At 52.7% G+C, this 57,671-nt stretch carries 52 protein-coding genes, 5 tRNA genes and 1 pseudogene (2 of these 58 only partly in view); 18 read left to right on the top strand and 40 right to left on the bottom strand.

Annotation, left to right across the window (positions count from 1 at the left end; translation table 11 throughout):
• The 11 genes from EHV07_RS02235 to nnr form a co-directional block, all read right to left on the bottom strand.
• A protein-coding gene (locus tag EHV07_RS02235; protein WP_147194503.1) for an adenylosuccinate synthase crosses the window boundary here: on the bottom strand, positions 1-479 show its beginning. It extends 820 nt beyond the left edge of the window; only the first 479 of its 1,299 coding nucleotides appear in the window; the start codon lies at positions 477-479; its stop codon lies beyond the left edge, outside the window.
• 132 nt (positions 480-611) lie between these two features.
• Positions 612-812, bottom strand: a complete 201-nt coding sequence (locus tag EHV07_RS02230) for a DUF2065 family protein (RefSeq protein ID WP_147194500.1) — start codon at positions 810-812, stop codon at positions 612-614.
• A gap of 191 nt (positions 813-1,003) precedes the next feature.
• Positions 1,004-2,008: a protease modulator HflC gene (gene hflC / locus EHV07_RS02225; protein ID WP_147194496.1), complete on the bottom strand. Its 1,005-nt coding sequence runs from the start codon at positions 2,006-2,008 to the stop codon at positions 1,004-1,006.
• A 1-nt stretch (position 2,009) separates the two neighbouring features.
• Positions 2,010-3,254, bottom strand: coding sequence for an FtsH protease activity modulator HflK (gene hflK / locus EHV07_RS02220; protein ID WP_147194493.1), 1,245 nt, complete (start codon positions 3,252-3,254; stop codon positions 2,010-2,012).
• A gap of 62 nt (positions 3,255-3,316) precedes the next feature.
• Complete coding sequence (gene hflX, locus EHV07_RS02215) at positions 3,317-4,597, bottom strand: ribosome rescue GTPase HflX (RefSeq protein WP_147194490.1); 1,281 nt, start codon at positions 4,595-4,597, stop codon at positions 3,317-3,319.
• 203 nt (positions 4,598-4,800) lie between these two features.
• The gene (gene hfq / locus EHV07_RS02210; protein ID WP_147194487.1) at positions 4,801-5,112 is read right to left on the bottom strand and encodes an RNA chaperone Hfq; all 312 of its coding nucleotides are present in this window, start codon (positions 5,110-5,112) and stop codon (positions 4,801-4,803) included.
• A gap of 104 nt (positions 5,113-5,216) precedes the next feature.
• The gene (miaA, locus tag EHV07_RS02205; protein WP_147194484.1) at positions 5,217-6,167 is read right to left on the bottom strand and encodes a tRNA (adenosine(37)-N6)-dimethylallyltransferase MiaA; all 951 of its coding nucleotides are present in this window, start codon (positions 6,165-6,167) and stop codon (positions 5,217-5,219) included.
• Positions 6,160-8,034 carry a DNA mismatch repair endonuclease MutL gene (mutL, locus tag EHV07_RS02200; protein ID WP_147194481.1) on the bottom strand — a complete coding sequence of 625 codons (1,875 nt, stop codon included), beginning with the start codon at positions 8,032-8,034 and terminating at the stop codon, positions 6,160-6,162. Before mutL ends, miaA begins: the two co-directional genes overlap by 8 nt.
• A 16-nt stretch (positions 8,035-8,050) precedes the next feature.
• Positions 8,051-9,712 (bottom strand): N-acetylmuramoyl-L-alanine amidase AmiB, encoded by a 1,662-nt coding sequence (gene amiB / locus EHV07_RS02195; RefSeq protein ID WP_147200497.1) that lies wholly within the window; start codon positions 9,710-9,712, stop codon positions 8,051-8,053.
• Between the two features lie 11 nt (positions 9,713-9,723).
• Entirely contained in the window at positions 9,724-10,197 is a 474-nt protein-coding gene (tsaE, locus tag EHV07_RS02190; protein WP_147194478.1) for a tRNA (adenosine(37)-N6)-threonylcarbamoyltransferase complex ATPase subunit type 1 TsaE, read from the bottom strand.
• The gene (nnr, locus tag EHV07_RS02185; RefSeq protein WP_147194475.1) at positions 10,194-11,717 is read right to left on the bottom strand and encodes a bifunctional ADP-dependent NAD(P)H-hydrate dehydratase/NAD(P)H-hydrate epimerase; all 1,524 of its coding nucleotides are present in this window, start codon (positions 11,715-11,717) and stop codon (positions 10,194-10,196) included. Before nnr ends, tsaE begins: the two co-directional genes overlap by 4 nt.
• On the opposite strand from nnr, the gene queG reads away from it, so the two are divergent.
• Positions 11,716-12,855, top strand: coding sequence for a tRNA epoxyqueuosine(34) reductase QueG (gene queG, locus EHV07_RS02180; RefSeq protein WP_147194471.1), 1,140 nt, complete (start codon positions 11,716-11,718; stop codon positions 12,853-12,855). The two genes, nnr and queG, sit on opposite strands and share 2 nt — an antisense overlap.
• A 315-nt stretch (positions 12,856-13,170) precedes the next feature.
• On the opposite strand, the gene EHV07_RS02175 is transcribed toward queG, so the two are convergent.
• The 5 genes from EHV07_RS02175 to orn all read right to left on the bottom strand — a co-directional run bounded on the left by EHV07_RS02175 (position 13,171) and on the right by orn (position 14,791).
• A tRNA-Gly gene (locus EHV07_RS02175) sits at positions 13,171-13,246 on the bottom strand.
• A 471-nt stretch (positions 13,247-13,717) separates the two neighbouring features.
• Positions 13,718-13,793 (bottom strand) — tRNA-Gly (locus EHV07_RS02170).
• Between the two features lie 28 nt (positions 13,794-13,821).
• Positions 13,822-13,897 (bottom strand) — tRNA-Gly (locus EHV07_RS02165).
• 29 nt (positions 13,898-13,926) lie between these two features.
• Positions 13,927-14,002: transfer RNA gene (locus tag EHV07_RS02160), tRNA-Gly, on the bottom strand.
• A gap of 243 nt (positions 14,003-14,245) precedes the next feature.
• Positions 14,246-14,791 carry an oligoribonuclease gene (gene orn, locus EHV07_RS02155; protein ID WP_147194468.1) on the bottom strand — a complete coding sequence of 182 codons (546 nt, stop codon included), beginning with the start codon at positions 14,789-14,791 and terminating at the stop codon, positions 14,246-14,248.
• Between the two features lie 96 nt (positions 14,792-14,887).
• On the opposite strand from orn, the gene rsgA reads away from it, so the two are divergent.
• The 3 genes from rsgA (at position 14,888) to mscM (ending at position 20,224) form a co-directional block, all read left to right on the top strand.
• Positions 14,888-15,949: a small ribosomal subunit biogenesis GTPase RsgA gene (rsgA, locus tag EHV07_RS02150; RefSeq protein ID WP_147194466.1), complete on the top strand. Its 1,062-nt coding sequence runs from the start codon at positions 14,888-14,890 to the stop codon at positions 15,947-15,949.
• Between the two features lie 96 nt (positions 15,950-16,045).
• Positions 16,046-16,945: an archaetidylserine decarboxylase gene (asd, locus tag EHV07_RS02145; protein ID WP_147194463.1), complete on the top strand. Its 900-nt coding sequence runs from the start codon at positions 16,046-16,048 to the stop codon at positions 16,943-16,945.
• A 9-nt stretch (positions 16,946-16,954) separates the two neighbouring features.
• On the top strand, positions 16,955-20,224 hold the full coding sequence (mscM, locus tag EHV07_RS02140; protein WP_147194461.1) for a miniconductance mechanosensitive channel MscM: 3,270 nt from the start codon (positions 16,955-16,957) through the stop codon (positions 20,222-20,224).
• A gap of 62 nt (positions 20,225-20,286) precedes the next feature.
• Here mscM and epmA read toward each other — a convergent pair whose 3' ends face one another.
• Entirely contained in the window at positions 20,287-21,264 is a 978-nt protein-coding gene (gene epmA / locus EHV07_RS02135; protein ID WP_147194458.1) for an elongation factor P--(R)-beta-lysine ligase, read from the bottom strand.
• A 269-nt stretch (positions 21,265-21,533) separates the two neighbouring features.
• On the opposite strand from epmA, the gene frdA reads away from it, so the two are divergent.
• From frdA to EHV07_RS02110, 5 genes are all read left to right on the top strand, one after another.
• Positions 21,534-23,318, top strand: coding sequence for a fumarate reductase (quinol) flavoprotein subunit (gene frdA, locus EHV07_RS02130; protein WP_147194455.1), 1,785 nt, complete (start codon positions 21,534-21,536; stop codon positions 23,316-23,318).
• Positions 23,311-24,045, top strand: coding sequence for a succinate dehydrogenase/fumarate reductase iron-sulfur subunit (locus EHV07_RS02125; RefSeq protein WP_147194453.1), 735 nt, complete (start codon positions 23,311-23,313; stop codon positions 24,043-24,045). The genes frdA and EHV07_RS02125 overlap by 8 nt, the downstream gene beginning before the upstream one ends.
• A gap of 11 nt (positions 24,046-24,056) precedes the next feature.
• On the top strand, positions 24,057-24,458 hold the full coding sequence (gene frdC / locus EHV07_RS02120; protein ID WP_147194450.1) for a fumarate reductase subunit FrdC: 402 nt from the start codon (positions 24,057-24,059) through the stop codon (positions 24,456-24,458).
• Between the two features lie 2 nt (positions 24,459-24,460).
• Positions 24,461-24,817 carry a fumarate reductase subunit FrdD gene (gene frdD, locus EHV07_RS02115; protein ID WP_147194447.1) on the top strand — a complete coding sequence of 119 codons (357 nt, stop codon included), beginning with the start codon at positions 24,461-24,463 and terminating at the stop codon, positions 24,815-24,817.
• A gap of 83 nt (positions 24,818-24,900) precedes the next feature.
• On the top strand, positions 24,901-25,425 hold the full coding sequence (locus EHV07_RS02110) for a lipocalin family protein (protein ID WP_147194444.1): 525 nt from the start codon (positions 24,901-24,903) through the stop codon (positions 25,423-25,425).
• Positions 25,426-25,457: 32 nt separating this feature from the next.
• Here the strand turns inward: EHV07_RS02110 and EHV07_RS02105 are convergent, their stop codons facing one another.
• The 3 genes from EHV07_RS02105 to efp all read right to left on the bottom strand — a co-directional run bounded on the left by EHV07_RS02105 (position 25,458) and on the right by efp (position 26,446).
• Positions 25,458-25,592 carry an entericidin A/B family lipoprotein gene (locus EHV07_RS02105; RefSeq protein WP_147194441.1) on the bottom strand — a complete coding sequence of 45 codons (135 nt, stop codon included), beginning with the start codon at positions 25,590-25,592 and terminating at the stop codon, positions 25,458-25,460.
• Between the two features lie 105 nt (positions 25,593-25,697).
• Positions 25,698-25,829 (bottom strand): entericidin A/B family lipoprotein, encoded by a 132-nt coding sequence (locus tag EHV07_RS02100; protein ID WP_147194438.1) that lies wholly within the window; start codon positions 25,827-25,829, stop codon positions 25,698-25,700.
• A 50-nt stretch (positions 25,830-25,879) separates the two neighbouring features.
• Positions 25,880-26,446 carry an elongation factor P gene (gene efp, locus EHV07_RS02095; protein WP_024965921.1) on the bottom strand — a complete coding sequence of 189 codons (567 nt, stop codon included), beginning with the start codon at positions 26,444-26,446 and terminating at the stop codon, positions 25,880-25,882.
• Positions 26,447-26,487: 41 nt separating this feature from the next.
• On the opposite strand from efp, the gene epmB reads away from it, so the two are divergent.
• Positions 26,488-27,516, top strand: a complete 1,029-nt coding sequence (gene epmB, locus EHV07_RS02090; RefSeq protein ID WP_147194435.1) for an EF-P beta-lysylation protein EpmB — start codon at positions 26,488-26,490, stop codon at positions 27,514-27,516.
• Between the two features lie 175 nt (positions 27,517-27,691).
• On the opposite strand, the gene EHV07_RS02085 is transcribed toward epmB, so the two are convergent.
• From EHV07_RS02085 to EHV07_RS02070, 4 genes are all read right to left on the bottom strand, one after another.
• A complete protein-coding gene (locus tag EHV07_RS02085) occupies positions 27,692-28,048 on the bottom strand; it encodes a DUF4156 domain-containing protein (RefSeq protein ID WP_147194432.1) in 357 nt (118 codons plus the stop codon).
• Between the two features lie 196 nt (positions 28,049-28,244).
• Positions 28,245-29,891 (bottom strand): chaperonin GroEL, encoded by a 1,647-nt coding sequence (groL, locus tag EHV07_RS02080; RefSeq protein ID WP_147194429.1) that lies wholly within the window; start codon positions 29,889-29,891, stop codon positions 28,245-28,247.
• A gap of 45 nt (positions 29,892-29,936) precedes the next feature.
• Positions 29,937-30,230: a co-chaperone GroES gene (locus EHV07_RS02075; RefSeq protein WP_147194426.1), complete on the bottom strand. Its 294-nt coding sequence runs from the start codon at positions 30,228-30,230 to the stop codon at positions 29,937-29,939.
• A gap of 231 nt (positions 30,231-30,461) precedes the next feature.
• Positions 30,462-30,923, bottom strand: coding sequence for an FxsA family protein (locus EHV07_RS02070; protein ID WP_174822348.1), 462 nt, complete (start codon positions 30,921-30,923; stop codon positions 30,462-30,464).
• Between the two features lie 337 nt (positions 30,924-31,260).
• Between EHV07_RS02070 and aspA the strand changes: the two genes are divergently transcribed.
• From aspA to EHV07_RS02045, 5 genes are all read left to right on the top strand, one after another.
• Positions 31,261-32,694: an aspartate ammonia-lyase gene (gene aspA / locus EHV07_RS02065; protein ID WP_147194420.1), complete on the top strand. Its 1,434-nt coding sequence runs from the start codon at positions 31,261-31,263 to the stop codon at positions 32,692-32,694.
• 114 nt (positions 32,695-32,808) lie between these two features.
• Entirely contained in the window at positions 32,809-34,110 is a 1,302-nt protein-coding gene (locus tag EHV07_RS02060; RefSeq protein WP_147194417.1) for an anaerobic C4-dicarboxylate transporter, read from the top strand.
• Positions 34,111-34,295: 185 nt separating this feature from the next.
• The gene (locus tag EHV07_RS02055) at positions 34,296-36,053 is read left to right on the top strand and encodes a protein-disulfide reductase DsbD (protein ID WP_147194414.1); all 1,758 of its coding nucleotides are present in this window, start codon (positions 34,296-34,298) and stop codon (positions 36,051-36,053) included.
• A gap of 61 nt (positions 36,054-36,114) precedes the next feature.
• The gene (locus EHV07_RS02050) at positions 36,115-36,693 is read left to right on the top strand and encodes a transcriptional regulator (protein ID WP_147194411.1); all 579 of its coding nucleotides are present in this window, start codon (positions 36,115-36,117) and stop codon (positions 36,691-36,693) included.
• A 109-nt stretch (positions 36,694-36,802) separates the two neighbouring features.
• Positions 36,803-36,878: transfer RNA gene (locus tag EHV07_RS02045), tRNA-Phe, on the top strand.
• A gap of 182 nt (positions 36,879-37,060) precedes the next feature.
• On the opposite strand, the gene EHV07_RS02040 is transcribed toward EHV07_RS02045, so the two are convergent.
• The 12 genes from EHV07_RS02040 to EHV07_RS01985 form a co-directional block, all read right to left on the bottom strand.
• Positions 37,061-38,062: a site-specific integrase gene (locus EHV07_RS02040; protein WP_147194408.1), complete on the bottom strand. Its 1,002-nt coding sequence runs from the start codon at positions 38,060-38,062 to the stop codon at positions 37,061-37,063.
• Positions 38,063-38,117: 55 nt separating this feature from the next.
• A complete protein-coding gene (locus EHV07_RS02035; RefSeq protein WP_147194405.1) occupies positions 38,118-39,743 on the bottom strand; it encodes a TraI domain-containing protein in 1,626 nt (541 codons plus the stop codon).
• Between the two features lie 66 nt (positions 39,744-39,809).
• The gene (locus tag EHV07_RS02030; RefSeq protein WP_147194402.1) at positions 39,810-41,309 is read right to left on the bottom strand and encodes a UvrD-helicase domain-containing protein; all 1,500 of its coding nucleotides are present in this window, start codon (positions 41,307-41,309) and stop codon (positions 39,810-39,812) included.
• Positions 41,310-41,433: 124 nt separating this feature from the next.
• Positions 41,434-42,117 (bottom strand): N-6 DNA methylase, encoded by a 684-nt coding sequence (locus EHV07_RS02025; RefSeq protein ID WP_147194400.1) that lies wholly within the window; start codon positions 42,115-42,117, stop codon positions 41,434-41,436.
• Positions 42,118-42,223: 106 nt separating this feature from the next.
• Positions 42,224-43,156, bottom strand: a complete 933-nt coding sequence (locus tag EHV07_RS02020; protein ID WP_147194397.1) for a DUF1281 domain-containing protein — start codon at positions 43,154-43,156, stop codon at positions 42,224-42,226.
• A 105-nt stretch (positions 43,157-43,261) separates the two neighbouring features.
• The gene (locus EHV07_RS02015) at positions 43,262-44,248 is read right to left on the bottom strand and encodes an ArdC family protein (protein WP_147194395.1); all 987 of its coding nucleotides are present in this window, start codon (positions 44,246-44,248) and stop codon (positions 43,262-43,264) included.
• Positions 44,249-44,357: 109 nt separating this feature from the next.
• Positions 44,358-44,993 carry a hypothetical protein gene (locus EHV07_RS02010; protein ID WP_147194393.1) on the bottom strand — a complete coding sequence of 212 codons (636 nt, stop codon included), beginning with the start codon at positions 44,991-44,993 and terminating at the stop codon, positions 44,358-44,360.
• Positions 44,994-45,075: 82 nt separating this feature from the next.
• Positions 45,076-45,441 carry a hypothetical protein gene (locus EHV07_RS02005; protein WP_147194390.1) on the bottom strand — a complete coding sequence of 122 codons (366 nt, stop codon included), beginning with the start codon at positions 45,439-45,441 and terminating at the stop codon, positions 45,076-45,078.
• 87 nt (positions 45,442-45,528) lie between these two features.
• Positions 45,529-45,897, bottom strand: coding sequence for a hypothetical protein (locus EHV07_RS24420; RefSeq protein ID WP_168199581.1), 369 nt, complete (start codon positions 45,895-45,897; stop codon positions 45,529-45,531).
• 390 nt (positions 45,898-46,287) lie between these two features.
• Positions 46,288-47,466 carry a GIY-YIG nuclease family protein gene (locus EHV07_RS01995; protein ID WP_147194387.1) on the bottom strand — a complete coding sequence of 393 codons (1,179 nt, stop codon included), beginning with the start codon at positions 47,464-47,466 and terminating at the stop codon, positions 46,288-46,290.
• Positions 47,459-49,504: a DEAD/DEAH box helicase gene (locus EHV07_RS01990; RefSeq protein ID WP_147194384.1), complete on the bottom strand. Its 2,046-nt coding sequence runs from the start codon at positions 49,502-49,504 to the stop codon at positions 47,459-47,461. The genes EHV07_RS01995 and EHV07_RS01990 overlap by 8 nt, the downstream gene beginning before the upstream one ends.
• Positions 49,501-52,287 (bottom strand): DNA methyltransferase, encoded by a 2,787-nt coding sequence (locus EHV07_RS01985; protein WP_147194381.1) that lies wholly within the window; start codon positions 52,285-52,287, stop codon positions 49,501-49,503. Before EHV07_RS01985 ends, EHV07_RS01990 begins: the two co-directional genes overlap by 4 nt.
• A gap of 450 nt (positions 52,288-52,737) precedes the next feature.
• On the opposite strand from EHV07_RS01985, the gene EHV07_RS01980 reads away from it, so the two are divergent.
• From EHV07_RS01980 to EHV07_RS24805, 3 genes and pseudogenes are all read left to right on the top strand, one after another.
• Complete coding sequence (locus EHV07_RS01980; protein ID WP_147194378.1) at positions 52,738-53,355, top strand: recombinase family protein; 618 nt, start codon at positions 52,738-52,740, stop codon at positions 53,353-53,355.
• A gap of 15 nt (positions 53,356-53,370) precedes the next feature.
• A complete protein-coding gene (locus EHV07_RS01975) occupies positions 53,371-53,940 on the top strand; it encodes a hypothetical protein (protein ID WP_228744749.1) in 570 nt (189 codons plus the stop codon).
• A gap of 108 nt (positions 53,941-54,048) precedes the next feature.
• Positions 54,049-54,162: pseudogene (locus tag EHV07_RS24805) on the top strand (helix-turn-helix domain-containing protein); the annotation flags it as partial.
• Between the two features lie 71 nt (positions 54,163-54,233).
• On the opposite strand, the gene EHV07_RS01965 reads toward EHV07_RS24805, so the two are convergent.
• The 4 genes from EHV07_RS01965 to umuC form a co-directional block, all read right to left on the bottom strand.
• The gene (locus tag EHV07_RS01965; RefSeq protein ID WP_147194375.1) at positions 54,234-55,133 is read right to left on the bottom strand and encodes an integrase domain-containing protein; all 900 of its coding nucleotides are present in this window, start codon (positions 55,131-55,133) and stop codon (positions 54,234-54,236) included.
• A 929-nt stretch (positions 55,134-56,062) separates the two neighbouring features.
• The gene (locus EHV07_RS01960; protein WP_147194372.1) at positions 56,063-56,809 is read right to left on the bottom strand and encodes a hypothetical protein; all 747 of its coding nucleotides are present in this window, start codon (positions 56,807-56,809) and stop codon (positions 56,063-56,065) included.
• Between the two features lie 7 nt (positions 56,810-56,816).
• Positions 56,817-57,362 carry a hypothetical protein gene (locus tag EHV07_RS01955; protein ID WP_147194369.1) on the bottom strand — a complete coding sequence of 182 codons (546 nt, stop codon included), beginning with the start codon at positions 57,360-57,362 and terminating at the stop codon, positions 56,817-56,819.
• Between the two features lie 117 nt (positions 57,363-57,479).
• On the bottom strand, positions 57,480-57,671 hold the 3' portion of the coding sequence (gene umuC, locus EHV07_RS01950) for a translesion error-prone DNA polymerase V subunit UmuC (RefSeq protein ID WP_254446297.1). It continues 828 nt past the right edge of the window; only the last 192 of its 1,020 coding nucleotides appear in the window; its start codon lies off the right edge, out of view; the stop codon is at positions 57,480-57,482.

The following is a 57,671-nucleotide window of genomic DNA, read 5'->3' as shown; positions in this document are numbered from 1 at the left end:
GCCGCGAAGGTTTCTTTGTTGAACAGATCGCCAACACGCAGGCCGCGACGGGCAACCTTGTCTTCGTAAGCCGGGCCAATCCCGCGACCGGTAGTTCCGATAGCTTTCGCGCCGCGCGCTTTCTCGCGTGCCACGTCCAGTGCTACGTGGTACTCCAGAATCAGCGGACAGGCTTCAGAAATAAACAGGCGTTCGCGTACAGGGAAGCCGCGATCTTCCAGACCTTTCATCTCTTTCATCAGTGCGGCCGGAGAGAGCACAACACCGTTGCCGATGATGCTGGTCACGTTTTCACGCAGGATGCCAGAGGGAATTAAGTGGAGGACGGTTTTTTCACCGTTGATGACTAGCGTATGGCCAGCGTTATGACCACCCTGGTAACGTACAACATATTTTGCACGCTCAGTTAGCAGGTCAACAATCTTACCTTTACCTTCGTCACCCCATTGGGTGCCCAGTACGACGACGTTCTTACCCATTTCTCAAAATCACCGATTGCTTAAAAATGGATTCTACCACCGTAAAAACCGTCTTTCAGCTCTTTTAGCATACGATTGCGTACTTTTTTGCCGAACGTGCTGTGGGGCGTCGAACGGCGCATTTCCTGCCCGTTAGCCGCCGCTTCTGGCACTCACCATATAGTAAATAACGACGCCTGCAACCACCAGCCCGCCGCCAAAACGACGCAGGAGCGTGTCCGGTAACTGCGCCATTGAGAGGATCATACGTCGCCAGATACGCGGCAGCAGTACCGGTCCCAGTCCTTCCAAAATCAGCACCAGTGCCAGTGCCATCCAAATAGTTGCATTCATAACGCGATGAAAGATCCTGATAAAAGAGCCGTAGTATGCCACGACCTGCCAGTGATGGCATATCGGATCGTCGTGCGAACGCTAACGGGAAAAGAAAAACTCAGGAGGTGCACAGGCCAGACAGGGATTGGTTTTGCCTGTCGGAGGGGAAGTCAAACCGGGAGCTTTCGCTCCCGGTTAAGACAGCATGATTAACGCGTGACTTTAGAAGGTGACTGCATGAAGCGGAAGAAATCGCTATCCGGACTCAGTACCATCACATCCTGACTGCTGTTGAAGCTGTTATCGTAAGCACGCAGGCTGCGGATAAAGGCATAGAAATCAGGATCCTGACTGAAAGCATCGGCAAACAGCTTAGCGGCTTCGGCATCCCCTTCACCACGGGTCATTAAAGCAGTACGCTGCGCTTCGGCCAGAGTGCGCGTCACCTCATAATCGGCACCCGCACGCAGTTTTTCCGCTTCTTCCTGACCCTGTGAACGCTGGCTGCGGGCTACGGCTTCACGCTCTGCACGCATACGGTTGTAGATCGCGTCCGACACTTCTGTCGGCAGGTTGATCTGTTTAATCCGCACATCCACCACCTGGATCCCCAACGCCGCCATGCTGTTAGGGTTGACCGACGGCTCTTTGCTGCTGGTTTCCCGTTCAACGCGTGCCGCTGCGGAAGCAATCGCATCATCCGCTGCTGGCGTGGCAATTTCATCGTCCTGACCTGCGCTACCGGTGTTCAGCGCATCACGCACATCGGTAGTCAAACGGCCGCGAGAATCGGTAACGATGTCCTTAACGTCCAGACGACCGATTTCAGAACGTAAACGGTCACTGAATTTACGTTTCAGCAGCACTTCCGCCTGTGAAACGTCGCCGCCGCCCGTCGCCAGATAGTAACGACTGAAGTCGCTGATACGCCACTTGATGTAGGAGTCAACGATCAGATCTTTCTTCTCTTTAGTGACAAAGCGATCGGCCTGGTTGTCCATGGTCTGAATGCGTGCATCCAGTGACTTAACGGATTCCAGGAATGGCACCTTGAAATGTAAGCCTGGCGCATAAACCAGCGGTTTATTTTCATCGTCGCGCAGAACCTTACCAAAGCGCATCACGATGCCGCGCTGCCCTTCCTGTACCACGAACAGTGACGCGTACAGCACCACCAGCACAACAATCAATACAACGATTAATGGCTTACGCATCTTACTGTCTCCCTTCGCGCTGGGTGTCGTTGCGTTGAGCATTTTCCCGACGCTGATCCATAATGTTGTCCGGGCTGAACGACGAGCTGCCAGCGCGATCGTTGCTGCCTGAGGCTGGCGGCAAACGGAGCAGGCTGTTACTGCTGCTATCCTGAGTTGCACCAGAAGGCGCAGCACCCTGTCCCCGCATCAGCTGGTCCAGCGGCAGAACCATCAGGTTATTGCCCTTGTCGTTAACCAGTACTTTACGAGTATGGCTAAGCACCCGCTCCATGGTTTCGATATAGAGGCGTTCACGCGTGATTTCCGGCGCCGCTTTATATTCCGGCAGGATTTTAGCAAAGCGAGCAACCTCACCCTGTGCTTCAAGCACGGTGCGGGTTTTATAAGCGCGCGCTTCTTCTAAAATACGCTGCGCCTGTCCGTTCGCGCGTGGCTGAACTTCATTCGCATAGGCTTCTGCTTCACGCACGTACTGCTCGCGGTTTTCGCGGGCGGCAATCGCATCATCGAACGACGCTTTTACCTCTTCCGGTGGACGAGCCGCCTGGAAGTTGACGTCAAGCAGCGTAATGCCCATATCGTACGGACGAATAGTCTCTTCCAGCTCGCGCTGGGTATCGCTACGCACAACGGTACGCCCCTCGGTCAGGATGCGATCCATTGTTGAGCGACCAATTACGCCGCGCAAAGCGCTGTCTGTTGCCTGACGCAGGCTGTCATCAGCACTGGTTACGGCAAACAGATAACGTTCTGGATTGGTGACGCGGTACTGAACGTTCATTTCAACGCGCACCACGTTTTCGTCAGAAGTCAGCATCGTACCGGAAGCCGCCAGTTCGCGAACTGCTTCAACGTTAACAGCACGCACCTGATCGATAAACGTCGGTTTCCAGTTCAGGCCCGGCTCCACCAAATGGCTAAACTTGCCAAAGCGCGTCACCACGCCTCGCTCGGCTTCTTTGATGGTATAGAAACCACTGCCCGCCCAGATAACGACCGCTGCAACCACGACAATCCCAACCAGTCGGCTGCCGCGACCCGGTGCCGGCTGACCGTTGCCACCGTCGTTTTTACCGCCGCCCAGGCCACCCAGCTTTTTGCTCAGTTTGCGAAAAATATCATCCAAATCAGGAGGCCCTTTATCACGTCCTCCCTTATTACCCCCAGAGTTGCCGCCTTGATTATTGCTGCTTCCCCACGGGTCGCGGTCCTGTCCGTTCTTCCCGGGCTGATTCCACGCCATGTTTATACTCCATTAATTGTGTGTGCGGTGTTATCCCAGGGCCGGGATACGCGTGTCGGGCGTTAAACAATGTAATCCACCAGCGACGGTTCCTGTTTGCACAGGCGCCGCCAGTCGACAATTGGCATGCGCACCTGTAATCCCACGCTGCCATCGTCTTCATTCCACTCTTTTTCAATTGCCTGTAACTGGTAAAAGCGACTGCGCAGCCGTCCTGCTTCAGGCGGCAGACGTAATTCATACTGGGCTATTTCACCCGCCAGACGTTCGGTCAGCGCCTGGAAAAGCAGCGCAATGCCTTCGCCCGTTTGTGCGGAGAGCCAGACACGAACAGGCATATTTTCTTCATCACGATCGATCCTGGGAACGAAATCCTCCAGCATGTCGATCTTATTCATTATTTGCAGCGTTGGGATTTCATCAGATTCAATTTCTTCCAGAACCTCTTCCACCGCTTCAATATTTTCATCCACGCGTAAATCAGCGGCATCAATCACATGCAGCAACAGCGCGGCCTGCCGGGTTTCCTGTAGCGTCGCCTTGAACGCGGCAACCAGGTCATGCGGCAGGTGACGGATAAAACCAACCGTGTCTGCCAGCACCACTTCCCCGACATCCGCTACGTCAATACGGCGTAAGGTCGGGTCGAGGGTGGCGAAAAGCTGGTTAGCGACGTAGACCTCAGCATCGGTAATCCGATTAAACAGCGTCGATTTACCGGCGTTGGTATAGCCAACCAGTGAAACGGTCGGTACGTCAGCTTTATTACGCGCCTGCCTGCCCTGATCGCGCTGTTTCTCAACGCGCTCAAGACGGGAAAGGATCAGCGTGATGCGATTACGCAACAAGCGACGGTCAGTTTCCAGCTGGGTTTCACCCGGCCCGCGCAGACCGATACCGCCTTTCTGGCGTTCAAGGTGCGTCCAGCCGCGAACCAGGCGCGTGGCGAGATGGCGAAGCTGGGCCAACTCCACCTGTAATTTACCTTCATGGGTACGTGCGCGCTGGGCAAAGATATCCAGGATCAGTCCGGTACGGTCGATAACACGACACTGGCAGAGCGCTTCAAGGTTACGCTCCTGCGCCGGACTTAAAGCATGATCGAACAGCACCACGGAAGCGCCGCTGTCTTTCACCGCTTCGGCAATTTCAATGGCTTTCCCTTCACCGACAAAGTATTTAGGATGTGGCGCTTTGCGGCTGCCTGTAACAACACGCAGCGCTTCAACACCTGCGGAAGAGACGAGAGTTTCAAACTCCTGCAAATCTTCCATATCCCTGTCTTGGGAAAAATAGATGTGTACCAGTACGGCCTGCTCACCGGCATCATAACGGTCAAACAAACTAAAACCTCTCAGAACCTTGTTAAACCTGCTTTACGATGGCCATACTGCGTCAAAATCAGATGCAAAATGCACATTAACGTCATAGAAAAGGCGTATTTTTTATCTGTATTCCGGCGTCTGGCGACGGTTTGGAACAGATAAAGATGTCATTGCCAGGACGGGGCCTGAAAAATCAGGTATACCCGCCCTGAGAGCAGTGATTACTCTGTGTCTTCACTCTCTTGCTGAGGCTGACCAGCGGCCCCCTGATTGCTGCCACCATGATGATAGTTGCTGCTTCCGCCACCCGTGTTATTGCTATGATGGGAGACCGGACGGGACGGAACAACGGTAGAGATAGCGTGCTTATAAACCATCTGGCTGACCGTGTTTTTCAATAAAATAACAAACTGGTCAAATGATTCGATTTGACCTTGCAGTTTAATACCATTAACCAAATAAATCGAAACCGGAACACGTTCGCGACGCAGTGCGTTTAAGAACGGATCTTGCAATGATTGCCCCTTAGCCATTCTATCTTTTCCTTATATGCTTGTTGTTTACTACTTAAGAACCCCTAAGGACTCTGAAATACTGCGTAAAAATTTGCGCACGATTTCGCACCAATTGTACACAATCACCCAGCCTTCGCACTAAGAACCTGCAATACGTTGGTCAGCGCGGCATCAGGTTGTTCGCTATCCAGCCAGTGAACATCCTCCCAACCTCGCAGCCAGGTCATCTGGCGCTTTGCCAACTGCCGGGTCGCGCAAATCCCCCGATAAACCATTTCATCGTAATCGATCTCGCCAGCTAAAAATGACCACATCTGGCGATAACCCACACAACGAATGGAAGGCATATCCGTATGCAAATCACCTCGTGCATAAAGTGCCCGAGCCTCCGCTTCAAATCCTGACGCCAACATTTGTTCAAAACGCAGCGCAATCCGCTGATGTAGCAGTGCGCGATTATCGGGTGCAATCGCGAACTGCGCCACATCGTAAGGCAGCGCTTCACCTGCTGTTTTCGTCAGTTCCGTTAAAGTTTTACCTGAAATAAAAAAAACTTCCAGTGCTCGCGAGAGTCTCTGGGGATCATTCGGATGAATACGACTCCCCGCAATGGGATCTATTTCACATAACTGACGATGAAGAGAATCCCAACCCTCTTCACTCGCCTTTTGCTCAATACGCTGGCGCACCTCAGGATCGGCCGGGGGCAACGGCGATAATCCTTCCAGTAGCGCCTTGTAGTAGAGCATGGTGCCACCAACAAGCAGCGGGATTTTCCCGCTTTCGGTAATTTCAGCCATTTCACGCAGGGCATCACGGCGAAACTCTGCTGCGGAGTACGCTTCCGCAGGATCGCGGATGTCCAGTAAACGATGAGGCGCAAGCCGCCGTTCTTCGGCAGAAGGCTTGGCTGTGCCAATGTCCATTCCCCGATAAATCAGCGCGGAATCGACGCTTATCAGCTCTACCGGCAAATGTTGACGCAAAGCAATCGCCAGCGCCGTCTTGCCAGAGGCCGTTGGCCCCATCAAAAATATTGCCTTTGGCCGGCCAGCCTTAGAAGTTTCACTCATGCTTCAGGGCGTTCATCGCCTGTTCTATATCGACGTACTGCAATAATCCAGAAGGTGGCGATTTAATCAGCTGTGGGCAAAGCCTTTCGACCTCGGCCAGCAGCGCAATCGCCTGCGAGTGATTCCAGTGCAGATGATCGGCGGTGGAATGACGTGCAATCCACTGCGCCACCTGTGTTGCAGAAGCATCAGTCTGTCCGGCGAGATAGCCTAACAGGTCTGGAATCAAGTTTTGTAAATTTTGTTGCCGTAAAGGTAAAGGCACCGCGCGCAGGGTCACATGTTGACCGTCAGCTTGCAGCTCAATGCCCATCTGTTTGAGCAGCTCTGCGTACTGACTAATCACATCGCGCTCGGACTTCACGACCTTCATGCGCACCGGAATCAATAATGGCTGGGGTTTGAGTCCCTCCTGCCCCGGTTCCAGCTGCGCCTGTTTCAACCAACGGCTGGCTGTAGGCAACGAAATCAGGGCCAGGCGTTCCCGGGCTTCTACCAGCGCAAAATCATTATTGAAGACCGTCAATACCCGGCCAAAACTTTGGCTGTGAGCGCTGAGAGGCGCCTCTTCCTTGCGTGGTAATTCAGGGGCCATTTCCTGCGCACGTGGCGGCTCAGGCGTCCGCAGAAGCTGCTGATAAGCCGCCCCTTCTTTTTTCTGATACACCGGCTCCTGTCGCTGCCAGGCACCCGGCGATGCCCTGCCCGTGCCGTCACCGCGCAGATTAGTCTGCGAAGAAGAAGAGGCTGAACGGGTATCTTTTACGGACGCAGGCGACGAGAAGTGATTGCCACCGGCTGCCGGTCTGTTGGCAGGCTGCCAGCGTTCCACGGGCGTTTCTTCCGCAGAGGCAGGCAGCGTTTCTGCACCGGTTTCCTGTAGCACACTCACCACGCCCTGATAGATAAAGTCATGAACCAGACGGGACTGATGGAAGCGCACTTCATGCTTCGCCGGATGGACATTTACATCAACCTGATGCGGGTCGATTTCCAGATAAAGCACATAGGCGGGCTGATGATCGTCGCCGAGCTTATCCTGATAAGCCTGGCGAATAGCATGATTAATCAGCCTGTCGCGCATCATTCGGCCATTCACGTAGCAGTATTGCAGCTCGCTAACCGCGCGTGAACCTGCCGGATCGGCAACCCAACCGCGCAGGCTGAGATCGCCATGCTGCCACTCAATGGCCAGGGCGTGCGTAAGAAAAGCCGTGCCGCAGATAGAACCCAGGCGGCGTTCACGTTGAGTGGTATCGCTGACACCGCGATACTGGCGTATCAGCTTGCCGTTATGCGTTAGTGAGAAAGCCACATCAAACCGCGCCAGCGCGATGCGCCGGATAATTTCATCAATATGATTAAATTCGGTTTTCTCGGTGCGCATGAATTTGCGTCTGGCGGGCGTGTTGTAGAAGAGATCCAGCACTTCCAGCGTGGTTCCCACCGGATGAGCCGCCGGTTTGACCGTCACGTCCATTTCCCGCCCTTCAGCATAGGCCTGCCAGGCTTCCGTTTGCGCTTCCGTACGGGAAGTCAGCGTCAGACGTGAAACCGAGCTGATACTGGCCAGCGCTTCACCGCGAAATCCCAGACTGACGATGGCTTCGAGATCGTCAAGGCTGGTAATTTTGCTGGTGGCATGGCGAGCCAGCGCCATTGCCAGCTCGTCTTTGCCGATCCCGCTGCCGTTATCGCGGATGCGGATGAGTTTAGCGCCGCCTTTATCGATCTCAATATCAATCCGTGTGGCGCCAGCATCCAGACTGTTTTCAACCAGTTCTTTCACCACCGACGCCGGGCGTTCCACCACTTCGCCCGCAGCAATCTGGTTAGCGAGCTGAGGAGGCAAGACCTGAATCGGCATAAAGAATCCTTGTGAGTTAAGAAGTTGGAATGGTCAGCGTCTGCCCTAACATGACGTTTTGCGATTTCATCCTGTTCGCCTGCATGATGGCTTTTGGACTCACGCCGTAATGCACAGCAATGGCCGTTAGCGAATCTCCGCGTACCACTTTATGGCGAGTTGGCCTGCTTCTGCTGGCACTGGCGCTGGCCTGCTGGCTGCTGGCGTTAGCAGGCACCTTAAGGCGCTGACCGACCCAGACCACATCTCTCTTCAACGCGTTCATCGAGCGCATCATCGCCATACTTACGCCATAGTGGGCCGCAATGCCAGACAGGGTTTCGCCTCGTTTAACCACATGACGCGTTACCGCGCCAGAATATTGCGTCTCTGCCGGAGCCGGATTCGGTTGCACATCAACCGCCGTTGCGGACTGCAACGGTCGGTTTTCCTCCTTTGGGATAGCTTGTAGCGGGTGCGCCAGGAAGTAGTTGCGGAGTCCTTTATAAATCGACTCGGCAATCTTCTGCTGGTAAGCGCTACTGCCAAGCAGTCGCTCCTCCGAAGGATTACTGATAAAGCCGGTTTCCACCAGCAGGGATGGAATATCCGGCGAGCGTAATACGCCCAGGCTGGCATGTTCCGGACGGCGCTTATGTAACGATCCGACGCGCTGTAACTGCGCGATAACTTTCACCGCCACGTCATAGCCCACTCGCTGCGAATGACCGAATTGCAGGTCAAGTACCGCCTGACTGAGATAAGGATCGGCCTGGCTGTTGGCCAACAGGTCGCCTGCGCCACCTAACAGCTCGGACTGTTTCTCATGCTGTTCCAGCCAGCCTGCCATTTCGCTATTCGCACGACGGTTAGACAGCACCCAGACGGAAGCGCCTGACGCGCTGCGGTTTGGTGCCGCATCCGCATGGATAGAGACCAGCAGATTGGCGTTCTGTTTACGCGCCACATCTGAACGGCCCATAACAGAAATAAAATAGTCACCATCACGCGTCATTACGCCTTTGAACATGGGATCGGCGTTCAGCAACGCTTTCAACTTGCGGGCAATCGCAATGGTGACGTTTTTCTCTTTCAGCCCACGTGCGCCAATGGCACCGGGATCCTGACCGCCATGTCCGGCATCGATAGCAACAATCACTGCCTCGTTGACCGAACGCGTTCCCAGCCCCGGCACCGCAACCTCGTTGCCACTGCTGACGGCGGTCACGGTGTTACCTTTAAACGGATTGTCGGCGGCTACGGAAGGCTCCGATTGTGAAGCCGTGCTGATTTGCGCTCTCGCTGGCGCAGGCCTTGCCGCTTGTTTGCCTTCAATAGTGAAGACAACATTGTAGCTATTGCCGTTACGCTGCGTAGAAGCGCGGGTTTTGCCCTGCTGCGTCAGCTCAAAGACCAGCCGAATACTCTGACTGTCTTTCGGCTGGCTGGAGCGAATACGCTTAACCAGATTGTTACCGCTAAAGGTTAGCGGCAATCCTCTGACCACGCCGCTTTGCCGAATATCCAAAACCACGCGCTCAGGATTATGCAGCGGAAAGAAACCATAAACCGGCTGGCCACCAAAGCTCAGCGTGACGGTCGCTTTGTCATCGCCGTTAGAAACCTGAATATCTGACAGGTTAGCCGCGAGGCTGGAAAAAGAAGAAACTAACAGCGCCAGCAGCAGCCCAAACTTCATGCGCAACATTATTAAAGACCCTTTTCCATAACCATGCGCTGAAGCATCGATTCACCGGCAACCGAACAAGCGGTGACGTCCGCTTGCCGCGCTTTTCCCTGATAGCTCAGATGGAGTTCTATATCCGGCTCAGGCAGAACGCCCTCGCCCTTTTGCGGCCATTCGACCAGACAAATACAGTCGCCGCTGAAATAATCACGGATACCCATGAATTCCAGCTCTTCCGGATCGGCAAGCCGATAAAGATCAAAATGATAGATCCGACGCTCTGGCAGGACATAAGGCTCGACCAGGGTGTAAGTCGGGCTTTTCACGTTTCCCTGATGACCCAGCGCCTGGAGAAATCCCCGGCTGAAGGTGGTTTTTCCCGCCCCCAAATCACCATAGAGATAGAGTGTTGCCGCGCCGTCACAGGCGCGGGCCAGGCTGGCTCCCAGAGCAAGGGTGGCAGCCTCATCGGACAATGCTATTACACAGGTCTTCATTCTTTTCTATTCAGGATCTCTGGATTGACAAACAGATACAGCTCGGAAAACAGATCGGTCGCTAACATTCCACGTGTACCAACGCGTTGTGATACTGCTTCGGCTGCGGCACCATGGGCTACGCAACCGGCACAGGCAGCATCATACAGCGAGAGCTTCTGCGCTAACAAACTCCCAATAATACCTGAAAGCACGTCGCCCATTCCGCCGGTCGCCATGCCCGCATTGCCGACATCGGCGATGGCAAGCGCATCCGACTCGCTGGCGATAAGCGTACCCGCCCCTTTCAGTACCACTACGCCGCCATATTGCTGCGCCAGGCGTTGGGCTGAGTGTAAGCGATCGCTCTCAATTTCACTGGTCTTTACATTCAACAAGCGAGCGGCTTCACCCGGATGAGGCGTAATAATGCGATTTTGACGTTTATCGTTGTTGATTGCCAGCAGGTTAAGCGCATCCGCATCCCAAAGCATCGGTTTCTGCGAGCTTTCCACTTTTTTCAGGGCTTTTTTCCCCCATTCGCCCTGACCCAGCCCAGGTCCAATCACAATCACATCCGCCCATTCCAGCGCCCGATCGACGGCTTCATCAGTCAACTCCTGCACCATAAGTTCAGGACGCGCGGTCAATAACGGAGAAAGGTTATCTTTGTGAGTGAGTACTCGCACTAATCCTGCTCCTGCACGCAGCGCGGCTTCTCCGGTCATACGGATCGCGCCTGCCGTACCGTGATCGCCCCCGATAATCACCAGCTTGCCATGATCGCCTTTATGGGAAGTGGGCTTTCGGGGCTTGAGCCAGCCGGACAGCGCAGAAGCATCGTAGCGAGCAATCGGCGCGTCCTGCCCGCTCAGCCAGGGATCCAGGCTCAGGGCATGAAAATGCAGCTGGCCAACGTAATCGCGGGCTTTGCCCGTCAGCAGGCCCGGTTTAAGGGCGATAAAAGTTAACGTATGTTCTGCTGAGATAACTTCGCCGGGAGCTGTGCCGTTAGCAGCCACTAACCCAGAAGGTATATCGATGGCGAAAACTGGCGCCGTGTGCGCGTTCGCTTTTGCGATCAGCTGCTGGTAAGGCGCTTTAGGCGCGCTGTTTAAGCCTGTTCCCAGCAGCGCATCCACAATAATATCAACCTGCTCCGGCCACAGGGCGGAAGGCTCGTGAATGTCGCCCCCTGCATTCAGCCAGGCTTCGCGTGCCAGCTGCGCCTCGTCTGGCAGCGGTTTTGTGCCTTCGCAAGCGATTACCGAAACGCTTAGCCCGGCCGACTGCGCAAGGCGTGCAACAATAAAGCCATCCCCACCGTTATTGCCATGACCGCAGAGGATCAGCCAGTGCTGCTTTTCCGGCCAGATCGCGCGAATGCGATGAAAGGCGGCTTCCCCTGCGCGCTGCATCAGCTCAAACAGCGTGATGCCGAGCGCATCGGCCCCATCGCGTTCCAGTTGCGCCATCGCCTCTACAGGCCAGACAGAATAGGGTAAACTGGTCGGGTTATTTAGCGGGTTCAGGTTTTTCATGTCGCATCCTCTCGATCTTTCTCAATTTGCCCTGGATATTAAACAATGGGGGCTGGAGCTCGGCTTCCAACAGGTGGGTATCGCCGATACCGATCTCAGCCTGGAAGAACCGCGCCTGCAGGCGTGGCTGGACAAACAGTATCATGGTGAAATGGACTGGATGGCCCGGCACGGCATGATGCGTGCGCGTCCCCATGAACTGCTGCCCGGCACGCTGCGGGTTATTAGCGTTCGCATGAACTATCTCCCCGCCAAAGCGGCCTTTGCCAGTACGTTAAAAAATCCGCAGCTGGGCTATGTCAGCCGCTATGCGCTGGGGCGTGATTACCACAAAGTATTGCGCAATCGCCTGAAAAAGCTCGGAGATAAAATTCGCGAGCGCTGTGAGGAGGCGGAATTCCGTCCTTTCGTCGACTCCGCGCCGGTGCTTGAAAGGCCGCTGGCCGCGAAGGCTGGCCTTGGCTGGACCGGCAAACATTCGCTGATCCTCAATCGTGAAGCCGGATCATGGTTTTTTCTTGGCGAATTGCTGATTAACCTTCCTTTGCCGGTCGATTCACCGCAGGAAGAACAGTGCGGCCGCTGCGTCGCCTGCATCACAACCTGCCCCACCGGCGCGATTGTCGAACCTTATACCGTGGACGCCAGGCGCTGCATTTCCTACCTGACCATTGAGCTGGAAGGCGCTATCCCGGAAGAATTTCGGCCGTTAATCGGCAACCGCATTTATGGCTGTGATGACTGCCAGCTAATTTGCCCGTGGAATCGCTATGGTCAGCTTACCGATGAGGACGATTTCAGCCCTCGCGCCGTGTTACATGCACCGCCTTTAGCCGATCTTTTTATCTGGGATGAAGCGAAATTTTTGCGCGTGACGGAAGGGTCAGCAATCCGCAGGATTGGACATCTGCGCTGGCTGAGGAATATCGCGGTAGCTTTGGGCAACGCCCCGTGGTCGGCTGAAAACGTGGCCGTGCTCACCGCCAGAAAAGGCGAGAACGCGATGCTGGATGAGCATATTGACTGGGCGCTGGCTCGGCAGCTGGAAAAACGGGCTGAAAACGCCGTTGAAATCCAAAGCGGGCAACAAAAGCGTCTGGTTCGATCGATAGAAAAGGGTTTGCCAAGGGATGCATAAACGAGCAACAACGCCTTCACATCATCTTGCTAAAGTTTTCCACATGCTGTGCATAAAATTAAAAAGCTGTTGTCATTCAAACGTCACAGAAAGCACAAGCGATCCAGATAACATTTTGACATATTATTATATGCAGTAATAACAGCGAGTTACATAAGACGCAAAATCTTTCGCTGTTTCTTTTGCCAAATAACGGGCAGGCGTAATCTGTGGATAACTCTGTTGAGGAATATCCAGGGGAGGTCAAAAAAAGCGAAGCACAGCATCAGACGCGCTGTGGATAAGTTATTTTGAATACCAGGGTATGTCGTAATTTGGAGCGGGAAACGAGACTCGAACTCGCGACCCCGACCTTGGCAAGGTCGTGCTCTACCAACTGAGCTATTCCCGCTGAGGAAGTGCATCATCAATAAGTCGCTTAACCTTCTTAACTTATTGATTTTTAAGGCTATCTTCTTTTCAGAAGCCTAAGTGGGTGCGATTATGGACTTATCAAAGCCTGATGACAAGTTTTTTTTCCATTAAACCGCACGATAAACAGCTTTACTGAACGCGGCTGGCCCTTGTCACGCGGGCTTTGCCGTCGTCTTCAGATCCGCGTTTAGCTGGCATTCGCCTCTGATCAAATAATCCTTACACCCCTTCCCACTTCCTGTAGCAGGATGAAGAATAGTTCATTTTTCGAACTCGGTGTAAATTTTGCTCAAAAGCGGCTTTTTTCCGTCTGTACCGAGGGTGATAACGGACATATCCGCTGTGACACAGCAGGTCTGCGTTATATCAAAAAAGCGGAAGTGTTAGCGAATCGCTATAGGTTATCGACTAAGTCAGGAGCAAAAAAAGAAAACCGGAGGTGAAAAATTGGAGCGGGAAACGAGACTCGAACTCGCGACCCCGACCTTGGCAAGGTCGTGCTCTACCAACTGAGCTATTCCCGCTTGGGTGGTGCAGTACATCAAATCATTTTGGAGCGGGAAACGAGACTCGAACTCGCGACCCCGACCTTGGCAAGGTCGTGCTCTACCAACTGAGCTATTCCCGCTTGGGTGGTGCAGTACATCTAAATCATTTTGGAGCGGGAAACGAGACTCGAACTCGCGACCCCGACCTTGGCAAGGTCGTGCTCTACCAACTGAGCTATTCCCGCTCTGCGTAACGATCAAAAAACTCTACCGGTACGGGGTGCGAATTATACGAGAAAAGAGACTCGCTGCAAGCCCGTAAACGCAAAAATTTTATATTCACCGCTCAACTGCCGATAAAAGCGGCACAATGCTAGTTTTATCGGCAAAAACGGACAAATCTTGCGTTTGCGGCGGCAGATAAGATTTTTCATCGCCTGGAGACAGAGCAAAACACGTTGCTGCTTTGCATCCAACGGCCCGCAATCTTACAGCTGAATGAAATGTTCGCGGTAGTAAGCCAGTTCCGCTACCGATTCGCGAATGTCATCCATAGCCTGATGCGTGCCCTGCTTTTTAAAGCCCGGCAGGATTTCTGGCTTCCAGCGACGCGCCAGTTCTTTCAGCGTGCTGACGTCAAGATAGCGATAATGGAAGTAAGCTTCCAGTTCCGGCATGTACTTAAACAGGAAGCGGCGATCCTGGCCGATACTGTTACCGCAGATTGGCGAGCTGTTGGCCGGCACCCATTTTTTTAAGAACTCAATGGTCGCCAGTTCTGCTTTGCGGTCGTCATACTGGCTGGCTTTCACTCTTTCTACCAGGCCGCTATGGGTATGCGTGTTCACATTCCAGTCGTCCATCAGCGCCAGCTGCGCGTCAGACTGATGTACAGCAAACACCGGCCCTTCCGCCAGAATGTTCAGATCGGCATCGGTCACCAGGGTGGCGATCTCAATAATACGATCCTGTTCCGGGTCCAGCCCGGTCATTTCAAGGTCAATCCAAATCAGGTTACTGGCATTTGCAGTCATAGGGATTCTCGCCGTGGCTTATATCATCAAACATAAGGGTGTATCATAAACGTTTTGCCCTGTCAGGGCGAAGCCTGCCAAGCCGTGAGAGGAAGAGTGAGCAAAAACAAACTATCCAAAGGTCAGCAACGTCGCGTTAGTGCCAACCACGATCGTCGCCTGAAACAGCGCGCCGACAAGCCAGAACCCGATGACAGCCTGTTTGGCGAGGCACGGGACGGCGTGGTGATCAGCCGTTTTGGCATGCACGCCGATGTGGAAGATGCGGATGGTAGCGTTCACCGCTGTAATATCCGCCGCACAATTCGTTCGTTGGTGACAGGCGATCGCGTACTGTGGCGACCAGGCGTTCAGGGCGGCGCGACCGTCAAAGGCATTGTCGAAGCGGTGCATGAGCGCACGTCGGTACTGACTCGCCCCGATTTTTACGACGGCGTGAAGCCAATCGCGGCAAATATCAACCAAATCGTTATTGTTTCCGCCATTTTGCCTGAGCTTTCGCTGAATATTATCGATCGCTACCTGGTGGCGAGCGAAACGCTGGATGTTGAGCCGCTGCTGGTTCTCAACAAAACGGATCTGCTGGATGAAGAAGGCCAGGCGTTTGTTGATGAGCAAATGGCGATTTATCGAAAAATCGGTTATCGCGTGGTGATGGTTTCCAGCCAGCGCAAGCAGGGTCTGGCTGACCTGGAGGCCGCGTTAATCGATCGAATCAGCATTTTTGCCGGTCAGTCTGGCGTGGGTAAATCGAGCTTGCTTAATGCCCTGCTGGGCCTTGAGCTGAGCGCCAATGAGATCCTGACCAACGACGTCTCGGACGTTTCGGGTCTTGGCCAGCATACGACCACCGCAGCCCGCCTTTACCATTTCCCAACCGGCGGCGATATTATCGATTCCCCGGGGGTCCGTGAATTTGGTTTGTGGCATCTGGAGCCGGAACAAATCACCCGTGGATTTGTCGAATTCCGTAAGTTTTTAGGTTACTGCAAATTCCGCGACTGCAAACATGATACCGATCCGGGCTGCGCGATCCGCGAAGCCGTAGAACAAGGTGAGATCGATGTTACCCGTTTTGAGAGCTATCACCGCATCCTGGACAGCATGTCAGATATGCAGCTCAAAATGCGTCGCAGCTTTTCTGAAAACAATGACTAACCGTTGCCGCCCCGCTTTGTGGGCGGCATAGCTTGCATAGCCGTGCACTGCTACACTCCGCACCCCTAATTTTGATCTGAAAGCCAGGAGGCTACTGTGTTGGATCGTCTTAAACTCGGCCTGAACGCCATTTTACCTAAGAAAGGCCTGACCGAACTGGCTGGCTGGGGCGCCAGCAAGCGCGCAGGCTGGCTGACTAAAGCCGTTATCGACGTTTTTGTCTGGTTCTACAAAGTCGATATGAAAGAGGCGCAGAAGCCGGATACCGCCAGCTACCGTACCTTTAACGATTTCTTCGTGCGTCCACTGCGCGACGATGCCCGTCCGATTGAAAAAGATCCTAACCTGCTGGTGCTGCCAGCCGATGGCGCAATCAGTCAGCTTGGCCATATAGAAGGCGATCAAATCTTCCAGGCGAAAGGCCATACCTATTCGCTGGAAGCGTTGCTGGCAGGGAATGCGGCGATGAGCGAGATGTTCCGTGACGGTGAGTTTGTGACCACCTATCTGGCACCACGCGACTATCACCGCGTGCATATGCCTTGTAACGGTATTCTGCGTGAAATGATTTACGTGCCGGGCGACCTCTATTCGGTCAACCCGCTAACGGCACAAAATATCCCTAACCTGTTTGCCCGTAACGAGCGTGTTATTTGCCTGTTTGATACCGAGTTTGGCCCAATGGCGCAAATTCTGGTGGGCGCAACTATCGTTGGCAGCATTGAAACCAGCTGGGCCGGTACTATTACGCCACCGCGTGAAGGCGTGATTAAGCGCTGGAGCTGGCCGGGCGCGGATGCAGAGGGTTCGGTTGTGCTGTTAAAAGGGCAGGAAATGGGCCGCTTTAAGCTGGGTTCAACGGTGATCAATCTGTTTGCATCAGGCCAGGTCAAACTGGCAGAAAGCCTGACGCCGGAAACGAAAACGCGTCTGGGTCAGACGCTGGCCATTGCACTGCAAAAAACCAGTGCAGAAGAAGTTTTACATCATCCATAGTAGATAAGCATGTTACGCCTGATTATACCTTTCTTACTGGGCTGGGCTTTGCTCCAGCCCACCTGGGCCGCCAGCGCACCGGATACCGCGCAGATCAAACAGGCCCTTGACGCGGCGAAGTCGGATAAAGATACGCCGAATCAGGCGGAAACTATAGATGCTCTACAAACCACGCTGAACTGGCTGGATGAGCAGCAGAAGTCGCTGAACAACACCCGTGATTATCAGCAAATCATTGATGATTTTCCGCAGATCTCGCGCGAGCTTCGCCAGCAGATGGCTGCGCTGGCTGACAATCCTAAAACCGTTCGCAGCACCATGACGGCCGCAGAGCTGGATCAGGAAATCCTTCAGGTTAGCAGCCAGCTGCTGGAAGAAGGCCGTCAGTCTCAGCAGGAGCAGGATCGGGCCAGAGAAATCAGCGATTCGCTTGCTCAGCTTCCCCAGCAGCAGACCGATGCACGACGTGCCTTAAATGAAATCGAACGTCGTCTGCAAGGTCAACCTTCGCCCGCGACTCCGCTGGCTCAGGCACAGCTTTCTGCCAACAACCGTCAGGAGCTGGCACGGATGCGTGGCGAAATCCACCAGCGCAAGGCAGGCCAGCTTGATGCTTATCTTCAGGAATTACGTAATCAGCTGAACAGTCGCCGTCAACACGAGGCGGAGCAGGCGCTGGAGAAAACCGAGCAGCTGGCGGAAAACAGCGGCGAACTGCCGCTGAACATCAGCAAACAGTTTCGCGTCAACCGTGAACTCTCTGCCGCGCTGAACCAGCAGGCTCAACGCATGGATCTGGTCGCTTCACAGCAGCGTACGGCGGTCAACCAGACGATTCAGGTTCGTCAGGCGCTGAGTACCATACGTGAACAGTCGCAGTGGCTGGGCGTGTCTAACGTACTGGGCGAAGCTTTACGGGCTCAGGTCGCCCGCCTGCCGGAAATGCCAAAGCCTCAGCAGCTGGATAGCGAAATGGGTCAGTTGCGGGTACAACGCCTGCATTATGAGGATCTGCTTGAACATCAGCAGCAGCTGCGTCAAATCAGGCAGGATGACGGTACGCCGTTAACGGCCGATCAGCGTAAAATTCTGGAAGCTCAGCTCAAAACGCAGCGGGAGCTGATCGGTTCTTTGCTTTCAGGCAGCGATAATCTGATCCTCGAAGTGACCAAGCTGAAGGTTGCCAACGGCCAGCTCGAAGATGCGCTGAAAGAAGTCAAAGAGGCGACTCACCGCTATCTGTTCTGGACGGCAGATGTCAGCGCGCTGCATCTCAGTTTCCCGCTCGATCTGGTGCGCGATCTGAAAAGCCTGCTGTCATTGGATACGCTGGGGCAAATGGCCGGCGCGCTGGTCATGATGTTTACCAGCCGTGAAACCGTGTTGCCGATTCTTGGTGCCCTGCTGCTGGTGGGTTTCAGCCTCAGTTCTCGTCGTCATTACCGTGATTTTCTTAATCGTTCGGCCAGCAAGGTGGGCAAGGTCACGCAGGATCGTTTCGGCCTGACGGTTCGTACCGTCTTCTGGTCAATTCTGGTCGCCCTGCCGCTGCCCGTATTGTGGATGGCGCTGGGCTACGGTCTTCAGCACGCCTGGCCTTATCCCATTGCTGTGGCGATTGGCGATGGCGTCACCGCGACCGTGCCGCTGCTCTGGGCCTTTATGATCAGTGCCGGATTCGCTCGCTCCAAAGGTCTGTTTATCGTCCATTTTCGCTGGCAACAGAATCGGGTCGCGCGCGCAATGCGTTTTTATTCCCTGTGTATCGGCTTTGTCGTGCCGCTGATTATGCTGCTAATCGGCTTCGATAATCTTGACGATCGGCAGTTTTCAGCCACCCTGGGAAGGCTCTGCTTTATCCTGATTTGCGGTGCGCTGAGCCTTGTTACGGTGAGCCTGAAACGCGCGGGCATTCCGCTTTATCTCGATAAAGAAGGCAATGGCGAAAACTTTGTCACGAATCTTTTATGGAACCTGATGATCGGCATTCCGCTGATTGCCGCGCTGGCTTCCTGCATTGGTTATCTGGCGACTTCTCAGGCACTGCTGGCAAGGGTGGAAACCTCACTGGCTATCTGGTTCCTGCTGCTGGTCATCTACCATATTATCCGCCGCTGGATGCTGATCCAGCGCCGTCGCATCGCTTTTGATCGTGCCCGCAACCGGCGTGCCGATATCCTTGCACAACGTGCTAAAGGTGAAGAAGACGCTACGGCCACGCAAAACAACTCGGAAGCGCAGGAAGTTGACGAACCGGTTATCGATCTGGATGCCATCAGCGCCCAGTCGCTGCGGCTGGTGCGTTCTATCCTGACGCTTATTGCGCTGGTTTCGGTGATTGTGCTGTGGTCGGAAATCCACTCGGCCTTTGGCTTCCTGGAAAACATCAGGCTGTGGGATGCCAGCACCACGGTGCAGGGCGTGGAGAGCCTGCAGCCAATTACGCTCGGATCGGTACTGATTGCTATTTTAGTGCTGATTATCACCACGCAGCTGGTGCGAAACATGCCCGCGCTGTTGGAGCTGGCGCTGCTTCAGCATTTAAATCTGACCCCCGGCACCGGCTATGCCATCACCACGCTGACGAAATACACGCTGATCCTGGTCGGCGGACTGGCCGGTTTTTCCATGATTGGCGTCGACTGGTCAAAACTACAATGGCTGGTCGCCGCGCTGGGTGTGGGATTAGGTTTTGGCTTGCAGGAGATCTTCGCTAACTTTATCTCTGGCCTGATTATTCTGTTCGAAAAGCCGATTCGTATTGGCGATACCGTGACGATCCGCGATTTGACGGGCAGCATCACCCGAATCAACACGCGTGCCACCACGATTACTGACTGGGATCGCAAAGAGATCATCGTGCCGAACAAGGCCTTTATCACCGAGCAGTTTATTAACTGGTCACTGTCAGATTCGGTCACGCGCGTCGTACTGACGATTCCGGCAGCGGCAGAAGCCAATAGTGAAGAAGTCACCAACGTGCTGTTAGCCGCGGCAAAACGCTGTCAGTACGTGTTGGAAACCCCACAACCGGAAGCCTATCTGGTCGATCTGCAACAGGGCATCCAGCTCTTTGAGCTGCGTATTCACGCCGCAGAAATGGGCCATCGCATGCCGTTGCGTCATGAACTGCATCAGCAGATCCTGCGCGGTTATCAGGAGCACGGTTTGGAAATGCCTTTCCCACCGTTCCAGGTCCGGATGGAAACGTTGGGCCGAAAAACACCCGCTGGCAATGGCGCGCCTGCGGCACGGACCTATAAGTCTGGGGGATTGTAAGCAGCAGGCTCAGGAGCAGCAGTATGGGTTCCTGAGCCTGTCGGCGGCCAGGCTGATGGGAATCAGCAGCGTCCAACCGGGAAAGCAATCACTTCACTCAGCGCTGACGCGTTCAGCGCCAGCATCACAATGCGATCTACGCCAAGCGCCACGCCAGAACAATCCGGCATGCCATGAGCCAATGCATCCAGCAGATAAGTATCAATCGGCTGCTGTGGCAGGCCACGAGCGGCGCGCTTACGGTTATCCTGTTCAAAGCGCTGGCGCTGTTCGCGGCTGTCAGTCAGTTCGCGGAAACCATTAGCCAGCTCAATCCCTTTGAAATACACCTCAAAACGCTCGGCCACCCGGTGATCTTCGGTGCTGATCTCGGCTAGCGCGGCCTGACTGGCCGGGAAGTGATACACGAAGGCCGGCTTATCTTTACCAATCAGCGGCTCCACGCCCACCACGAACAGCAGCTGTAACAGCGTGTCGCGATCTTCTTCCCGGTTCGCCAGATCGCCGACGCCCAGTTTATCCGCCGCTTCACGCAACTGAGCTTTGTCCGCAGAGAGCGGGTCTATCTCCAGATGGCGGATAAAGGCCTGCTGATAAGAGAGCGTTTCCGCCGCTCCGCATTCCAGCACCTGCTGTAGCAGATCGTCCACCTCATTCATCAGCCGGTACATATCATAATGTGGGCGATACCATTCCAGCATGGTGAATTCAGGGTTGTGGTGACGGCCTGCTTCTTCATTACGGAAGCTGCGACAGAGCTGGAAAATCGGGCCGCTGCCCGCAGCAAGCAGCCGCTTCATATGATATTCCGGGCTGGTCATCAGATAAAGATCCATCCCCTGGGCGGCACCAGGGCCGACGAAGCGCGTCTGAAAAGGAAACAGATGGATATCGGTCACCGTAGCCTGGCTCATCGCCGGGGTTTCGACTTCCAACACCCCACGATCGGCAAAAAAGCGCCGGATTTCCGCCATGATCGCCGCCCGTTTTAATAAATTGCTAATCGGGGCGCTGGGCTGCCAGCTGGCCGTATCGCTCATAATTTGTACTCCTAATCACACAGGGTGAAGCAGTCTACCCGACCCGGCCCGGACAAACAAACCTGCACAGATAAAATAGATGGCCCGGTTTATCTGCAAGGTGATATGCCTTTCCAGCCCGTTAAAAAAACAGCAGTCCGCAGCGCGTTTTGCTGTTTATTTCTCACTCAAATACCTGAGCATATCAAGTTTAGCCCCGATAGCCGGTTTTATACTGAGGCTCCTGAAAACTGAGGAATCCCCTCATCCAGCCTGACAGGGAGAACACCGTGCAAACCTTTACTGCCGATCTGGTGATAGTCGGCGCAGGCGGCGCAGGAATACGTGCCGCCATCGCCGCTGCTGAAGCCAACCCCGCCCTTTCTATCGCCCTTGTTTCCAAAGTTTATCCCATGCGCAGCCACACCGTGGCGGCTGAAGGCGGGTCGGCCGCCGTGAGCCAGGCCCATGACAGCTTCGACCTCCACTTTCATGACACCGTTTCCGGCGGTGACTGGCTGTGTGAGCAGGATGTGGTGGATTACTTCGTTCAGCATTGTCCGCAGGAGATGGCGCAGCTTGAAATCTGGGGCTGTCCCTGGAGTCGGCGTCAGGACGGATCCGTCAACGTACGTCGTTTTGGTGGCATGAAGATCGAACGTACCTGGTTCGCTGCGGATAAAACCGGCTTTCATATGCTGCATACGCTGTTCCAGACGTCGCTGAAATATCCGCAGATAACCCGTTTCGATGAGCATTTTGTGCTTGATCTGCTGGTCGATGACGGCGAAGCGCGCGGCCTGATTGCGATGAATATGATGGAAGGCACGCTTATTCAGATTCAGGCCAGTGCAGTCGTGCTGGCAACCGGAGGCGCGGGTCGGGTTTATCGTTATAACACCAACGGCGGGATTGTTACCGGAGATGGTATGGGAATGGTGCTGCGCCATGGCGTTCCGCTGCGGGATATGGAGTTCGTTCAGTATCACCCTACCGGCCTGCCAGGTTCCGGCATTTTGATGACGGAAGGCTGTAGGGGCGAAGGCGGCATTATGGTGAATAAAGATGGCTACCGCTATTTGCAGGACTACGGTATGGGGCCGGAAACGCCACTCGGCCAGCCGAAAAATAAATATATGGAGCTGGGGCCGCGCGATAAGGTTTCACAAGCATTCTGGCATGAGTCACAAAAAGGCCGCACCATTCATACACCGCGTGGCGAAGTTGTGCATCTGGACCTACGGCATCTGGGTGAGAAAAAGCTGCTGGAGCGGCTGCCGTTTATCTGTGAATTAAGTAAGGCTTACGTCGGCGTCGATCCTGTCACCACGCCCATCCCCATTCGGCCTACGGCGCATTACACCATGGGCGGTATCGAGACTAACGCAGAGTGTGAAACGCGTATCCGTGGGCTGTTTGCCGTGGGGGAATGCTCATCGGTCGGCCTGCACGGCGCTAACCGGCTCGGATCTAATTCGCTGGCAGAACTGGTAGTTTTTGGCCGGCTCGCAGGCGAAAACGCGGCCGCGCGCGCGCTGGAAAACCGTAAAAAACCCGCTTCGCTATTGGATGCTCAGGCGCGTGATTGTGAACAACGGCTGAAAGCGCTGGTTAATCAGCAGGGAGAAGAAAGCTGGTCAACGCTGCGCGATGAAATGGGCATGACTATGGAAGAAGGCTGCGGCATCTACCGCACACCGGAACTGATGCAAACCACCATGGATAAACTGGCAGAGCTGAAAGAGCGCTTTAAACGCGTGCGCATCAGCGATACCTCCAGCGTTTTCAATACCCAACTGCTTTACAGCATTGAGCTGGCGCACGGCCTGAACGTGGCAGAATGCATGGCGCACGCGGCCTTCCAGCGAAAAGAATCGCGCGGCGCTCACCAGCGTCTGGACGAAGGTTGTACCTCAAGAGACGACGCGCACTTCCTTAAGCACTCACTCAGCTACTATCGCGAGCAGGGTGCACCGGAAATCGCCTGGGGTGAGGTGAAAATTACCCGTCTGCCGCCGGCAAAACGGGTTTATGGCGCTGAAGGCGAGACGAAGGAGGCAATCCCACATGAGTGAACTACCCCGCTGCAAAATTGAGATCCAACGTTATAATCCGGAAACGGACAGGCTACCCCGTAGCGAATTTTTTGAGGTGCCGTGGGATGAACAAACTTCGCTGTTAGATGCCTTGGGTTATATCAAAGATAATCTCGCTTACGACCTGTCGTTCCGCTGGTCCTGCCGTATGGCCATCTGTGGCTCTTGTGGAATGATGGTCGATAATATTCCCAAACTGGCCTGCAAAACCTTCCTGCGTAACTATCCAAAAGGGATGCGCGTCGAGCCGCTGGCTAATTTTCCCGTTGAACGGGATCTGATTGTCGATATGACCCGCTTTATTGAAAGCCTTGAAGCGATCAAGCCCTGGATTATCGGCAACACGCGCGCACCGCAAGACGGCCCCAACGCGCAGACCCCGGCGCAAATGGCGAAATATCACCAGTTTTCAGGCTGCATCAACTGTGGCCTTTGCTACGCCGCCTGCCCGCAGTTTGGGCTGAACCCGGAATTTATTGGCCCCGCCGCCATCACGCTGGCGCACCGCTATAACCTGGATAGCCGCGACCGGGGGAAAAAACAGCGCATGCCCCAGCTGAACGGTGAAAACGGCGTTTGGCCCTGCACCTTTGTTGGGTTCTGCTCAGAGGTTTGCCCAAAACATGTCGATCCCGCCGCCGCCATCCAGCAAAGCAAAGTGGAAAGCGCGAAAGACTTTTTGATTGCCAGTCTCAGGCCGCAATAAGGAGCGATCCGATGACCACCAAACGTAACGCTTATCATCCCCCGGTTGCCGCTAACTGGTGGCAAAAATCCGCTTTCTACCGCTTTTATATGCTGCGTGAAGCGACGGCCATCCCGGCACTGTGGTTTAGCCTGGAATTAATCTTTGGCCTGTTTGCGCTTAAAAACGGCGCGGAAAGCTGGGCCAGTTTCGTCGCTTTTTTACAGCATCCTGTAGTGCTGTTACTGAATGTCCTGGCGCTGGCAGCCTCGCTGCTGCACAGCAAAACCTGGTTTGAACTGGCACCCAAAGCCTCGGTTATCGTTATTGGGGATAAAAAGCTGTCGCCCGCGCCGGTTATCAAAGGGTTATGGGTTGTCATGATTCTGGTCAGCCTTGCACTCCTGGCCGCGTTTTTTCTTTTACAGAGGTAACTATGCAAACGAAAAATACTCGCTCTGACGAACCGATTTTTTGGTCGCTTTTTGGCGCGGGCGGCATGTGGGCGGCAATCGTCTCGCCGGTTGTTGTGCTGCTTACAGGTATTTTACTGCCGCTGAGCGTGGGCAAATCATCCGCTTTTAGTTTTGAGCATCTGCAAAGCCTTGCACAGTCTTTGACTGGCCGTGGCTTTTTGTTTCTGGCGATTGTGATGCCCATCTGGTGCGCGCTTCACCGGCTCCATCATGGCATGCACGATTTGAAACTGCATATTCCAGCCAGTAAGTGGGTTTTTTACGGCTTCGCCGCGATCCTGACCGTGGTTACGGCTATCGGCATTCTAACCTTGTGACAGTCGGTTATTATCAGGCGGCAATATGCCGCCTGCGCAAAACGCGCCTATACTTAAGCTGTTCAAACGAAAAGGAATCGCTTATGTCTCTCTGGAAAATGCTGGCCGCAGGTGCCGGCGCCCTTCTCTCCGTCGCCTGTAGCACTACGCCGCCGAAAGGCGTCACGCCCATCGAAGGCTTTAACGCCGATCTTTATTTAGGCAGCTGGTACGAAATCGCCAGGCTGGATCACCGCTTCGAACGCGGCCTCGATCATGTAACAGCAACCTATAGCAAACGTGACGACGGTGGCCTTAAGGTCGTCAATCGTGGTTTCAACGTGAAGAAACAGCGCTGGCAGGAAAGTATCGGTAAAGCGTACTTTACGGGGTCGCCAAGCCAGGCGGCACTGAAAGTCTCGTTCTTCGGCCCTTTCTACGGTGGGTATAACGTTATTGCGTTAGACAACGCTTATCAGCACGCGCTGATATGTGGCCCGAACCGTGATTATCTGTGGATCCTGTCGCGGACGCCGCAGATCGATAACAGCGTGAAAGAGGAATTGACGGCGAAAGCCCGTCAGGCGGGGTTTGATGTCACTAAGCTGATTTGGGTAAAACAGACGTGATCAGGGCCGGTGCCAGAGCACCGGCACACCGTTTACTGAGCGCTTCTTTGAATTGCCTGGCCGCCGGCTGACACGTCTTCACCTACGCCACGCGTGGTGTTACAGGCGGTAAGCACGGATGAAAGCACCAGAACAGAAAGGATTGAGACAATACTTTTCTTTAACATAACCATGTCCTTTTTAGTAGAAGTAAAGTACAGCGTTTTAAGCATAGCCGTAATTCAGCCGGATGCTTCTGCAACCTTACTCAGGACATCGTAAAGAAAGAAAAATTAGCTGGCTGCGTGTGAAATTGCGCCGCCCAGGTGCTGGACGTCTTCACCAAAACCGTGAAACGTATTGCAGGCGCTCAGTGAGCTGGTCATTAATAAGGCAACAGCAATGAGCTTAACCCAGTTAATCATTTACTCAGGCTCCATCAGGGAACAGGGCCTGAAACCAGGCCCATAAGTGGTTATTTTACGCGAGAAACGTATTCACCCGAACGGGTATCCACTTTGATCACTTCGCCGATCTGTACGAACAACGGAACTTTAACCACGGCACCGGTAGACAGCGTTGCTGGCTTGCCGCCGGTTCCTGCGGTATCACCTTTCAGGCCTGGATCGGTATCAACGATTTCCAGCTCAACAAAGTTTGGCGGTAACACCTGAATCGGTTTGCCGTTCCACAGCGTCACGATACACTCTGCATTATCCAGCAGCCATTTCGCTGCATCACCCACGGTTTTCTCTTCAACAGGGTGCTGTTCAAAAGTTTCCGGATGCATGAAGTGGTAGAACTCACCGTCGTTGTACAGGTAGTTCAGGTTAGTATCTACTACGTCAGCACCTTCAGCAGAATCGGTAGATTTGAAGGTTTTCTCAACACGGGTACCGGTCAGCAGACGGCGCATTTTAACGCGTGCGAAAGCCTGGCCTTTACCTGGTTTAACGAACTCGCTGGATTCGATAGCGTAAGGTTCGCCTTCGAACATGATTTTAAGACCGGGACGGAAATCGTTGCTAGAATAAGTCGCCATAAAGGCCCTCTACAATTTAATACTGGTACTTAGCCAAAAAAATGGCACACATTGTAACCCTAAATAACCCTTCGCGAGAAGAATGGTTGCATCAACTTGCAGATGTAATCACCGATCCAAATGAATTACTGCAACTTTTAGGCCTCGATTCGCACCCGGCGCTGGCGGCGGGCGCTGAAGCTCGTCGTCTTTTTGCCCTGCGCGTGCCCAGAGCCTTTGCGTCCAGAATGCAAAAAGGCGATCCGCAAGATCCGCTCCTGCTACAGGTCATCACCCAAAGCCAGGAATTTGTTGATGCACCGGGTTACAGTACCGATCCGCTTGATGAGCAGAGCAGCGTTGTGCCGGGTCTGTTACATAAATATCGTAATCGCGCGCTGCTGTTAGTCAAAGGTGGCTGCGCCGTCAATTGCCGCTACTGTTTCCGCCGCCATTTTCCTTACTCTGATAATCAGGGCAACAAGCGCAACTGGCAGCAGGCCCTGGAGTATATCCGACAGCAGCCAGAACTGGATGAGATTATTTTCTCTGGTGGCGACCCATTGATGGCAAAAGACAGCGAACTGGACTGGCTGATTAGCGAACTGGAACAGATCCCGCATCTGAAACGTCTGCGCATCCACAGCCGTTTGCCAGTTGTAATCCCTGCGAGGATCACCTCCGCGCTCTGCCAGCGTCTGGCGCAATCGCGTCTGCAAACGCTGCTAGTCACGCACATCAACCATGCTCAGGAAATTGGCGACGAGCTGCGAGAGGCCATGCAGCAGCTAAAACGCGCCGGCGTCACGTTGTTAAACCAGAGCGTCTTGCTGCGCGGAATCAATGATAATGCGGTGACGTTGGCTGCGTTGAGTAATGCGCTGTTTGATGCGGGGATTCTGCCTTACTACCTGCACGTGTTGGATAAGGTTCAGGGTGCAGCCCATTTCTATGTCTCTGATGAGCAGGCCAGAGCGATAGTTCGGGAGCTATTGCGTCGGGTTTCCGGCTATATGGTGCCAAAGCTGGCAAGAGAAATTGGGGGCGAGCCAAGCAAAACGCCGCTGGATTTGCAGCTGCGTCAGGAATAGCGATCGTTTGCCGTGGCTGGTCCCGCAGGCCCTGTAATCCTGATGATACCAGGGTGAGAAAACATCTGAGGTAAAAGCAGGCATACAGGGAGGATTATCCTCCGCTGTATGCCGGGCGAGCTGGCTGATGAACAATGCTTTCAGCCGGCGGTCAGGACACTATCATTTTTCGTTTTTATGCCTGCGGGCACTTGTAAACCTGACCGCTCATCTTGCTGTCCAGCGGTGCCAGACTTGACCAGATATTCTGGGTCGGGCTGGTTGCGCCATAAATAACATTGCCGCCCATTTCTGCGGCGCGATTGCGCAGATCGTTTGCTGCACCACGCAGCGAACTGCTTTCGCCGCCGCCTGCTCCGCTGAACCAGTTACTCTGTGAACCCGTGAGGTTCCCCAGCAGCTGGCACTGGCTGGCGGGTTGTTGGTCGGTAAAAGTCACTCGTTCACCCGCCGAACTGAGCGTTGTCGAGGTGCTACAGCCCACCAGCAGCGTTGCCGCTACAGAAAGTCCCAGCAAGACGTTAATCCGCATTTTAATCCCCATTATTGTCATCAGAGCTATCCCTGATCGTACCGAAAGTCCAGGTAAACCTCTCAACATCTGCTGCCGGGCAGCCGAAAAAATGTTTTCCCGGTGAGTTCTTGCGCCCTTACTTATACTATTTTCCCCCAAAAAAGAAAAACCCCCTGTCAGAGACAGAGGGTTTTCTTTCAAACGGTGGGGGGGATTACATCATGCCGCCCATACCACCCATGCCGCCCATGCCGCCGCCAGCGCCTAAGTCTGGAGCGTCGCCTTTCGGCAGGTCAGTCACCATACATTCGGTAGTGATCATCAGGCCAGCAACGGATGCCGCGTACTGCAGAGCAGAACGGGTCACTTTAGTTGGGTCCAGGATACCGAAGTCGATCATGTTGCCGTACTCTTCGGTCTGCGCGTTGTAACCGTAGTTACCTTCGCCAGCTTTCACCATGTTGGCCACTACAGAAGGCTCTTCACCGGCGTTAGAAACGATCTGACGCAGTGGAGATTCCATCGCGCGCAGCGCAACTTTGATGCCCACGTTCTGGTCTTCGTTCTGACCAGTCAGGCCAGCCAGTACCGCAGCAACGCGCACCAGCGCAACGCCACCACCAGCAACAACGCCTTCTTCTACCGCAGCACGGGTAGCGTGCAGGGCATCTTCGACGCGCGCTTTTTTCTCTTTCATCTCAACTTCAGTTGCTGCGCCCACTTTCAGTACGGCTACGCCGCCTGCCAGTTTAGCGACGCGCTCCTGCAGTTTTTCACGATCGTAATCAGACGTTGCTTCTTCAATCTGCTGACGGATCTGAGTCACACGGCCAGAGATAGTGGCTTCTTCACCCACGCCATCGATGATGGTGGTGGTGTCTTTGTTGATCACAACGCGTTTCGCCTGGCCCAGGTCTTCCAGCGTTGATTTTTCCAGCTCCATACCGATCTCTTCAGAGATAACGGTACCACCGGTCAGAACCGCGATGTCCTGTAGCATAGCTTTACGACGGTCGCCGAAGCCAGGTGCTTTAACCGCAGCCACTTTAACGATGCCGCGCATGGTGTTCACCACCAGGGTCGCCAGCGCTTCGCCTTCAACATCTTCAGCGATGATCAGCAGTGGTTTGCCTGCTTTCGCAACGGCTTCCAGCACTGGCAGCATTTCACGGATGTTGGAGATTTTTTTGTCAGCCAGCAGGATGAATGGTGATTCCAGCTCTACTGCGCCCGTTTCTGGCTTGTTGATGAAGTAAGGAGACAGGTAGCCGCGATCGAACTGCATACCTTCAACCACGTCCAGCTCGTCCTGCAGGCCGGTGCCTTCTTCAACGGTGATTACGCCTTCTTTGCCGACTTTTTCCATTGCCTGAGCAATCAGTTCGCCCACGGTTTCATCGGAGTTAGCAGAGATGGTACCAACCTGAGCGATAGCTTTAGAGTCGGAGCAAGGAACGGAGAGTTTTTTCAGTTCTTCAACCGCAGCGATAACCGCCTGGTCGATACCGCGCTTCAGATCCATCGGGTTCATGCCCGCCGCGACGGCTTTCAGGCCTTCGGTGATGATGGACTGTGCCAGTACGGTCGCAGTAGTCGTACCGTCACCCGCAGCGTCGTTCGCTTTAGAGGCAACTTCTTTAACCATCTGCGCGCCCATGTTTTCGAACTTGTCTTCCAGCTCGATTTCACGTGCAACGGAAACGCCGTCTTTAGTGATGGTCGGTGCGCCGAAAGATTTATCCAGCACTACGTTACGGCCTTTTGGACCCAGAGTCACTTTAACTGCATCTGCCAGTACGTTCACGCCACGCAGCATTTTTACGCGTGCGTCATTACCGAATTTTACGTCTTTAGCTGCCATTATCAATATCCCTTAAATTCGTTTCGTTCAGTGAGTTACGCGTAATTACGCTTCAACAATTGCCAGAATGTCGCTTTCAGAAATGATCAGCACTTCCTGGTTGTCGATTTTCTCAGTTTTCGCACCGTAGCCTTCGCTGAAAATAACCAGGTCGCCCACTTTAACGTCCAGTGGTTTCACTTCGCCATTTTCCAGGATACGGCCATTGCCAACAGCCAGCACTTCGCCGCGGGTAGATTTCCCAGCTGCGGAGCCGGTCAGAACGATGCCACCAGCTGATTTAGATTCCACTTCTTTACGCTTGACGATAACACGGTCGTGCAATGGACGAATTTTCATTGATAGCTCTCCTTTGAGAAGTCCAATCAGTCTTTTTGGGATGAACGCCGGGCGTCAGGCGCCGGGCTCGTGACGGAAGAGATAGGGACAGCCAGTAGAGCTTTCAAGGGGGAAAAAATAAAAAATTCTCTTCTGCGTAAAAAACAGACAAATAAGCGCCGCCGTTATAACTAAAAAAGTAAAAAGGCGCTCTGAGCGCCTTTATCTTCACTATTCAGTTATATGCAAAAATCAGCGATCGTCGGGGCGGTCGTCGTGCTCGATGAGCTTTGAGCCTTTACGTTCATATTCGCCATCAACGGTAACGCCGCTATCCGGGCCTGCACCCGGGCCACGCCACACACGGATATGCGGCATCAGCTTGAGCATCAGGTACTTTTGCACAGGCGGTAAAAGTAGCAGCAGTCCAAGAAAATCGGTGAAAAAGCCAGGCAACAGCAGCAAAAAGCCTGCCGGGATCAACGAGACGCTTTTCATCATCTCAGCGGCCGGGCTTTCTCCCGCCGCCATTTTCTGCTGGATGGACATGAAATTTTTCATTCCCTGGTTTTTCACCAGCGAGATGCCAATGCAGGAAGTGAACACCACCAGCAGCAGCGTCAGCAAGACACCGAGCACGTGGGCAACCTGAATAAAGAGGCTAATCTCAATCCATGCAAGAATAAATAGTACTAAAAACGGTAACCAACGCACCGCACTCTCCTGTCTGTCCGGGCCATCCCGCCGCAAGCGTGAAGGCGTAAAAGGGATCAAAAAACGATCGTATCTGTTTGAAATGGGCGCCGCGTCAGGGCTTTTCAACGCTGGCTTAGTAAATTCGTGTAAACCCGCAGGGCCAGGCAGGATACGCTACAGTTAACGCCATGATAAAGAAACCGTAATTTTTCGCGATCCGCCTCCAGGAGTTGGTCGATAAGCTGAATATAATCGTGCTCAGCCACACGCAAACCGCTACCATATTGTCCGGGCTCTATACGACCAATTTCCCCTTTGATAATGATAATCCTGCAGCACTTACAAGAAGGTTCTCATGGCAAATAACATTCGTATCGAAGAAGACCTGTTAGGCATGCGCGAAGTCCCGGCCGATGCTTATTATGGTGTTCATACTCTACGTGCGATTGAAAATTTTTATATCAGTAACAGCAAGATCAGCGACATTCCAGAGTTTGTTCGCGGCATGGTGATGGTAAAAAAAGCAGCGGCAATGGCGAATAAAGAGCTGCAAACCATTCCACGCAACATTGCTAATGTGATTATTCAGGCCTGCGACGAAGTGCTGAACAACGGCAAATGCATGGACCAGTTTCCGGTAGATGTCTATCAGGGTGGTGCAGGCACGTCGGTGAACATGAATACCAATGAAGTTCTGGCCAATATCGGTCTGGAGCTGATGGGTCATCAGAAAGGGGATTATCAGTTCCTTAATCCTAACGATCACGTTAATAAATGCCAGTCCACTAACGATGCCTACCCTACGGGTTTTCGTATTGCCGTTTACACCTCGATTTTGAAGCTGTTGGATGCCATCGGACAGCTGAGTGAAGGCTTTGAGCGGAAAGCGGCCGAGTTCTCTTCCGTGCTGAAGATGGGCCGTACGCAGTTACAAGATGCCGTGCCTATGACGCTGGGGCAGGAATTCCATGCCTTTAACGTGCTGCTTAATGAAGAGATTAAAAACCTTCTGCGTACCGGTGAGCTGCTGCTGGAGGTGAATCTTGGCGCAACGGCTATCGGTACGCGCCTGAATACGCCAGAAGGTTATCAGCATCTGGCCGTGAAAAAGCTGGCGGAAGTCAGCAACCTGCCTTGCGTACCGGCGGAAGATCTTATTGAAGCGACGTCAGACTGCGGTGCCTATGTGATGGTGCACAGCGCGCTTAAGCGCCTGGCTGTTAAGCTGTCGAAAATCTGTAACGATTTGCGCCTGCTCTCTTCAGGTCCGCGAGCGGGTTTAAATGAAATTAACCTGCCGGAACTTCAGGCCGGTTCCTCAATTATGCCTGCCAAGGTCAACCCGGTCGTGCCTGAAGTTGTGAATCAGGTCTGCTTTAAGGTCATCGGCAATGACGTTACGGTGACTATGGCCTCTGAAGCTGGCCAGCTGCAGCTGAACGTTATGGAACCTGTGATTGGCCAGGCACTGTTCGAGTCGGTTCATATCCTGACTAACGCCTGCTCTAACCTGCTGGAAAAATGCGTCAACGGGATTACGGCAAACAAAGCCGTTTGTGAAGCTTACGTGTTTAACTCTATTGGTATCGTCACTTACCTGAACCCTTATATTGGGCACCATAACGGCGATATCGTCGGTAAAATTTGTGCTGAAACGGGTAAAAGCGTTCGGGAAGTGGTGCTGGAACGTGGGCTGCTGACCGAAGCGGAACTGGACGATATTTTCTCAACCCAGAACCTGATGTATCCGGTTTATAAAGCCAAACGCTATACCGATGACAATGAGTAATATGCACCGGTAAGCCATAAGGGCACGTTAGTTCAGCGAACAACGTGCCCTTTTTTTTGCCTGTATTTACATATTTTCAACCCGTTACTAACACTACTACCAATGGAGCAACGTATGATTTTGCCAGAGCTGATTATCGTGCTGGCGGCGATATATTTAGGCGCACGCCTCGGTGGGCCAGGTATCGGCCTTGCCGGCGGGGTTGGAGTACTGATCCTTACGCTGGGATTCCAGATAAAGCCCGGCGCCATTCCTTTCGACGTGATAGAAATTATCATGGCGGTGATCGCCGCTATTGCCGCTATGCAGGTTGCCGGCGGTATGGATTACCTCGTTAGCCTTGCTGAGCGGCTCCTGCGTAAGCATCCACGCTATATTACTTTTTTGGCCCCTCTGGTCACTTATTTTATGTCCTTGCTGGCAGGCACTGGCCATACCGCTTTTTCTACTTTGCCGGTGATCGCCGAAGTTGCTAAAGAACAGGGGGTGCGCCCTTCCCGTCCGCTTTCCATTGCGGTCATAGCCTCACAGGTGGCCATAACGGCCTCGCCTCTTTCTGCGGCCGTGGTGTTCTTTTCCAGTATCCTGGAGCCAAAAGGCATCAGCTATCTGGGACTGCTTTCTGTCGCTATCCCATCGACGATGATCGCTATTTTCCTTACGGCGCTGGTGACTAACTTTCTTGGTAAAGAGCTAAAAGAGGATGATGTTTATCAACAGCGTCTGGCTAAAGGTGAGGTTGTGCTGCGAGGTGAGACGGTATTTGAAGAAAAACCTGGCGCAAAGCGCTCAGTACTGCTTTTTCTGTTCGGTATCCTTGCCGTAATGCTGTATGCCACCGCTATCAGTGAAACCGTTGGGCTGATCGCTAATCCTGTCTTACCTCGCAACGAAGCGATCGTCGTGTTTATGCTGACCATTGCCGCGCTGATATGCCTGAGCTGCAAAGTCGATACCAGCAGCATTCTCTCTGCCAGCACGTTCAAATCGGGGATGAGTGCCTGTATCTGCGTCATGGGCGTTGCCTGGCTTGGCGATACCTTTGTTAAAGCGCACATCGGTGAAATCCAGCAGTTTGCCGGTCAGTTGCTGCAAGACTATCCCTGGATGCTGGCCGTGATTTTGTTTTTCGCGTCCACATTACTTTATTCACAGGCCGCGACGGCTAAAGCATTAATGCCTGCTGCGCTGCTGCTTGGCGTTTCACCCGTGACCGCTGTGGCCTCATTTGCTGCCGTTTCTGCTTTATTTGTTCTGCCGACCTACCCCACTTTGCTGGCAGCCGTTGAAATGGACGATACGGGTTCAACACGCATCGGTAAGTTCGTATTTAATCATTCATTTATTGTGCCCGGCACGCTGGCAATTGTGCTATCTGTCGCATTCGGCTTTATCTTCGGCCATTTACTTCTCTAGGCTGCTTACCGGGCTGCGTGTTAATGCGCTCAGCCCGGTACACCGTTTACATCCTGTAAAAGCACCACCCATCAGGTCATGATATAGTCTGCGCCCCGCGAAAGATCGCCAGTACCGCTCACCATGAGCGTGCTGTAAGTTAGCGCTCTCGGATGTATTCCCAGATGGAGAAAGTGAGTTCCGCCATGGTTAAACGCCTCACGCACTGTTTTTTGCTGCTATTTATGATCCTGTCCTCAGGTGCCCACGCCTCTTTGTTCGGGCCAGGCAACGGCACGCATTTCGGCACGGTTAATCAGGCCTTCAGCTTTGACTTCAGCCAACGCGCCGGGAACCTGACGCTCAGCTGGCAGGTTAAGCCTGGCTATTACCTCTATCGCCAGCAAATCCATATTAAGAGCCAGGGTGCCACACTGGCGGACTGGACGCTGCCTGCGGGTAAACCTCATGAAGATGAGTTTTACGGGAAAACTGAAATTTACCCAGAAAGTTTGACGATCCCTTTAACGCTATTACAGGCTGAAAAAGGTGCCACGGTAAGCGTTACTTATCAGGGCTGTGCCGCCGCAGGCTTTTGCTATCCACCGGAAACCCGCACGGTCCCCTTAGATCCGATTAACGCATCCAGTATTACAACAGATGCTCAGGAGATGAAGGCTGGAAAGTCAGCATCGACGTCGGGTGACAGCCGCACTAAACCGGCGAATGCAGCGCAGAAAAAGCAGCCTGAAGATTTGCCTTTTTCGCCGCTCTGGGCACTCTTAATCGGCATTGGCGTCGCGTTCACGCCTTGCGTGTTACCGATGTATCCGCTGATATCCGGCATCATTTTGGGTAGCAATCGACGCTATTCGCTACGCCGCCTGTTTGCGCTGGCGATGATTTACGTACAGGGAATGGCGCTGACCTATACGGTGATGGGCATTGTCGTCGCGGCAGCCGGTTTACGCTTCCAGGCTGCCCTTCAGTCTCCAGCCGTGCTGATTGGACTGTCCACGTTATTTATCTTACTGGCGCTGTCAATGTTTGGTCTCTTCACGTTACAGCTGCCTTCTTCACTGCAAACCCGTCTGACGTTGTTAAGTAATCGTCAGCAAGGCGGCTCGCTGCCTGGCGTATTCTTAATGGGCGCGCTGGCGGGGCTGATTTGCTCACCCTGCACCACGGCACCGCTCAGCGCTATCCTGCTCTATATTGCGCAAAGCGGAAATATGCTGGCGGGTGCGGGGACCTTATATCTCTATGCGTCAGGCATGGGGCTGCCGCTGATTGCCGTAACGCTGTTTGGCAATCGTCTGCTGCCGAAAAGCGGTGCCTGGATGCAAACGGTAAAAGAAGGGTTTGGTTTTGTGATCCTTGCACTACCGGTTTTTTTGCTGGAAAGAGTCACGGGCGAAACATGGGGCGTGCGTCTTTGGAGCGTACTGGGCGTGGCATTTTTCGGCTGGGCGTTTATCAGCGTTAAACCGAATAACGGATGGCTGCGTTGCGGAAAAATTCTGATGCTGATGGCTGCACTCATCGCTGCTCGCCCGCTTCAGGATTGGGCCTTTGCTACGCCTGTTGGGCAAACCGACGCCGTTCACCTGGACTTTAAGCGTATCCATAATGTGGCGCAGCTTGACCAGGTGCTGCAACAAAGTAACGGACGAATCACCATGCTGGATCTGTATGCCGACTGGTGTGTAGCCTGTAAAGAGTTTGAAAAATACACATTCAGTCAGCCGGAAGTCCAGCATGCATTAGGAAAAACCCAATTGCTGCAGGCAGACGTAACGGCGAATAATAGTGATGACAGCCAGCTATTACAGCAGCTGAACGTTTTAGGATTGCCCACCATTCTGTTCTTTGACGCTAAAGGAAATGAAATTCCTCAGTCGCGCGTCACGGGTTTTATGGACGCCACCACTTTTATGCAGCATTTGCAGAAACTGGCACGGTAAACGACACTGGATAAGGAACTCACGGCTCCGGCCCTGAGAATGCATACAAGAGGAGAGTCACTTGCAACGTGAACAGGTACTCGAGCATGCGCTAAATGTACTCGAGCAAAACGGGCTGGCCGCTTCAACATCTTTCGCTATGATGGCGGACGCTGCGGCCTGCCAGGAGCAGGATTTACATCGCTACTGGCCCGATCGTGAGGCGCTACTGTATGACGCCTTACGCTATCACAGTCAGCAGATTGACATCTGGCGGCGCAAACTGCTGCTGGATGACTCGCTAAACAGGGAACAGAAACTGCTGGCGCGCTATCAGGTTCTGGAAGAAGCCGTAAATAATAACCGCTATCCGGGTTGTTTGTTTGTTGCCGCCTGTAGCTTTTACCCACAGCCAGACCATCCTGTCCATCAGGTCGCCGATCAGCAGAAACGAGCATCCTGGCAATATAGCCACGACTTGCTGTCTCAGCTTGAGCTGGATAATCCTACGCTTGTGGCGCATCAGATGGAGCTGATACTGGAAGGTTGCCTCAGTCGACTGTTGGTAAAACGCAACGTTCAGGAAGTGGTGGTTGCCCGCTCTCTTGCTGGAGATGTGCTGAGTATTGCTCTGTGTCGTAAAAATGGCGCGCTGGCCTGAACGTCTTTCGTGCTGGATGGATGAATTGCAGCCAGTTAACCTGCAATTCGTCGTTTTTTTTGAAAAACCATTGACGTAAGACGGGCTTTACGGTTTAATGCGCCCCGTTGCCCGGATAGCTCAGTCGGTAGAGCAGGGGATTGAAAATCCCCGTGTCGGTGGTTCGATTCCGCCTCCGGGCACCACTATTCGAAGCACGCTGGTCAGAGGTGAGAAAACTGACGGGCGTTTAACGGGAGTGGTACTTGTTGATGTTGATCCTCACATCAGCATACATCAAGAAGTTACCCTCTCGATTAGGGAGCCTGTTCTCAGCAGGCTCCCTTTTCTCGATCACCGTGAATAATTACAATGACGTGACTGAATGTCAACCATTGTAAAACATCTCTTCAGCCTTATCGGTGTAAAGCGCCATTTCTTTCTCCAGCGCCTTACTGACAATATCCATACTGATATCAACGTATTCCATTGTTGTGCTCACATTACGATGCCCCAGCAATCCCTTAACCAGTTGCAGGTTTCGTTCAGGAGAGCTCATCAGTGTTGTGGCAAGCGTATGCCTGAACCGATGGGGTGAAATGTCAAATCCACACTCTTTTGAGAGACGTCGGAAAAATGAACGTAATGGCTGCAGCGAGGGCTTTTCAGAAAGAGACGCCCTGTCTGCAGGCGAAGATACAAATCTCTCATAATGAAACAGCGCGTCATTGTTGCCGGCACCGCAGTCTCTTGCACGTTGCAGCAATCCCTCCAGGCGCGGACGTAAATGGCTGACAACGGGTACCCGCCACTCACGATAGGTTTTGCTGCCTTCTGTTCTCAGCTCAATCCAGCCATCCTCAAGACAGACGTCTTTCAGACGAATGTGCAGCAATTGATTCTGGCGCATCCCTGTATAACGCAGCGTGTCCAGAACTGCCAGCCAGTACCACACCGGGCGTAATGCACATTTTGATTCGGACATTTGTTCAGAAGAAAACTGCTGCATGGTCAGCCAGATCTTTGTCATCTGGTTTTTGGTGAGCGTCTTTTTCCTTTTCTTGTCATGTTTAACCGAAACGCCGCTGAAGGGATTTTTTGTAAAGTCCGTCAGTTGAGAAGTAATGGCAAAATTATACAGTGCGCGCATGTGAGTGACCTTATTGTTCCAGGTATGTGCTGACAGGCCCTGTTTTTTTAATACGTGTCTTCGCCACTCAAGTACTTCACGACTGGTTATGCTGTAAGGTGCCCGCGCTTCCCCGATATGCTTTCTGAACCCGCGAACCACTTTCTGATAACTCCATTCTGTATCTTCACGTAGCGACTTACAGAAAAAATATTCATCCAGAAGTTCTTTCCATAGCCAGTCAGCGTTTATTTCGTTCATTTTCCATTCCTCTCAAAGTTACAGATACGCACCAGATGTCAGACCGCGATTACGGTCAGGGAAACAAAAGGAACTGACTGTCCTGAGGGATTGTCTTTCTGAATACCTGTCTGCTTTTAACCAGATAGCCTTTCATCCGTTTAAACTTGCCTGATTTATCGGGGGTATCGAACAACTGAGCGAAGTAAAACCTCCTGTTATCCCTACGTTTATGTAAATTAAGTTGCTCAAAAGACGACTGAACTTTCTCCCGATTATCTGTGGAGCCGGTGGCCTTAAGGTAGTCAAAAAAAATGCCGGGGACGGGTAAAAAGACGTAACCGGCAATAATGTGAACTTTGTCATCTTTACCATTAAAAGCGATCTCTCCCCGGTTGATCCCTTCCCGAAGCCAGTCAAAAAAACGCGTTCCTTCCACTTCTCCAGCACCGCTGACTGCCCCGGATGCGGAATGTAATCTTTCATCACATTTGTTAACAAAAGCAACCGCAGAATTTTCTGACTTTCCCTCTGTGGGATGACTGTCTGAGCTTTCAGAAAATTCAATAGTTTCAATGGGGTATGATGAAGCTATTTTTTCATTTTCAGAAAAGGGCTCTTCAGGTAAAGCCTCACTGCTATCACCGTCTGTTGCCATTTTTTCCGGTACTTCAAACAGAGATAAAAGCGTGTCAGTGTCGTCAGCAACTGCCGTCATTACTGTCTCGTTGGCAGGGCTTTCTGATCCGGAATCGCTGAGGTCCTCTGACAAAAGGCTGTCAGTTTGAGAAGCCGGCTCAATACTGGAAGCAAGATCAAAAATTGCCGGAGCCGCTAAAGCATCTGTCGTATTCGTATCTGATTGGTGAGAAGAAACGTCCGGGGATAAAATCGAAGTGTGTATCGTCTGAACCGTGGTTTTATCTCCAGATAGTCCACCTGCTAAGGTATTTACTACTTCGTCAGTCTTTGACTCTATCAGAGGAGAATCTGTTTTCTCTGCAGCCTGCTTCATCAGGCTTCGTATCAATGGCATGCCCGGGTGCTGATTCCAGAGTGCGCCGGCAAGGTTGCCCAGTGCCCCGGGATTCTCTGCCAGCCAGCCCGTTGCCTCTGCCGGCATAAGTTGCCCGGCGGCAAGCGCCGCAAACGCTGATGCGTTCTCTGCCTCCCGGAACCGGAAACGATAAGGCGAGTCCGGAACGGTCATTCCCGGCAGCCAGCTTTTACCGTCAAGCAGCTCCCCCTCCAGAGTCGCAAGAAGAGGCAGGTGCCAGAACAGTGCCGACCAGAAAATCACCGCATTCCACATCACATTCTGCGCTGCCTGCTCTTCCGGTGCCGCGCCGGGGGGGAACATGTACCCTTTTGCCAGCCTGACCGCACAGGTAGTGAACTGCAGCGTAAGGTCGCCAAAACCGTCTGACTGTGACCACCTTCCCTGCTGCGTAGCCGGCACATTCTGTACCCTGGCTAGCAAACCATTCAGAGGTGCCAAATAGAGGCGCTGATACAGGTCTGCGGGCAGAGAGCAGTTCTCCCATATCTGCTGCAGGCAGCTTTTTCGTAGCGGGGTGGCGCACATCATGCCGGCCCCACGCGGGGCGTGGTAGCCGACAGGCGTGACTGTGGATTTAGGATGTAGTGCTTCTGATTCGCCTTTTGAAAACAGAGACCTCAGGGTCTTGATTCTGCTGAGCATGGTGTTCTCCTGGTACAGGGCTGCTCAGTGTTATGACACTCCCTGCGCCACACCATAAAAAACCAGTTATTCAGTTCCGGAAGTTTCTCCCGCGTCGCCGGGCATAACGGCATCGTTCTCATCATCATCCTCACCGGCTTCGCTGACGCTTTCATCATCGGCCTCGCTGAGCCAGCGCACCAGCTCGTTCAGCACAAGCGTCTCTCTTGCCCGTGTGACAGCCACATACAGCAGGTTAGTCTCATCCTGTCGCTCTTCCTGCGAGAGAAGCGGATCGGTGATATCAGTAAAATCCTCACTGAGCATTACCACCGGCCATTCCAGCCCTTTACTGCGGTGTGCGGTTGAAACCGTGACTTGAGCGTCTTTTTCATGAGTGACGACCTGACGGCGCATAATGGCCAGTTTTTGCGGAAGCGGGAAAAAGTCATCGAGCAGGCGAATAGCCTGGTTCATCTCCACGTCCTGGGTGGCTTTGGCTATCGAGCAGTACTCGTCAAAATCCCGGTAGTCCCGGCTGAGGCGCGGGGACTGCATCTTTTCAGGCATATCAGCGGAGAACCAGTACAGGTCTTCCAGCTCCTCTGTTTTGTAGCCTTCAATCCCCCCGACCCAGAAGACCTTTTTCTCCATAAGGCTCGCCGTCAGGGCGCTGCCGATCACGCCTGATACCGTCCGGCTCAGTACAGCAATGTGCTCAGCCCCTGCCGGAAGGCTACTGACGACAGCATCCTGCCCCCCGTTACCTGTCACGCGCTTTTCCTCTCCGGCACGTTCAAGCAGGATGTTGGCCACACGCGCGACCTCAGGGCCAAACCGAAAACTCGCCGTCAGCCATAACCGGTCTGCCTGCGCCAGCTGCGGGGCGCTGAGTGCATTATCTGCCCCGCGAAACCGGTAAATCTGCTGGTAACGGTCGCCGACCAGGATGACACGGCAGGGCTGATTCAGTACAAACGCACTGGTCACCGGATTGGCGTCCTGGGCCTCATCAAAGAGTATGGTGTCCCAGCGTTTTGACAGGTCAGGATGAGAGAGCTGGAACAGTTTAAGGTAGGTGTCGTGCGTGACGGGAAAGACTGAATCAGTACGGCTCATTTCATACCAGAGGATCTGGATTGCCCCCAGAATTTTACCTGCATCGAGACCGTGGCGATCATCCTCAGCAGGCAGATGTATCAGCCCCGGCTCGGGGTCTGAGCTGCAGAGGAACATATTCAGCCCGCTGAGCGCCAGTCTGGTCAGCGGCCAGTGGCGGGTGTTGAGCTTTCTGGCCACATCCGTAATGCGCAGACTGGCTGTCAGCCGGTCACGGAAATGTTTCCCAAAACGGGCCCATGCCAGCTGATGTGACGTTTTACACTCTACGTTATAAGGGAACCTGCGTTCAGCTTCATCCCGCACAGCGCGGTTGTAGGCAAGGTAAAGCATCCTGCTTTCCGGGTTGGCTTCAGCGTAGTTCACCAACGTGGAGGTTTTTCCTGTGCCGGCAAAAGCGTTCACCACAAGATGAGTGCCCTTCCACTCAATGATGGCGTTTTGCTCGGCTGTGTTTTTCCAGGTCATGGGACTCTCCGGCAACTGCGTATAAGAAATCAGACTGGCAGCGGGAGGCGTTAACTGCGATAAAAAACCAGATACCCCGCTTTAGAAATAAAAAACGCTCCCGATCGGGAGCGTGTGGATGTGATTATGCTGCCTGCAAGTGCCGTGGATCCAGACGAACAGGCCAGCCGCCGAGATAGTGCCCGGGGGTGTAGAGTATCCGGCGTCGCTCATTGGCCAGAGTGTTACCGATCACCACTTCCCCGGCAATTCCGCACAGGGACAGCTGTATATAAGCCATTCCGGCCGCAAGCGGATCGATATCTGTCGCGGAGACCCACAGATACCGGTGCGGTGGCCAGCCGGCCTTTTGCAGAACATCAGCAAATGCCAGCACCATGCAGCCGGCACCGCACGCAGGCTCACTCAGGGTGATGAAGGGTTTCTCACGGAACAACGTTTCAGTGTCGCCCAGCTGCATGGCCGCCATCATTCTGGCCACGTCCCAGGGCGTAAAAAACTGCCCCCAGTATTTGTCACCCAGCTCCAGCTGCATAAAGACCCGGCCAAGGAAGTCTCCCGGCGCGTCACCCAGTCCGTTAACAACGTGGGCCAGCAGCTGGGCCATGCGCGTGACGTCCTCCTTTTCGTATCCACCGACTATACGCAGATACTTTTGCTCCCGCACCTCACTGAAGTGAAGCCGGTTTTCCAGCGCAATGACGCTGCAGCTGATGAAGTCTTCAAATACCTTGAACCGGTGATGATACCGGGCCGTCTGACTGAACAATTTAACAAAGGCTTTTTCGTGGTTAATCATGCCAGGCATGCGTTTCTCCATAAAAAAAGGGACACGCACCCTGACCAGAGGACGTGTCCCCTGAGGGTAAAAAGCCACGGCATTGCCGTGGCTGGGTTAACGGAGGCGCAGGCTTTTAACCCCTGACCTCACGATATGATGCAGCGTCCTGAACCGGTGAAGCGGGCTCATCGCTGACCAGATAAAGCACCTGGCCGGACTGAGGCGCGCCGGACGCGCCTTTGTATCCGTCAACATGCTCACCGCCGTCATAGCAGTCGTAACCACTGAGCCCGCTCACGGGCTCGCTGTAGCTGTGACGCACCTCGCAGTCAAACACCGCTGAGATATCCCCGACAACCTCACCTGACGGCGGGAGCCAGGGCGTATCCATTTGCAGCGTAAGACTGTTTGGCGAATGCCGCTGCCAGCTGACATTGTGCCCGGCCGGCCACTCCATGCCGTACTGCCGGCAGTAGAGGCTGGTTGTGGTCGACACACCGGACATCAGCCCACCGGCCCCGTTCAGCTCTGCTGCCAGCCGCGTGGGTATGACGACCAGCATGTCGCAGGGCTGGGAGCGTTCAGGATACTGGCTGAGCCGCTCCCAGGCAGCCGAAGCATCAGACTCCTCGCCGGCACTGACCAGACCAAACCAGTCGGTGTATTGCCGGATAATCAGTTCTGCCATAACGTCACGGGATGAGACGGGGATGTTTTCCCATTTCAGCGCACCCAGACCTGACTGGTGATACAGCCGGTCAATGGCCCGGATGGTTTCCGCATCAAGAACGGCGTCCTTCAGCAACAATGCCAGCCAGTTTTCAAACGCCTGGTTGGCCGCAGTGGAAAGCCCTGTGCCTGCACGGACCAGCCCCTGAAAGGGCGGATACGACGTGGTGCGCACCGGTTTAAGTATCCCCGCCGCGCCGGCCAGAAAAAGCTGTATGCTCTGCTGCACAGCGTGGCGGTGACGCGGGACGTCAGTCCCGTTTATCCACTGCAGCATGACATCGATGCAGACGGATTTACCGGTGATTTCCAGGCGGTTATGACACCATTCGGACATAGTGAATACTCCTCTTTCATAAAAAAAGAGGACACAGCCCCCGTGAGGAGCAGTGTCCTCACGGGACGGTGACAGTTACGGAATAACCGCCACCGGAAAAGTTAATTACGCCGCCACAGCCTGACGTTCAGGCAGTGCCAGCAGGTATTCCGACGCTTCCCGGGCATGCCGGCAGGCGCGGAACAGGGCCTTTTTGTCAGATTTCAGCACCTTCAGCCAGTGGTCCACATAGCTGTCGTGCTGAACCTCACCGGATACGCCAAGCTGAGCACACAAAAACGCGCTGCCCATTTCGGCGATGAGCTCCTCAAAAGCATACACCGGGTCCCCGAACTGCCGGGATGAGGAGGTTATCCCCTCCCGGTTAAGTCGCTTCGCATGACCGGTACTATGTACCAGCTCATGCAGCAGCGTGGACCACCAGTCCGCCTCCGTAAAAAACTGCCCGGCCACCGGCATCACAATTTCATCCGTCAGCGGGCGGTAATATGCCCGGTTCTGAGGCAGCGTCCGGTGTTTAACACCTGTGGCGTTAAACATCCGGACTACCCTGTCCATCACGTCCGGACTGAGTATGCCGTCCTCATCCACCGCCGGCGGTTGCTCACGTGAAGCCGCCACCTCTGCCGGCAATCCCTCACACTGCTCAGCGTTGAATAGCTGCAGGGGTTTAAGCATCGGCACGGTTTCCGTTAGCGGTTTGCCGTCACTGTCATAAAGGCGGTTGCCCTCACGGTCTTCCGCCTGTTTCGTCCAGTCCCTGTAAACCACGGCCAGGGTGGCTTTCTCACCTTTACGCACCTGGCCGCCGGCCTGCTGCGCCTGCCGGTAAGTCAGCCAGCGGTGATTGCGAAAACCCTGCTCTTCCGCTGACATCCAGAGAAGCAGGACATTCACGCCGCTGTAGTGACGTTCGGTGGTGGCGTTCAGGGGCAGACCGGCCAGACCGCTGCCGACAGCTGCACGCCACGGCTTACGCCAGGGCGCGACACCGTTTTCCAGCGCGACGACGATGCGGTCAGTTATCTGGCGATAAAGGTCAGTCTGTTGTGCCGGGCGGCGGACCGCCTTACGTGAAGTTGTTTTTTTCATGAGATATACCTTCAGTCAGAGGCATACCCCTGCGCCGGCGGGCGCAGAGATACGCCCGTCGACGGGAACACTCACCCGGGGTGAGCGAAAAAGAAGAGATCACAGCGGGTCAGTTTTCAGTGACGCGCTTCAGTTCATACAGATGGAACTCCGCCAGCACGAAGGCATTCCAGTCCTCACTGCTCAGCACCCGCTCACCACCGGACAGCAGTTGCAGCAGCAGGGAATCAAACGCGCCCTCACTCACCGGCGTTTGCAGTACCGGCTGAGGCGTTGTCAGTGACGGATGCTCAGGCAGTCCAGTGTGGCGCTCAATCCAGCGCAACGGTATTGCCCAGCTGCGGCCTTCGTCAGAAGAATGTATCCGGAAGCTGCCCGGACACAGGTTGTGCAGCAGGACCATCACAACACGCGCAAAGAAATCGCAGGGCTGATGCTGAAAATCCAGCTCCTGGATACTCAGCGTATTGTTGTTGCGCTCCCGCTCAATGGTCATGTTGACCGGCCAGAAACTGCCGCCTGAATCACCACAGAACGCCATGACGTCAGCAACCGGAAACAGGTCAGCCGCGCGGTTAAGCGACGGCAGATACATATTTCCAGGACGCAGGCGCACCGGCAGTTGCCAGAACGTTTCTGTGACGGCCAGAACGAAAGCATGCCAGTGACGTAACGGAACCGTGCTGACGTGCTCAATGGTATAAACAACCGACATGGAAGCCGGGGAAGAAGACAGGTCTTTCATTGATAAATCCTCCGCAAAGAAAAAAAAGGGGGATTTATCCCCCGGACGGGAGTCAATCCCCGTCAGGGTGTGTTCTGTCTGATTACATCATTTCGAGGGCGGCGATAGCTTTGTCACCACAGGCCTCATCCTGCCCCCGGGCCACAGCCTGCTCCCAGAAAGGGCGGTTAATTTCTTTACCGAGACCGTCAAGGGTGCAGAGAAGTTCTCTGGCCGTGGCAGGCAGCGGTGGAATATCACCGTCCCTGAGAAAACAGACAAACCAGCCATAGGCTGTGCCGGTGCTAATGATGGCCTCTTCCGGATACGTCAGTTCATTCGGTTCATCCCGGTCCGTATGAAGGCCGAGACGCTGAAATGCCCTGATGCTCAGAAGCTCACTCTCAAGCAGGCAAAGCCAGCTGAGTGTGTCCAGAGGTGTTTTGAGTGTGTAAACGTCTGCGTACATAGGTATATCCTCAGTTAAATAACGGGATATCCCCTCCGACGGAGAGATATCCCCGTCAGGGTCCACAACATTTGCCGGCTGAAATTTTCAGCCGTTCAGTTCAGTGCATATAATAAAACGATAGCGCAGGTGTGCCAGGTGCTGTGCCTGACGGCAGGCATAACGGTATGCGTTCCGGCGACCTGTCATTCCCTCAGGAAAGGAAACCGGCAGACGGTGAAACACATACTCAGCGCGGTGGCACCCGGTACGGAGGGTAAGAAAGACCTTAACGCCCTGGTCTTTGACGGAGGTGATATGCGCACGAACGGCATAATTGCCCGAGCCGTTGACATACCAGCCGCTGCTACGGCGCAGATAAAAGAGAGATTTTAATCTCCGGACAGCTGCGTCAGCAGACTGCTGAAGTTGCGCAAGAAGGTGTTCAGGGAAAACCGCAGAAGAGATGACAGACATGGTGTTTCTCCATAAAAAAAGGAAACACCTGCCCGAACGGGAAGTGTTTCCCGTCGGGGAGTCAGAAAAAATGACATTCTGACTGTCTGATTAGTTGAAATGACCTCAATCACTGTTCAGTGATCTCCGTTTCCAGAGGTTAAACGGATTTACCACCCGAAGGCATCCTCTCTCAGGCAATGAGGATTTTCCGGCCACCCGAAGGTGTTTCTCTCAGACCGGTGAAACGTTGGCTGGCAGTCACCCGAAGGCGCTCCTCTCAGACTACCGGAGCATTAGCTGGTTGCACGAAGCAACGAGTAAGCATGTTCATTTTCAGAGCAAATAGTGATTATGTCAACTGACGAACTGGCACAATACTACGGCTAGGATTATATACATTTTGATGTCTTAGACTCTGACTAACTTCGCAGCCATGGGGTCGTAGACATATCCGATAATGCTACCATCCTTGATACGTGCAACAGCTTCGTCGATGACGAACAACGGAACGAGAAACCATTCCTCGGGCTGCACAGGATGGCCGAAACGGTCGTTAATGGTGATGCTAAGCCGAGCGGGTGCGAACAGCCTGTGAAACAGGTTTTCCATCCGGGTGCGGTTGATGCCTGCGAGTTTGTATGAAGCTACCACCTCGACCTTCGCCAACAGATAGGTAGAATCGTGTTCAGCATTGGCAATACGAGTCTCTACCTTGCCGCCAGTCACGCCGATCTTGTGAATGACATCACGATGTGATGCCACGTAAGGGTTATCAGATAGAGAACGCAACACATAAATGGTGCCACTTTCTAGATCACCCTCTTCTAGAGCATCGCTGAATAAAGGCCCCATGTCTGGATCGGTAATTCGGCGTGCTGTTTCGTCTTTATACAAAGCACGAACCAATGACAGCCGAAGTAGGTTGCTTTCCGTACCATTCGAGTAAATGACACGCAGCCGAGCATCTTTCTTTCCCTGTGGCGAATCGAACTCTTCACCTTCCTCAGCCACATAAGCCGTTTGACCATCCAGGATAAACCAATGGCCCACTTCAATCGTTGCATACTGCCCGAAAGGTCGGGTCACTCTTAACCCTGAACTTAGATCACTGCGCACTTGCTCAAATAGCGGTTTGAACGCATCAAAATCCCCGCACGGCTTGCGATCTGCGATCCCTTTTACAGCACGTTTTTCGGCGCTAGCACGAACATGACGCAAGACTGTGATATCGTCCGTACGGGTAATGTCTACAAGTTCGGCAGCCAAGTCATCGATGTCGATAATTTTGTCCGCTGACTCCACTACCTCGCCCCTTCCGGCCAATAAGTCCTGATGATCCAACGGCTCAAGCAAGGCGCGGCAGCCTGGGAGACAGCGTAGACGATCGAGCCGCACAGCATAGAGGCGCTCGAAGATCTCACGATCTTCGCCATGTTGCGGCACACGTCCATGTTGGTCAGCGAAGCGCTGGATTTCCTCAAAACCTCCGATGATGCGTTCCTCGCTGGCTGGACGTCCTTTTTTCTTCTCAGGAGGTGCAAATTCGGCAAGTTCATCAGCCAAATCATCTAGATCAGATTTACTCATAACGCCCCTCCGCTCTGAAACGCATAAACGCAGCTGCGCCTTCGGCAAGGTGCTTTTCCCAGGCATCCGGCGAAGTTAACGATGGGAGGCGTCCACGTTCACGTTTGAATTCAGCAGCACGCTTGGCGATCACCTTGGCATCTTCAGGCGTGAACGAAGTACGCTTGGCCGAGATGGCCGCCGCAACCTGTTTCAAGCTATCTTCGCTCATCGTCTTAGCAAGGATGGCGTAGGCTTCACCAAAGGGGTTGATGCGGTCGATAAGATCTATGTCTAAATCGCGTACGTCCATCGCAAAGCGTCGCACTCCGTCGATAAGGGCAGTATTAAGCATCCCATCATTCTCATCGGTGGCAAGACGCTTGGCCTGCTGCGTGAGGTTAAGGGCGGCAATAGCATGCTGACGTACCGCCTCCTGATCTTCAGCGTCAAGTTCAGGGTACTTTTCTTTAATAATCTTCCCCATACGAACCTGTGTTAATTCTTCGGGAATCAGCTCTTCATCGAACAGACCGCGTTCGATGGAGGGCTTATCCTGCACAAAGGCCGCGATCACTTCATTTAAATCTTGCTGGCAGATGCGTACCGCCTCTTTGCTCTTGGGCTCGGCAAGTCCCTTAATCTCGATTTGATACGTCCCTGTCTGCTCATTAACACCCAAATTGCAGCTATCTAGGTCATACCCTCCATCACCATAATCAAAGCCTGGAGTCGGACCGCTTTCTGGGTTCTTAGACTTGAACTCGAAGCGCGGAGCCAGTACCTGTTCCATCAGCAGGCTTGCCGCGATGGCTTTCAAGGTATCGTTGACTGCCTCGGTCACCGCGCCCTCTACAGCGTCCGGCTCGGCGATCAGGTTAGTAAATCTCGCGCGTGTTTTACCCGGCGCGTCGCGAGTGGCGCGACCGATGATCTGCACGATCTCAGTCAAGCTGGCACGGTAGCCAACTGTCAGCGCATGTTCGCACCAGATCCAGTCGAAACCTTCCTTTGCCATACCAAGTGCAATAATGATGTCCACATAGTCACGATCTGTCTTCATTTCTACAGCACGAAGGCTTTCCTGAATCTTGCCTTGACTAGTTGGGTCCACCAGGTCAGCGATACGCAACATTCGGCCATCGAGGCATTTGACTAGCTGGAAACCAGTCGCAGGATCCGCACCTTGCCAGTCGCCAAGCTCGCCGAGAATGTGCTCCACCTCCTTGATTTTATCCTTCGTGCTCTCGCGCGAATTGACGTTAGGAATATGGATAATGGTCTTTTTGTCAGGATCGAGTACATTGAGGATGTCATCGACGTAGGAGCCACCGTAGAAGAAGTAGCCGATATCGAGTTGCTTGAGGTATTCGTAACCGTTGAGTTGTTCGTAGTAGGTGTAGGTGACGGTATCGAACCGGGACTCATCCTGAGGAGCCAACACGGCCTCCGCATCCCCCCTGAAGTAGGAGCCGGTCATGGCAACGATGTGTGTCTTGTCGCGCGCGATGAACTGCCCAAGATGCTGACCCAGCTTGTTATCCGGGTTAGCTGACACATGATGGAATTCATCGACGGCGATCAGGCGATCGTCAAACGCATCTACGCCGTAGGCATCGACCGCGAAGCGAAAGGTTGCGTGTGTGCAGACCAGCACCTTATCGCTACCTTCCAGAAAGGTGCCGAGAGATTTCACCTTGCCACCATTGTCGTTACCGGGCGCATTGCAGAGGTTCCACTTTGGTTTGACATGCCAATCAGCCCAGAAGCCATACTGCGATAGCGGTTCATCGTTAAAGCTAGCACCGATGGATTTCTCTGGAACGACGATGATGGCCTGTTTGATCCCTTGGTTTTCGAGTTTGTCGAGTGCAATGAACATCAGAGCCCGACTCTTACCGGAGGCGGGCGGCGATTTGATGAGAAGATATTGTTCTCCGCGCTTCTCATAGGCCCGCTCTTGCATGGGCCGCATCCCAAGGGTATTAGCCTTGGTTGATGCTCCGTTGTGTGCGTAATTAACGGAAATGGACGGTACTGACTTGATCTTGATGCTCATGCGTTAGCTCCTGCTTTACGCTTCTTACCCTTGGCTGATGCAGCCGAAGCAGCCATCTTGATGTAAAGGTCGAATAGCTTCTCTAGCCGCTCTGTATCGTTCTTAAAACGACGACCGATGTAGATACGCTCCAGAACTTCGTCGTTGCGATCATGTGCAGCACGCAGATCGTCAGGCATGTTCGAGGGATCGTACAGATCAGCAATGGTCGCGGGAAAATGATGCTCACGCACCAGAAGTATGTCCTCTGCGCAACGCGTTAGGTCAGCCTTGTTTTTCTCTGTGAGTATTGGTACTGGGAAGGTGTTCCAGCCTAGAGTATTAGAGTAGCGATAGCGTGTCTCCAACTTGCCGCAGATGGTGGCAATCCAAACTAGATGTAAGCGTGAGGCAATCAAAGCCATGCACCAAAGAGGGGCGTCATACAAACCGAACGCGGCGTTAGAAACAACTGCCCCGCGTGCCAAGCCGCCGACTGGTAAGAACTGCCTGTTCTCACTAGTATGAATGGGAATGATCAGCGGCATTGCTTCGCCTGAATCACGTCCGTGCCTAACTTCCGCGAATAGATGAGCGCAAGCAGCCTGCTCCCTAGTTTTGTCTTTCTTACTGTGAGCACGGAAACGCTGGACAGCGTCGATACGGGCTTTAATAAACGGAAACATCAATGCCTCCGGCAACTCTTCATCGGTAATCCATAGACACCATCGACTCTTACCATCAATGTATTCGTCACTACCAAGATATTGTTTGATGTAATGCTTTACTCCTGGGTCCGTAATCTCGTGATAATCCTGCGCCTTGATGACAAGCCCTCCACCATCCGCCGGCTTGCTGCCATAGTCCATTGGAGGCAAACCATTTAGAGGTTTGCCAGCCTTTTCTACGACTATACAAGTATTAGGAACAAGGTACGGCCCGATGAAGTTGACTCGACGCTCTTGCGGGAGGTCCTCGATTCCCTCTTCATAAAGGCGTGCGTCGTTTACTCTAGTCGCAAGACCTACCACTACCACGGAGACAGTGGCGTTGTTAGTAGCAAGGTTTTTCCAAGGAAATGACGTTCTGGCGAAATGGATGCGCAGCCCATCAGTTAAAGCTAATGACCAAAACGCCGGAACCTGTTGGCCTTGGCAAATTGAGTTAGTCGAAACAAAAGCACATTGAGTGTTGTGAGACAGGCACATCTGTCTCGCCTTCCAGAACCAACCCAAAACGTAGTCCAAAGATTTCCACTGAATTCCTGTGCTGACAAAAACCGACGACAAGTCACTTTTCTCCTTGTCGCTCATCTCGGATTGCCCTTTGTAAGGTGGATTTCCGCAGATATAAGTCTCGCCTTCTTCGTACTCAAACTTAATCCCTGCTTGATTGACCGGCATTTGAAAGGGGTCGTCCGTCATCAATCTCACACTTGAGCCGCCAACCCCCATCAAACCAGCCCAGTCAAGCCGTAGAGCATTGCCGCAGGTGATCCAGTTCTCGTTGCGTAAAGGTAGAAACTCTACTAATGCCAGCTTTTGACCTCGATATAGCACATCACACTGGTACTCGGCGATAATCAACGCGAGGCGGGCAATCTCCGCCGGAAAATCACGCAGCTCGATCCCTCGAAAATTGGTCAGGGGGATTTCCGATGCAAGATCCGGCTCACCGCGACGCTGATTGATCTCTGCCTCGATAGAACGCATTTCCTTATAAGCGATGACCAGGAAGTTGCCCGAACCACAGGCCGGATCGAACACGCGGATACGGGCGATGCGCTTGCGCAGGTTGATCAAGGTGCGTGGGTTGTCACCCGCCTCTTCCAGCTTTGTTCGCAGATCGTCGAGAAATAGCGGGTTTAGTACCTTCAGTATGTTGGGAACACTGGTGTAGTGCATCCCTAGCTTGCCACGCTCCTCATCATCGGTGACCGCCTGAATCATCGATCCAAAGATGTCCGGGTTGATTCTGGTCCAGTCAAGATTGCCAACGTGCAGCAGGTAGGAACGTGCGATGCGGCTAAAGCGCGGCACTTCTTCACTACCCGAAAACAAAGCACCGTTAACATAAGGAAACTCAGCGGCCCAGCGTGGAATACCGACGCTGGCACGCCTATAGCTTGGGGTGTTCATAGCGCGAAACAGCGTGGCGATAACGTCGTGCATATTTGAAGCATCACGCTCACTCATCTGAGCAATGGTCTCGGTGAAGCGTCCCTTACCGATAAATATATCGGTGTCTTCAGCGAAGAAGCAGAATATTAATCGCGCCATGAATTTGTTCATGTCGTGACGACGCTCCGCAGTACCCCATTCAGGATTATCTTTTAGTAGTTCGACGTACAGACGGTTTAGACGGCTGGTAGCTCGAATGTCGAAGGCGTTTTCGCTAATCTGGCGAACGGTGGTTATACCTGCCAGCGGCAGAAAGAAGCCGAAGTGATCGGGAAAGTTTTCAAAGGCGCAAGCGATGGTCTGGCCGCTGTTAAGGTCTTCGGCTTCAAAGTATTTGCCGTCGGTGGCAAGGATGAACTTCGCCTTGGCCTTGCCTGTTGCCGAGCTGGCCTTGAGTGCAGCCAGCGCCTGTGTGACCTGACCCTCTTCACTGGCAAGAATGTGAATGTTGTTTGTCTGAAGAACGCCGCCCAAATCGGACTTGTTCGATGCCCCGGCGCGCAGGCGTTTGATGGTCGTTTCCTTGTTACCAAAGGCTTCAAGGAAAGCATAAGGAAATCCTATGGGATCAAAGGGCTGTTCCGCAAGATCTGTGATGGCTTGTTCAATTTCTACGGCGTTCATTTGCGTACAGCTCTCCCTTTGCATGTGGCCGCCCAGCAGCTACCAGTGTGCAGTGAAATCATGTCCTATCCTGCATTTTTTTGGGAATTTTTGACAGTAAGTTTAACAGAATAGAGTCCGGCTCTGTAGCGGATTCAATTCCCTGCAAGAACGCCACGCAAAACTGTCGTAGCGCACTAATTAAACTACATTAATGAAGATGTGAAACGTCCACTTCTAGCACACATTGGACAGACATACGGCGTGGAAGGCCTGCTATATGCTAATGAAGAATTGTCTTTTGATGAAATGCACTTGCTATAACTTTGAGAGTTTGCAGCATGCCCCCGTTGTATCTTTAGAGTGTACCCCAGAGAAACCACATTAAACCTACTCAAAAACATATTTTATTACCACCTATATGATACCATCTAGCCTGCGACCATCTAAATGACACATCTGGGGTGAAAAATGTACGTCTTTGGGTATCTTCGGGCCTCCACCGCTGGGCAGGACGCCTCCCGTGCCAAAAAGGCTATCAGGGAATTCGCTCAGAGCCATAATCAACGCGTGGCCGGGTGGTATATCGAGAACCAGTCCGGCACAACAATTAACCGGCCAGAACTGCTTCGCCTTCTTGATGACGCCGAACCTGGCGATATTATCCTCATTGAGCAGGTCGACCGCCTTTCACGTCTTGATGATGCCGGCTGGGAAACCCTGCGCAAGCAGATTGCTGACAAGCAGCTGTCAGTCGTCAGTCTCGATTTACCGACAAGCCATATGGCTCTCAGCAGCGCCGTTACTGACGCCTTCACCGGCAGCATGCTGAAGGCAATCAACGGCATGATGCTCGACATGCTGGCCGCAATATCCCGCAAGGATTACGAGGACCGCCGGCGTCGTCAGTCTGAAGGCATCAGCAGGGCAAAAGCTGAGGGGAAATTCAGGGGCAGGGTGGCCAACCCTGAAAAGCACGAATTGATCAGAACCCTGCGACTTTCACAGGGAAAGTCACTTAACGAAACAGCACGGCTTGCCGGTGTGTCCAGGGCCACCGTCATACGCGTCTGCAGGGTGGCTGAGTAGAGCAGGAGGAAGAAAATGAATCGTATAACCGACAGCCGCAGGGACCAGCTTTTTGACTCATGCGGCATACACCATATGGGGCGTGAGTTTGGCACCAGGATATGCACCTTCGCGGTAAGCATCCGTGACGGCGAAAAAGCGTGGATGAAAATGCACCTGCACCCTGAATCTGATAAATGGGTTGTCATCGTCCGTAAACGTCAGTTCCTGGACGCATGGGCGCGTTCAGGCCAGGAGCATCATCTTGCTACAGGCGATGAATCAGTATGGAGGCAGGATTATAAATTCCTGCACGCAGAGAAGGGGTTTTCTGACGGAATTTCTAACCCGGTTTCTCTTGCCTGGTGTGGTGCTAATTATATTACAGAAAAGGGTCTTCCTGCGCTGAGCGTGGGCTTTACGGACGGTATTACCAGGACAATCTGGCTGCTGGCCAATGGCGCCGAACATTTTCCGGTAAGTGTTTTTTCAGAAACATGCGCGCGCCTCCTGTACAGAGGTGCGGGTGCACGCAACACTGAACCACTGTCAGTCTCCTATCTGTTACAAAATTTTGAAGAGCCATACCACAGAGATCTAAGTTAAGAGCTTATATGAATGAAGTCTCACTGCGCCGCATTGAACGTGACCTGGTCCTGCATTTCGACGGGAAACAATATGTCCCTTACTCATATAACCAGGCTGGCAGATAAAGAAAATTTTGAATTAATTAGAACGCTTCGTAAGGAAAATGGAAAGTCAATAAACGAAACGGCAAGACTCGCTGGCGTATCTCGCATGACAGTTATCAGAGCATGTAAGGATTAAGATTAGTTTTTAATAAGCCACAGCCCTGATTGTGCTGTGGCGTTACGTCCTGAAGTAATGTGTAAAAACGTCTATTCCGTTTCCTCACGAAAATAAACCTGTTTGATATACCGCCCCCGGCCATCACCATGCCCTAAATCCATCGAGACTAATGCTTCAGCTTCGTCGCGGCTCATTCCATTTTTAATATGATGATTTACAGCATCACATGAATAAGCGTAACGTAAACTGTGCGGTGCATTTTTACCATTCATCCCTGCCTCTCGTACAATATTTCGGTATCGGTCTATTGCGGTATGCAGAGAAGGTTTATCAATCAGTTTTCCGTTATGCTCACTGACATAATGAATTGCCTTATCAAGAATTGATAAAACCTTTTCACGATTAAAAACCGTTGTCTCTCTCGGCCTCCCGCCTTTCGTCCCGAAAACAACACGAACACGCTCATTATTGTTAATCAATGACTGCTTCCATGTTTTTAAAGACTTTGCGGACTGCACAGTTTCTTCTGTCCTCAACCCAAGGTATCTGGAAAGTTGTACCGCAAGCGCAACACCTTCATCTTTTTTAAGAGCAAAATTTACAACTGCGTTAAGTTTTTCATCTGTAATAGGGAGTTTAGTTCCGTCCCGGTTAGCACCTGAAATTCCCAGCGCCTGATTACTCAGACTCGTATGATTGGGATCGGCCAGTTTATTTCTTCCTGCTGATAATAAAACAGAGCGGATAGCAGACATCTCATTTTGTAACGTCCTTAGAGAAAGATTGTCAGCCTTTCTGCTCTCTATATACTTTTCTATATGGGACGTTTTTATATGTTTTACGTCCCTGATCTGGATATTCAGTTCAGAAAGTCGTTCAGAAAACCGTTCTGCAATTCGTGAGCGGTCAGCCACCGTTTTATAACTTCCCCGCCCCTGGCGAGCAAGAGTGACCAGTTGTTTGCACAGCTGTTTACTGAATCTGGACATTTCAATATCTCCAAAGGCATACACGTCCCTCTGCTTATAGAGAAGCAGACGGATCTGTAGACCAGCAATTCATTCCCCGACGACACGGTTGCTTTTGCGCTTCATGCGTCTCGACTGGTATCTGTGCATCGGGGCGGCGAATTGTTGAGTTCTTGCGAGGCACCCCAGATCTCTGATCTGTTTGCTGCATATGCAGAGCTGACTTACGTCAAGCTGCCTCCAACACTACTGCTCGTAGTGTCGCCATCGATACCGAGTCGATTTCCTCCTTACTGATAGTTGAACGTTCAGACGGCCTCCCGTCGTGCTTACGTTGATGTGAAAGTGAGTTTAATACCGTACTAACACGGACTACATGTTGGTCAGATGGTAGTAAAACGTTGAAAACCACGTCGTACGTGGGTTGAGACGTTATGCGCTGCGCGCGTCACTTGGTAGTGTCTTCGCCACTTCACAAGTGACGCCGCGCAGCTTCGTGCTCCTAATGCAACGCCGTAAGCGGCCAAATGTACCAAATGGCCTTATCCGTCGATGCAAAAGTCGTACGAAACTCAGGGCGTATCCCTGAAAAGAATCATAACGTAGTGAAAGATCAGAGCCTGATTCAGCTCCTTTGTAGACAATTCATCATCATAAAGATGTGAATCATTGATGTGATAGCCGGTCATTCTCAACCGGTAACCTTGACCAGATTATGGTTCCCGTTTTCAAAGGTTAAACGGGTTTCCCGCCCAAAGGCGTCCCTCTCAGGTTTTCGGGACTTTAGCTGGCAGTCACCCGAAGGCGCTTCTCTCAGACCGCTGAAGCATTAGCTGGTAACCGCCCGAAGGCACCCCTCTCAGGTTACTGGGGTTTTGGATGGTCGCCGTAGCGACTTCTAAGCAAAGTGGATATTAGCAATGGCTCAAATAACCGTCAACTATCTTGCGTTATTTATAATCAGGATCTGGATAAATCACTATGGCAATTGACTTTAGCTCTTCAATCTCATTAGCGAGAAAAGGTATAAATGAATTTTTTTGAATTTTTTCAATTATTCTGTCTCCCAGAACCATGGGTACGTACTGATGACCAGGGAAAATTTCATCAGGCTTACCTACCAACACGCCCCCTGCTAATTCATGACAATCGGAATAAAAACCAGCAATACTACTCAGATAAGAAATATCGATTAAATGACCTGTATCTGTTGTGTACCACGCATGGAGATTTAAAGCTGGTCTGTCCAGAAAGTCCTCATGCTGAAATCCCTTCCTGGACCATTTTTCAAACTCATCATATGATGGGTTATAAATACTTTGATCACCTTTCCATATTTGCCCAACAGTTGTCCATATTCTGCAACCTAAGGCATCTTCAAAATAAGGCTTTAAAAAATGACACCACTTAATACATTGTCCTGCGGAAGATTTGAAATCTCGCAAGCCCGTTGCAAAGCACACATACTCCATCATATTTTCATAATTAAGCGGCCTTTCATTTATATCTTTAATCTTGCCTTCGTTAAATCCTAATTTTTTTGTAAATTTTAAAGCATGCTCAAAGTTAGCAACATAGTCCAGTGTGTCACTATATCCTAAAGTACGATATCCTTTCTTTTTTCTGAGAGATGATAAAAGATTAAACATAGCCCACCCATTAAATATTGAGTGTGGACGCACCTTATCCACACTCATATAGATATTATTTTCCTTCAGCAGAGCTTTTAATATTTTTTATTAAATCCTGCAATCCGGAACTCGCCAGTCTCTTTTGGGATGATGAGCTATATGTTATAAAAAGACGACTCCCTGAACCATTTTTTTCGAGCTCAATAGTAAGGTGATCATCATAATCACCCCAGTCGGAGCCCATTTTATAATAGCTGCCAGGCATTGAATCCCATTCCTGATGGCTGTCAGTTATTGCGCCAGCTACCCACTCGCCGTCGTTATTCCTTTCTCTGATCGACCTTAACTCATCGTTGGATAAAAACTTATACTTTCGCTTTATTCTGGCCGCTGCCGTATCAACATCAACAGGGATCTTGAAGCTTTTTGAAGTGGATTCTTTTTTTTCTGACTGACGAGGAGTCATGACCTTAGAAGAATTATCTGAGCCATCCCCTCTTAAAGAGCCCATTAACCCTGATGCACCATCACTAATTTTTTTATTTGTTTCTGCTATCTCACTCATACTACAGGCAGTCAGTAAAACAGGTAGTATTAAGGCTAGTCCGACACTCCTCATATTCACTTTCCTCCATAATTTAATAACTTTTGCGCAATGTAACAAGCCGTAAAACCCTGACGCATTGTTCAATGAAAGTCAATAATTCGGGGTTGACGGTTGAGCACATTAATAGAACTACCTCACCTTGATGATGTCATCCAGTCTGGTTGTAAAGGCAGGCGAAAGTCTTTCTCTTCGCATCTTCCAGCCTGTGGCATCACTTTTAATGCCCTGCCCTGCAAACCAGACTGAACCTTTACCTGAGTGATTAATGCTATCGATTAATGTCATCAGCTCTTCGCTGTTTCGATGGGGCTGAAAGTTATC

Origin of the sequence: Pantoea sp. CCBC3-3-1, assembly GCF_007981265.1 — a bacterium.
Classification (GTDB): Bacteria; Pseudomonadota; Gammaproteobacteria; order Enterobacterales; family Enterobacteriaceae; genus Erwinia.
Note: the sequence above shows the minus strand (reverse complement) of the source record. Positions and strands in the feature narration are given on the sequence as shown.

Bases quoted from the DNA above. Each gene is read 5' to 3' on its own strand.
- EHV07_RS02230 (WP_147194500.1), bottom strand. From the start codon at position 812: ATGAATGCAACTATTTGGATGGCACTGGCACTGGTGCTGATTTTGGAA.
- hflC (WP_147194496.1), bottom strand. From the start codon at position 2,008: ATGCGTAAGCCATTAATCGTTGTATTGATTGTTGTGCTGGTGGTGCTG.
- hflK (WP_147194493.1), bottom strand. From the start codon at position 3,254: ATGGCGTGGAATCAGCCCGGGAAGAACGGACAGGACCGCGACCCGTGG.
- hfq (WP_147194487.1), bottom strand. From the start codon at position 5,112: ATGGCTAAGGGGCAATCATTGCAAGATCCGTTCTTAAACGCACTGCGT.
- miaA (WP_147194484.1), bottom strand. From the start codon at position 6,167: ATGAGTGAAACTTCTAAGGCTGGCCGGCCAAAGGCAATATTTTTGATG.
- mutL (WP_147194481.1), bottom strand. From the start codon at position 8,034: ATGCCGATTCAGGTCTTGCCTCCTCAGCTCGCTAACCAGATTGCTGCG.
- amiB (WP_147200497.1), bottom strand. From the start codon at position 9,712: ATGAAGTTTGGGCTGCTGCTGGCGCTGTTAGTTTCTTCTTTTTCCAGC.
- tsaE (WP_147194478.1), bottom strand. From the start codon at position 10,197: ATGAAGACCTGTGTAATAGCATTGTCCGATGAGGCTGCCACCCTTGCT.
- queG (WP_147194471.1), top strand. From the start codon at position 11,716: ATGTCGCATCCTCTCGATCTTTCTCAATTTGCCCTGGATATTAAACAA.
- nnr (WP_147194475.1), bottom strand. From the start codon at position 11,717: ATGAAAAACCTGAACCCGCTAAATAACCCGACCAGTTTACCCTATTCT.
- orn (WP_147194468.1), bottom strand. From the start codon at position 14,791: ATGACTGCAAATGCCAGTAACCTGATTTGGATTGACCTTGAAATGACC.
- mscM (WP_147194461.1), top strand. From the start codon at position 16,955: ATGTTACGCCTGATTATACCTTTCTTACTGGGCTGGGCTTTGCTCCAG.
- epmA (WP_147194458.1), bottom strand. From the start codon at position 21,264: ATGAGCGATACGGCCAGCTGGCAGCCCAGCGCCCCGATTAGCAATTTA.
- EHV07_RS02125 (WP_147194453.1), top strand. From the start codon at position 23,311: ATGAGTGAACTACCCCGCTGCAAAATTGAGATCCAACGTTATAATCCG.
- frdC (WP_147194450.1), top strand. From the start codon at position 24,057: ATGACCACCAAACGTAACGCTTATCATCCCCCGGTTGCCGCTAACTGG.
- frdD (WP_147194447.1), top strand. From the start codon at position 24,461: ATGCAAACGAAAAATACTCGCTCTGACGAACCGATTTTTTGGTCGCTT.
- EHV07_RS02110 (WP_147194444.1), top strand. From the start codon at position 24,901: ATGTCTCTCTGGAAAATGCTGGCCGCAGGTGCCGGCGCCCTTCTCTCC.
- EHV07_RS02105 (WP_147194441.1), bottom strand. From the start codon at position 25,592: ATGTTAAAGAAAAGTATTGTCTCAATCCTTTCTGTTCTGGTGCTTTCA.
- EHV07_RS02100 (WP_147194438.1), bottom strand. From the start codon at position 25,829: ATGATTAACTGGGTTAAGCTCATTGCTGTTGCCTTATTAATGACCAGC.
- efp (WP_024965921.1), bottom strand. From the start codon at position 26,446: ATGGCGACTTATTCTAGCAACGATTTCCGTCCCGGTCTTAAAATCATG.
- epmB (WP_147194435.1), top strand. From the start codon at position 26,488: ATGGCACACATTGTAACCCTAAATAACCCTTCGCGAGAAGAATGGTTG.
- EHV07_RS02085 (WP_147194432.1), bottom strand. From the start codon at position 28,048: ATGCGGATTAACGTCTTGCTGGGACTTTCTGTAGCGGCAACGCTGCTG.
- groL (WP_147194429.1), bottom strand. From the start codon at position 29,891: ATGGCAGCTAAAGACGTAAAATTCGGTAATGACGCACGCGTAAAAATG.
- EHV07_RS02075 (WP_147194426.1), bottom strand. From the start codon at position 30,230: ATGAAAATTCGTCCATTGCACGACCGTGTTATCGTCAAGCGTAAAGAA.
- aspA (WP_147194420.1), top strand. From the start codon at position 31,261: ATGGCAAATAACATTCGTATCGAAGAAGACCTGTTAGGCATGCGCGAA.
- EHV07_RS02060 (WP_147194417.1), top strand. From the start codon at position 32,809: ATGATTTTGCCAGAGCTGATTATCGTGCTGGCGGCGATATATTTAGGC.
- EHV07_RS02055 (WP_147194414.1), top strand. From the start codon at position 34,296: ATGGTTAAACGCCTCACGCACTGTTTTTTGCTGCTATTTATGATCCTG.
- EHV07_RS02040 (WP_147194408.1), bottom strand. From the start codon at position 38,062: ATGAACGAAATAAACGCTGACTGGCTATGGAAAGAACTTCTGGATGAA.
- EHV07_RS02035 (WP_147194405.1), bottom strand. From the start codon at position 39,743: ATGCTCAGCAGAATCAAGACCCTGAGGTCTCTGTTTTCAAAAGGCGAA.
- EHV07_RS02030 (WP_147194402.1), bottom strand. From the start codon at position 41,309: ATGACCTGGAAAAACACAGCCGAGCAAAACGCCATCATTGAGTGGAAG.
- EHV07_RS02025 (WP_147194400.1), bottom strand. From the start codon at position 42,117: ATGCCTGGCATGATTAACCACGAAAAAGCCTTTGTTAAATTGTTCAGT.
- EHV07_RS02020 (WP_147194397.1), bottom strand. From the start codon at position 43,156: ATGTCCGAATGGTGTCATAACCGCCTGGAAATCACCGGTAAATCCGTC.
- EHV07_RS02015 (WP_147194395.1), bottom strand. From the start codon at position 44,248: ATGAAAAAAACAACTTCACGTAAGGCGGTCCGCCGCCCGGCACAACAG.
- EHV07_RS02010 (WP_147194393.1), bottom strand. From the start codon at position 44,993: ATGAAAGACCTGTCTTCTTCCCCGGCTTCCATGTCGGTTGTTTATACC.
- EHV07_RS02005 (WP_147194390.1), bottom strand. From the start codon at position 45,441: ATGTACGCAGACGTTTACACACTCAAAACACCTCTGGACACACTCAGC.
- EHV07_RS24420 (WP_168199581.1), bottom strand. From the start codon at position 45,897: ATGTCTGTCATCTCTTCTGCGGTTTTCCCTGAACACCTTCTTGCGCAA.
- EHV07_RS01995 (WP_147194387.1), bottom strand. From the start codon at position 47,466: ATGAGTAAATCTGATCTAGATGATTTGGCTGATGAACTTGCCGAATTT.
- EHV07_RS01990 (WP_147194384.1), bottom strand. From the start codon at position 49,504: ATGAGCATCAAGATCAAGTCAGTACCGTCCATTTCCGTTAATTACGCA.
- EHV07_RS01985 (WP_147194381.1), bottom strand. From the start codon at position 52,287: ATGAACGCCGTAGAAATTGAACAAGCCATCACAGATCTTGCGGAACAG.
- EHV07_RS01980 (WP_147194378.1), top strand. From the start codon at position 52,738: ATGTACGTCTTTGGGTATCTTCGGGCCTCCACCGCTGGGCAGGACGCC.
- EHV07_RS01975 (WP_228744749.1), top strand. From the start codon at position 53,371: ATGAATCGTATAACCGACAGCCGCAGGGACCAGCTTTTTGACTCATGC.
- EHV07_RS01965 (WP_147194375.1), bottom strand. From the start codon at position 55,133: ATGTCCAGATTCAGTAAACAGCTGTGCAAACAACTGGTCACTCTTGCT.
- EHV07_RS01960 (WP_147194372.1), bottom strand. From the start codon at position 56,809: ATGAGTGTGGATAAGGTGCGTCCACACTCAATATTTAATGGGTGGGCT.
- EHV07_RS01955 (WP_147194369.1), bottom strand. From the start codon at position 57,362: ATGAGGAGTGTCGGACTAGCCTTAATACTACCTGTTTTACTGACTGCC.